The sequence below is a fragment of the Pseudomonas citronellolis genome (assembly GCF_001586155.1).
GTDB classification, from domain to species: Bacteria; Pseudomonadota; Gammaproteobacteria; order Pseudomonadales; family Pseudomonadaceae; genus Pseudomonas; species Pseudomonas citronellolis.
In genome coordinates, this window is sequence record NZ_CP014158.1 from 4,507,222 (window position 1) to 4,564,892 (window position 57,671).

General features: G+C 61.9%; 46 protein-coding genes, 2 tRNA genes, 3 rRNA genes and 3 pseudogenes (2 of these 54 only partly in view). 26 read left to right on the forward strand and 28 right to left on the reverse strand.

All coding sequences use genetic code 11. The annotated features are described in order from the left end of the window. The 3 genes from xopAW to PcP3B5_RS19540 all read left to right on the forward strand — a co-directional run. Positions 1 to 636, forward strand: the 3' portion of a protein-coding gene (xopAW, locus tag PcP3B5_RS19530; RefSeq protein WP_061562183.1) for a XopAW family type III secretion system calcium-binding effector. It extends 120 nt beyond the left edge of the window; only the last 636 of its 756 coding nucleotides appear in the window; its start codon lies off the left edge, out of view; its stop codon occupies positions 634 to 636. Positions 637 to 1,256: 620 nt separating this feature from the next. Continuing rightward, positions 1,257 to 1,901, forward strand: coding sequence for a FadR/GntR family transcriptional regulator (locus tag PcP3B5_RS19535; RefSeq protein WP_009618564.1), 645 nt, complete (start codon positions 1,257 to 1,259; stop codon positions 1,899 to 1,901). Between the two features lie 31 nt (positions 1,902 to 1,932). Further along, positions 1,933 to 3,183, forward strand: coding sequence for a CynX/NimT family MFS transporter (locus PcP3B5_RS19540; protein WP_061562184.1), 1,251 nt, complete (start codon positions 1,933 to 1,935; stop codon positions 3,181 to 3,183). Positions 3,184 to 3,398: 215 nt separating this feature from the next. On the opposite strand, the gene PcP3B5_RS19545 is transcribed toward PcP3B5_RS19540, so the two are convergent. The 8 genes from PcP3B5_RS19545 to PcP3B5_RS19580 form a co-directional block, all read right to left on the reverse strand. Continuing rightward, positions 3,399 to 4,466, reverse strand: a complete 1,068-nt coding sequence (locus PcP3B5_RS19545) for an AI-2E family transporter (protein ID WP_009618560.1) — start codon at positions 4,464 to 4,466, stop codon at positions 3,399 to 3,401. 72 nt (positions 4,467 to 4,538) lie between these two features. Further along, positions 4,539 to 5,351: a DUF4892 domain-containing protein gene (locus tag PcP3B5_RS19550; protein WP_058490260.1), complete on the reverse strand. Its 813-nt coding sequence runs from the start codon at positions 5,349 to 5,351 to the stop codon at positions 4,539 to 4,541. 191 nt (positions 5,352 to 5,542) lie between these two features. Continuing rightward, entirely contained in the window at positions 5,543 to 6,403 is an 861-nt protein-coding gene (locus PcP3B5_RS19555; RefSeq protein WP_009618556.1) for an alpha/beta hydrolase, read from the reverse strand. Then, the gene (locus PcP3B5_RS19560) at positions 6,400 to 7,212 is read right to left on the reverse strand and encodes an alpha/beta fold hydrolase (RefSeq protein WP_024128626.1); all 813 of its coding nucleotides are present in this window, start codon (positions 7,210 to 7,212) and stop codon (positions 6,400 to 6,402) included. The genes PcP3B5_RS19555 and PcP3B5_RS19560 overlap by 4 nt, the downstream gene beginning before the upstream one ends. 109 nt (positions 7,213 to 7,321) lie before the next feature. After that, positions 7,322 to 7,963: a LysE family translocator gene (locus tag PcP3B5_RS19565; protein ID WP_061562185.1), complete on the reverse strand. Its 642-nt coding sequence runs from the start codon at positions 7,961 to 7,963 to the stop codon at positions 7,322 to 7,324. Between the two features lie 38 nt (positions 7,964 to 8,001). Next, positions 8,002 to 8,805 carry an AraC family transcriptional regulator gene (locus tag PcP3B5_RS19570; RefSeq protein WP_009618550.1) on the reverse strand — a complete coding sequence of 268 codons (804 nt, stop codon included), beginning with the start codon at positions 8,803 to 8,805 and terminating at the stop codon, positions 8,002 to 8,004. A 307-nt stretch (positions 8,806 to 9,112) separates the two neighbouring features. After that, positions 9,113 to 9,541, reverse strand: coding sequence for a hotdog fold thioesterase (locus PcP3B5_RS19575; protein ID WP_009618548.1), 429 nt, complete (start codon positions 9,539 to 9,541; stop codon positions 9,113 to 9,115). A gap of 17 nt (positions 9,542 to 9,558) precedes the next feature. Beyond that, positions 9,559 to 11,226, reverse strand: a complete 1,668-nt coding sequence (locus tag PcP3B5_RS19580; RefSeq protein WP_061562186.1) for an AMP-binding protein — start codon at positions 11,224 to 11,226, stop codon at positions 9,559 to 9,561. A gap of 195 nt (positions 11,227 to 11,421) precedes the next feature. Here PcP3B5_RS19580 and PcP3B5_RS19585 point away from each other — a divergent pair, with 195 nt between their 5' ends. After that, positions 11,422 to 11,913, forward strand: a complete 492-nt coding sequence (locus PcP3B5_RS19585) for an MgtC/SapB family protein (RefSeq protein ID WP_061562187.1) — start codon at positions 11,422 to 11,424, stop codon at positions 11,911 to 11,913. Between the two features lie 44 nt (positions 11,914 to 11,957). Here PcP3B5_RS19585 and sixA read toward each other — a convergent pair whose 3' ends face one another. The 3 genes from sixA to PcP3B5_RS19600 are packed head-to-tail and all read right to left on the reverse strand — an operon-like array spanning position 11,958 to position 13,805. Further along, positions 11,958 to 12,422, reverse strand: coding sequence for a phosphohistidine phosphatase SixA (sixA, locus tag PcP3B5_RS19590; protein WP_043272187.1), 465 nt, complete (start codon positions 12,420 to 12,422; stop codon positions 11,958 to 11,960). Next, entirely contained in the window at positions 12,419 to 12,745 is a 327-nt protein-coding gene (locus tag PcP3B5_RS19595; protein ID WP_370311548.1) for a DUF4389 domain-containing protein, read from the reverse strand. The genes sixA and PcP3B5_RS19595 overlap by 4 nt, the downstream gene beginning before the upstream one ends. A gap of 37 nt (positions 12,746 to 12,782) precedes the next feature. Then, a complete protein-coding gene (locus PcP3B5_RS19600; RefSeq protein ID WP_009618538.1) occupies positions 12,783 to 13,805 on the reverse strand; it encodes an NAD(P)H-dependent glycerol-3-phosphate dehydrogenase in 1,023 nt (340 codons plus the stop codon). A gap of 197 nt (positions 13,806 to 14,002) precedes the next feature. Between PcP3B5_RS19600 and PcP3B5_RS19605 the strand changes: the two genes are divergently transcribed. The 3 genes from PcP3B5_RS19605 (at position 14,003) to fabB (ending at position 17,916) form a co-directional block, all read left to right on the forward strand. Continuing rightward, entirely contained in the window at positions 14,003 to 15,931 is a 1,929-nt protein-coding gene (locus tag PcP3B5_RS19605; protein ID WP_061562188.1) for an ATP-binding protein, read from the forward strand. Between the two features lie 240 nt (positions 15,932 to 16,171). Beyond that, positions 16,172 to 16,687, forward strand: coding sequence for a 3-hydroxyacyl-[acyl-carrier-protein] dehydratase FabA (gene fabA / locus PcP3B5_RS19610; protein WP_009618534.1), 516 nt, complete (start codon positions 16,172 to 16,174; stop codon positions 16,685 to 16,687). Between the two features lie 11 nt (positions 16,688 to 16,698). Then, positions 16,699 to 17,916: a beta-ketoacyl-ACP synthase I gene (gene fabB / locus PcP3B5_RS19615; RefSeq protein ID WP_061562189.1), complete on the forward strand. Its 1,218-nt coding sequence runs from the start codon at positions 16,699 to 16,701 to the stop codon at positions 17,914 to 17,916. Between the two features lie 66 nt (positions 17,917 to 17,982). On the opposite strand, the pseudogene PcP3B5_RS19620 reads toward fabB, so the two are convergent. The 8 genes and pseudogenes from PcP3B5_RS19620 to PcP3B5_RS19655 form a co-directional block, all read right to left on the reverse strand. Then, positions 17,983 to 18,924: pseudogene (locus PcP3B5_RS19620) on the reverse strand (IS4 family transposase); the annotation flags it as partial. 23 nt (positions 18,925 to 18,947) lie between these two features. Then, entirely contained in the window at positions 18,948 to 20,120 is a 1,173-nt protein-coding gene (locus PcP3B5_RS19625; protein ID WP_061560270.1) for an IS4 family transposase, read from the reverse strand. 51 nt (positions 20,121 to 20,171) lie between these two features. After that, entirely contained in the window at positions 20,172 to 20,624 is a 453-nt protein-coding gene (locus tag PcP3B5_RS19630; RefSeq protein WP_420820137.1) for a transposase domain-containing protein, read from the reverse strand. 781 nt (positions 20,625 to 21,405) lie between these two features. Further along, a 5S ribosomal RNA gene (gene rrf, locus PcP3B5_RS19635) occupies positions 21,406 to 21,521 on the reverse strand. A 134-nt stretch (positions 21,522 to 21,655) separates the two neighbouring features. Further along, positions 21,656 to 24,545: ribosomal RNA gene (locus PcP3B5_RS19640) — 23S ribosomal RNA — on the reverse strand. Between the two features lie 234 nt (positions 24,546 to 24,779). After that, positions 24,780 to 24,855 (reverse strand) — tRNA-Ala (locus tag PcP3B5_RS19645). A 15-nt stretch (positions 24,856 to 24,870) separates the two neighbouring features. After that, positions 24,871 to 24,947, reverse strand: a tRNA-Ile gene (locus tag PcP3B5_RS19650). Between the two features lie 80 nt (positions 24,948 to 25,027). Then, positions 25,028 to 26,564: ribosomal RNA gene (locus PcP3B5_RS19655) — 16S ribosomal RNA — on the reverse strand. The 16S, 23S and 5S rRNA genes sit together here with 2 tRNA genes alongside, the layout of an rRNA operon. Positions 26,565 to 26,700: 136 nt before the next feature. On the opposite strand from PcP3B5_RS19655, the gene PcP3B5_RS31525 reads away from it, so the two are divergent. Then, the gene (locus tag PcP3B5_RS31525) at positions 26,701 to 26,973 is read left to right on the forward strand and encodes a hypothetical protein (RefSeq protein WP_145923920.1); all 273 of its coding nucleotides are present in this window, start codon (positions 26,701 to 26,703) and stop codon (positions 26,971 to 26,973) included. A 123-nt stretch (positions 26,974 to 27,096) separates the two neighbouring features. On the opposite strand, the gene PcP3B5_RS19660 is transcribed toward PcP3B5_RS31525, so the two are convergent. Further along, a complete protein-coding gene (locus PcP3B5_RS19660; protein ID WP_061562191.1) occupies positions 27,097 to 27,906 on the reverse strand; it encodes a hypothetical protein in 810 nt (269 codons plus the stop codon). A gap of 69 nt (positions 27,907 to 27,975) precedes the next feature. On the opposite strand from PcP3B5_RS19660, the gene PcP3B5_RS19665 reads away from it, so the two are divergent. Beyond that, complete coding sequence (locus PcP3B5_RS19665) at positions 27,976 to 28,278, forward strand: hypothetical protein (protein WP_061563304.1); 303 nt, start codon at positions 27,976 to 27,978, stop codon at positions 28,276 to 28,278. A gap of 24 nt (positions 28,279 to 28,302) precedes the next feature. On the opposite strand, the gene PcP3B5_RS19670 is transcribed toward PcP3B5_RS19665, so the two are convergent. The 5 genes and pseudogenes from PcP3B5_RS19670 to PcP3B5_RS32230 all read right to left on the reverse strand — a co-directional run. Then, entirely contained in the window at positions 28,303 to 31,641 is a 3,339-nt protein-coding gene (locus PcP3B5_RS19670; RefSeq protein ID WP_061562192.1) for a DEAD/DEAH box helicase family protein, read from the reverse strand. After that, entirely contained in the window at positions 31,641 to 34,610 is a 2,970-nt protein-coding gene (locus PcP3B5_RS19675; RefSeq protein ID WP_061562193.1) for a DNA methyltransferase, read from the reverse strand. The genes PcP3B5_RS19670 and PcP3B5_RS19675 overlap by 1 nt, the downstream gene beginning before the upstream one ends. A 337-nt stretch (positions 34,611 to 34,947) precedes the next feature. Further along, a complete protein-coding gene (locus tag PcP3B5_RS19680) occupies positions 34,948 to 35,490 on the reverse strand; it encodes a flavin reductase family protein (protein ID WP_061562194.1) in 543 nt (180 codons plus the stop codon). A 64-nt stretch (positions 35,491 to 35,554) separates the two neighbouring features. Further along, positions 35,555 to 36,958, reverse strand: coding sequence for an aminotransferase family protein (locus PcP3B5_RS19685; protein WP_269465726.1), 1,404 nt, complete (start codon positions 36,956 to 36,958; stop codon positions 35,555 to 35,557). A gap of 44 nt (positions 36,959 to 37,002) precedes the next feature. Beyond that, a pseudogene (locus PcP3B5_RS32230) lies at positions 37,003 to 37,584 on the reverse strand (ABC transporter permease subunit); the annotation flags it as partial. A 65-nt stretch (positions 37,585 to 37,649) separates the two neighbouring features. On the opposite strand from PcP3B5_RS32230, the gene PcP3B5_RS32640 reads away from it, so the two are divergent. Both PcP3B5_RS32640 and PcP3B5_RS19695 read left to right on the forward strand, forming a co-directional pair. Beyond that, entirely contained in the window at positions 37,650 to 37,823 is a 174-nt protein-coding gene (locus PcP3B5_RS32640) for a hypothetical protein (protein WP_415754149.1), read from the forward strand. A gap of 875 nt (positions 37,824 to 38,698) precedes the next feature. Beyond that, entirely contained in the window at positions 38,699 to 40,042 is a 1,344-nt protein-coding gene (locus PcP3B5_RS19695) for a site-specific integrase (protein ID WP_061562195.1), read from the forward strand. Positions 40,043 to 40,109: 67 nt separating this feature from the next. Here the strand turns inward: PcP3B5_RS19695 and PcP3B5_RS31535 are convergent, their stop codons facing one another. Beyond that, positions 40,110 to 41,201, reverse strand: a complete 1,092-nt coding sequence (locus tag PcP3B5_RS31535) for an NUDIX hydrolase (protein ID WP_145923921.1) — start codon at positions 41,199 to 41,201, stop codon at positions 40,110 to 40,112. Between the two features lie 439 nt (positions 41,202 to 41,640). Here PcP3B5_RS31535 and PcP3B5_RS31540 point away from each other — a divergent pair, with 439 nt between their 5' ends. From PcP3B5_RS31540 to PcP3B5_RS19730, 9 genes are all read left to right on the forward strand, one after another. Further along, positions 41,641 to 41,997 (forward strand): helix-turn-helix transcriptional regulator, encoded by a 357-nt coding sequence (locus PcP3B5_RS31540; RefSeq protein ID WP_237143050.1) that lies wholly within the window; start codon positions 41,641 to 41,643, stop codon positions 41,995 to 41,997. Positions 41,998 to 42,061: 64 nt separating this feature from the next. Next, the gene (locus PcP3B5_RS30865; protein ID WP_082816363.1) at positions 42,062 to 43,480 is read left to right on the forward strand and encodes a YfjI family protein; all 1,419 of its coding nucleotides are present in this window, start codon (positions 42,062 to 42,064) and stop codon (positions 43,478 to 43,480) included. Positions 43,481 to 43,664: 184 nt separating this feature from the next. Next, positions 43,665 to 43,937: a hypothetical protein gene (locus PcP3B5_RS30870; RefSeq protein WP_237143051.1), complete on the forward strand. Its 273-nt coding sequence runs from the start codon at positions 43,665 to 43,667 to the stop codon at positions 43,935 to 43,937. 107 nt (positions 43,938 to 44,044) lie between these two features. Next, a complete protein-coding gene (locus PcP3B5_RS19705) occupies positions 44,045 to 45,013 on the forward strand; it encodes a DUF932 domain-containing protein (RefSeq protein ID WP_061562196.1) in 969 nt (322 codons plus the stop codon). Between the two features lie 153 nt (positions 45,014 to 45,166). Beyond that, positions 45,167 to 45,568: a hypothetical protein gene (locus PcP3B5_RS19710; RefSeq protein ID WP_061562197.1), complete on the forward strand. Its 402-nt coding sequence runs from the start codon at positions 45,167 to 45,169 to the stop codon at positions 45,566 to 45,568. Between the two features lie 122 nt (positions 45,569 to 45,690). Further along, on the forward strand, positions 45,691 to 46,695 hold the full coding sequence (locus PcP3B5_RS19715; RefSeq protein ID WP_061562198.1) for a YqaJ viral recombinase family nuclease: 1,005 nt from the start codon (positions 45,691 to 45,693) through the stop codon (positions 46,693 to 46,695). A gap of 78 nt (positions 46,696 to 46,773) precedes the next feature. Then, positions 46,774 to 47,694 carry a recombination directionality factor gene (locus PcP3B5_RS19720; protein ID WP_061562199.1) on the forward strand — a complete coding sequence of 307 codons (921 nt, stop codon included), beginning with the start codon at positions 46,774 to 46,776 and terminating at the stop codon, positions 47,692 to 47,694. 43 nt (positions 47,695 to 47,737) lie between these two features. Continuing rightward, the gene (locus tag PcP3B5_RS19725; RefSeq protein ID WP_061562200.1) at positions 47,738 to 47,920 is read left to right on the forward strand and encodes a hypothetical protein; all 183 of its coding nucleotides are present in this window, start codon (positions 47,738 to 47,740) and stop codon (positions 47,918 to 47,920) included. Between the two features lie 84 nt (positions 47,921 to 48,004). Beyond that, the gene (locus PcP3B5_RS19730) at positions 48,005 to 48,340 is read left to right on the forward strand and encodes a hypothetical protein (RefSeq protein WP_061562201.1); all 336 of its coding nucleotides are present in this window, start codon (positions 48,005 to 48,007) and stop codon (positions 48,338 to 48,340) included. A gap of 29 nt (positions 48,341 to 48,369) precedes the next feature. Here the strand turns inward: PcP3B5_RS19730 and PcP3B5_RS19735 are convergent, their stop codons facing one another. Beyond that, positions 48,370 to 48,717, reverse strand: a complete 348-nt coding sequence (locus tag PcP3B5_RS19735; protein WP_061562202.1) for a helix-turn-helix domain-containing protein — start codon at positions 48,715 to 48,717, stop codon at positions 48,370 to 48,372. Positions 48,718 to 48,855: 138 nt separating this feature from the next. Between PcP3B5_RS19735 and PcP3B5_RS19740 the strand changes: the two genes are divergently transcribed. The 4 genes and pseudogenes from PcP3B5_RS19740 (at position 48,856) to PcP3B5_RS19755 (ending at position 53,758) form a co-directional block, all read left to right on the forward strand. Next, positions 48,856 to 49,302 carry a hypothetical protein gene (locus PcP3B5_RS19740; RefSeq protein ID WP_061562203.1) on the forward strand — a complete coding sequence of 149 codons (447 nt, stop codon included), beginning with the start codon at positions 48,856 to 48,858 and terminating at the stop codon, positions 49,300 to 49,302. 197 nt (positions 49,303 to 49,499) lie between these two features. Further along, complete coding sequence (locus PcP3B5_RS19745) at positions 49,500 to 52,079, forward strand: autotransporter family protein (protein ID WP_061562204.1); 2,580 nt, start codon at positions 49,500 to 49,502, stop codon at positions 52,077 to 52,079. Next, positions 52,079 to 52,711, forward strand: a pseudogene (locus PcP3B5_RS19750) (alpha/beta hydrolase); the annotation flags it as partial. The gene PcP3B5_RS19745 and the pseudogene PcP3B5_RS19750, both read left to right, overlap by 1 nt. Before the next feature lie 66 nt (positions 52,712 to 52,777). Continuing rightward, the gene (locus PcP3B5_RS19755; protein ID WP_014820685.1) at positions 52,778 to 53,758 is read left to right on the forward strand and encodes an IS5-like element ISPst5 family transposase; all 981 of its coding nucleotides are present in this window, start codon (positions 52,778 to 52,780) and stop codon (positions 53,756 to 53,758) included. Positions 53,759 to 54,920: 1,162 nt separating this feature from the next. On the opposite strand, the gene PcP3B5_RS30880 is transcribed toward PcP3B5_RS19755, so the two are convergent. Next, complete coding sequence (locus tag PcP3B5_RS30880) at positions 54,921 to 55,958, reverse strand: IS630-like element ISPa47 family transposase (RefSeq protein ID WP_037005584.1); 1,038 nt, start codon at positions 55,956 to 55,958, stop codon at positions 54,921 to 54,923. 206 nt (positions 55,959 to 56,164) lie between these two features. Here PcP3B5_RS30880 and PcP3B5_RS30885 point away from each other — a divergent pair, with 206 nt between their 5' ends. Together PcP3B5_RS30885 and PcP3B5_RS30890 are read left to right on the forward strand one after the other, a co-directional pair. Further along, positions 56,165 to 56,923, forward strand: a complete 759-nt coding sequence (locus PcP3B5_RS30885) for a helix-turn-helix transcriptional regulator (RefSeq protein WP_338052299.1) — start codon at positions 56,165 to 56,167, stop codon at positions 56,921 to 56,923. Positions 56,924 to 57,002: 79 nt separating this feature from the next. Beyond that, on the forward strand, positions 57,003 to 57,671 hold the 5' portion of the coding sequence (locus tag PcP3B5_RS30890) for a YcjF family protein (RefSeq protein ID WP_082816365.1). 444 nt of this gene lie beyond the right edge of the window; 669 of the gene's 1,113 nt are visible here — the first part of the coding sequence; its start codon is at positions 57,003 to 57,005; its stop codon lies beyond the right edge, outside the window.

Below are 57,671 nucleotides of genomic sequence, written 5' to 3' on the forward strand. Positions count from 1 at the left end.
CAGAAATTCGCCGCCGACCTGTTCAAGTCCCTCGACAGCGACGGTGACGGCAGCGTCAGCTCCAGCGAGCTGGACAGCGCCCTGTCCGCCTCCGGCAGCGACAGCGGCGACATCGACATCGATTCGCTGCTGGCCCAGCTGGACAGCGACGGCAGCGGCGGCATCAGCCAGGACGAGCTGAGCAGCGCCCTGCAACAGGCCCAGGGCGACATGCCGCCGCCCCCGCCGCCGCCCTCCTCCGACCAGGCCGCCAGCGACCTGCTGTCGTCCCTGGACAGCGATGGCGACGGCAGCATCAGCAGCGACGAACTCAGCGCCGCCAGCGCCTCCGGCACCGACAGCAGCAAGCTGTTCAGCGCCCTGGACAGCGACGGCAACGGCAGCATCAGCCAGGACGAACTGAGCAGCGCCCTGCAACAGGCCCAGGGCGACATGCCGCCGCCTCCGCCGCCCGCTTCCGGGGAAACCGACAGCAGCCTGACCAGCAGCAGCAGCGAGACATCCAGCACCAACAGCGGCTCGGCCGGCGCCGAAGCCGTGCAGCAGATGCTCGCCATGCTGGCCAGGCACTACCAGGACAGCAGCGCCGCCAGCTACCAGAACACCAGCGGCAGCCTGGTCAATATCGCTGCCTGAGTCTCCTGCCGGCTGCGCCGGGGCGCTTGCGAAACCCATCGGACCATGGCGATGGGTATCGCTTCGCTCAACACCATCCTACGGGTGCCGGGATGCTCCCGTAGGGCGCATAACGCCTACGGCGTTATCCGCCGTTTTCATCGGGCACCGGAAGGTTCGGCGTAATCCTGCAGGAGCAGCTGTCTTGCCAACTGCGCCGAGATGCTTTTCGTAGGATGGGTTGAGCTTGCGAAACCCATCGGACCATGGCGATGGGTATCGCTTCGCTCAACACCATCCTACGGGTGCCGGGATGCTCCCGTAGGGCGCATAACGCCTACGGCGTTATCCGCCGTTTTCATCGGGCGCCGGGAGGTTCGGCGTAACCCTGTAGGGGCAGCTGTCTTGCCAACCGCGCCGAGATGCTTTTCGTAGGATGGGTTGAGCTTGCGAAACCCATCGGACCATGGTGATGGGTATCGCTTCGCTCAACACCATCCTACGGGGTGTTGTGCTTGCCGGACTCCGTCTGCGATTTCGCGCGCAGGGCGCGCTCCTACAAGGGGACGATCCGCGCCTTGCCAGCCCCCCACCGCTGCAGTAGCCTGTCCGGCCTAATCATCCGATGATTGGATGTCTATATGGCCAATCCCCTCAAGCGCTCCCTGGTCGACATCGCCCTGGAGCAGATCCGCCAGCGCATCGACAGCGGCGCCTGGGCCCTCGGCCAGCGCCTGCCGCCGGAACCGGAGCTGGCGGAAATCCTCGGCATGAGCCGCAACACCGTGCGCGAGGCGGTGCGCGTGCTGACCTTTTCCGGCGTGCTGGAAGTGCGCCAGGGCGACGGCACCTACGTGCGCGCCTGCGCCGACCCGCTGGACACCATGCTGGCCCTGGCCCGCGGCTCCATCGAACAGGCCCTGGAAGCGCGCGGGGTGATCGAGGTCGAGGCCGCGCGCCTGGCCGCCCTGCGCCGCAGCGACGCCGACCTGGCCGCCCTGCGCCAGGCCCTGGCGCTCAGCGCGCAGCACTTCGGCGGCGACCTTCAGGCCTACGTCGAGCACGACCTGGCCTTCCACCAGCGCGTGGTGGACAGCGCCCACAACCCGCTGCTGAGCGAGCTGTACCGCTACTTCTCGCAGGTCATCCGCGCCGGCCTGCAACACACCATCAGCGAACCCGGCCGCCCGCAGCCGGCCTTCGAGCTGCACCAGCAACTGCTGGACGCCCTGGAGCGCCAGGACGCCGAGGCGGCCGCGGCCGCCAACCGCGCGCTGCTGATCTGACTTCCCTTCCCACTGCCTTGCGATCGCCACCATGCCCCAACAACATCACGCCGACGAACTGCTGATCGACGCCGAGATCGACGAAGCCCCCGCCCCTACACCCGCACCGGTGCGGCCCTGGCTGCTGTTGCTCGGCCTGGTGCTGGTGGCGCTGAACCTGCGCCCGGCGCTGTCGAGCCTGGCGCCGCTGCTGAACACCGTGCGCGAGCACACCGGCCTGTCAGCCGCCGCCGCGGGCCTGCTGACCACCCTGCCGGTGCTCTGCCTGGGCCTGTTCGCCCCGCTGGCGCCCCGCCTGGCGCGGCGCCTGGGGGCCGAGCGGGCGGTGCTGGCGATCCTCCTGCTGCTGGCCGCCGGCATCGTCCTGCGCAGCCTGTTCCCGGTGGCCGGGCTGTTCCTCGGCAGCCTGGTGGCCGGCGCCAGCATCGGCATCATCGGCGTGCTGCTGCCGGGCATCGTCAAGCGCGACTTCCCGCACATCGCGGGGATCATGACCGGCGTCTACACCATGGCCCTGTGCCTGGGCGCGGCCCTGGCCGCCGGGGCCAGCGTGCCCCTGGCCGGTCTGTTCGGCGGCAGCTGGCAGCCGGCCCTGGCCGCCTGGGCCCTGCCGGCGGTGCTCGCCGCGCTGGTCTGGCTGCCGCAGACGCGCCAGGCCCAGCACGCCCACCGCCAGGCCTTCCAGGTCCGCGGCCTGTGGCGCGACCCGCTGGCCTGGCAGGTGACCCTGTACATGGGCCTGCAGTCGTCGCTGGCCTACATCGTGTTCGGCTGGCTGCCGTCAATCCTCATCGACCGCGGCCTGAGCCCGACGGCCGCCGGGCTGATGATGTCCGGCTCGGTGATGGTGCAACTGCTCAGCGCGCTGGGCGCGCCCTGGCTCGGCACCCGCGGGCGCGACCAGCGCCTGGTGGTATTCCTGGTGCTGGCGCTGACTCTTGCCGGCCTGCTCGGCCTGCTCTACGCGCCCAACGGCAGCCTGTGGCTGTGGGCGGTGGTGCTCGGCCTGGGCCAGGGCGGCACCTTCAGCATCGGCCTGGCGCTGATCGTGCTGCGCTCGCCCGACGCCCACGTCGCCTCGCACCTGTCCGGCATGGCCCAGGGCGTGGGCTACACCCTGGCGGCCCTGGGGCCCTTCCTGGTCGGCCTGGTGCACGACTTGAGCGACGGCTGGAATGCGGTGGGCGCCATCTTCATCGCCATCAGCCTGGGCGCGCTGGTGGCCGGCCTGGGCGCCGGCCGCGACCGCCTGGTCGGCGTGCGCAGCGAGGCGCTTTCGTAGGGCTTCGCTGCATGGGCCAACGGCGTATAACCGCGAACGGTTATACGCCCTACGGCGCCAGGGAAGCACGGTCGTAAGAGCGGACCTTGTCCGCGATAGCCGGACATGCCGGCGCGCTTCGCGGATGACCCACCCACGCCATCCCCCTGTAGGAGCGCGCCCTGCGCGCGAAATCGCAGGCAGGGCCTGCTCCTACAGGTTTCCGCACAGCTGGCCTAGGGCGCCTTGTCCCCCGGGCCGCCCGGCGGCAGGGTGCCGCGCTTGGGGCTCTCGATCCAGTCGTTGACCAGGTTGTAGACCACCGCCAGCAGCACCGGGCCGAGGAACAGGCCGATGAAGCCGAAGCTGAGCAGCCCGCCGAGCACGCCGAGCAACACCACCACCAGCGGCAGGTTGCCGCCGCGGCTGATCAGGTAGGGCTTGAGGATGTTGTCCACGCCGCTGATGACGAAGAAGCCCCAGATGCCCAGGAACACCCCGTAGCCGTACTCGCCCTGGAAGAACAGCCAGACGGTGGCCGGCCCCCAGACCAGCGGCGGGACCATCAGCAGGCTGCAGACGAAGGTCAGCAGGCCGAGCAGGATCGGGCCGGGCACCCCGGCGATGCTGAAGCCGATGAAGGCCAGCACTGCCTGGGCCGCCGCGGTGCCGATCACGCCGTTGACCACCCGCTGCACGGTGCCGGCGATGAGCTCCATGTAGTGCTCGGCGCGCGGGCCGATCAGGCGCTCCAGCATCTGGTAGGCGAAGGCTTCCAGGCGCTTGCCGTCGCGGTAGAAGAAGAAGATCAGCACCAGGCTCAGGACCAGCTCGAAGATGCCCCCGGCCAGCTTGGCCGAACGCGCCAGCAGCCAGTTGCCGACCTCGCCCATGTAGGGCTTGAGCGCGGAGAAGATGGCCACCCCCTGCTGGTCGATGGAGTACCACCAGCCGATCAGCCGGTCGCCGATCAGCGGGGTGCGCGCCAGCCAGCTCGGCGGCGGCGGCAGGCCGGAGACCTGCAGGTTCTTCACCAGCTCGACGCCGGCGCGCAGCTTGTCCGCCAGGCCGAAGCCCAGGCCCAGCAGCGGCAGCGCCACCACGATGATCCAGAAGGCGGTCAGCACGCCCGCCGCCAGGGCCTCACGGCCGCCCAGCAGGCGCGTCAGCAGGCGCATCAGCGGCCAACTGGCGAAGGCCAGCACGGCGGCCCAGAACAGCGCCGTCCAGAACGGCGCCAGCACCCACAGGGTGGCGACCAGCAGGACCACCAGGAGGATGCGCAACAGCAGGTTATCGAACATCGGGGCCGGACTCCTTCTCGGTACGGCGACGGCAGCCGGGCACAGGGCGCGCCCAGCTTCAGCGTAGGCGAATCAGCGTAGCCAGGTCAGGTGCAGCCCGTCCCCTTCGCCGCTGCCCAGCTCCAGGCGGGCATCGCGCACGCCCTGACCGGCCAGGGCGCTGCGCCAGTCGGCGGCGTGGGCGCCAGCCAGCTCGACGCGCACGCCGGTGTCCTGGCGCAGGGTGCGCACCAGCAGGTCGAGCCAGGCGCCGCCGGGCTCGGCGGGCACGTGGCTGAGGGTCAGCTCGCCGTTGGCCTTGAGCAGGCGCATCAGGGTGGCGGCGCTGGGCAGCAGTTCGCCCAGGGCGCTGCCGGCGTCCAGTTGCTCGGCGTGCAGGTAGGCGCGGCGGTTGCCGCGGGTGATGGCGTAGACCGCCAGCAGGCTGTCCTGCTGCGGCGCGGCTAGGCGCACCAGCAGGTAGGCCTGCTGGTCGTCCGGGCCGTAGAGGCTGGATTTGCCGAACACCGCGTTGGCCAGCAGGCTGCTGGAGCCGCAGTCGCGGCCCTCGCACCAGAACAGCGGGGTGGCGTCGGCCTTGAGCAGGTCCTTGCGCGCGGCGGCGAAGGCGCTGGCGCTGGAGTCCTCGTCGGGCAGGCGGTAGGTCAGCGCGGTGAGCTGGCCGAGGGCGCGCGCCTCGCCCTCCATGCGCAGGCGCCCGCTGATGCGGCTGATCGGCCCCAGCGGGTAGACGCGCTCGGTGGCGGGGGCGCTGGTGAAATCGACGATCTCCGCCCTCGGGAAACGGGGCAGCACGTCAAGGTCGTGGCTGTCGGGAACGTCGGCGGCGAAGGCACTGGCCGCGAGCAGCGTGCCCACCAGGGGCAGCAGGGAAAGGCGAGGCATGTCAGGCGTCGCACCTCCGTTGCGCACGCCGCGGGGCATGCGCGCCCGGGCCGCTGGAATCCTTGGGGCCGCCCGGCATGGCGGTGGCGAAGAGCTGAATCATGCAGAATCTCCCGACTGCGATCCATGCAGCGTCGTGGCAAGCCCCGCTTTAGTCAAGCGGGGTGCGGCAACGGGGTGTTTCCCCGCGCCTACTCTCCCAGGAACGGCTGGAAGATCGCCGCCACCGCCTGCGCCCCCGCTTCGTCGTCCAGGTGCAGGTGATGGCCGCCGGGCAGCTCGTGGACGTCGAAGGGGCGCCCGTCGATCAGCTTGCGGATGCCCGGCTCGGCAGCGAGCATGCCGCCCTGGGCCAATACCAGGCTGACCGGGCACTGCACGGCCTGGACGAAGCTCGCGGCGTGGGCGCGGGTGAAGCGCAGCGGCGAGGGCAGGGTCAGGCGCGCATCGCTGCGCCAGGTGAAACCGCCGGGCACCGGCATCAGGCCGCGCCGGGCCAGCAGTTCGGCGGCTTCGCGGCTGACCGCGCCGACGCCCTTCATGCGTGCCTCCACCGCGCGGTCGATGGCTTCGTATACCGGCTTGCGCTTGTTCGGCAGCGCCAGTTGCGCCTTCAGCGCCTCGCCCAGCTTGGCCGGCGCGCTGTCGGCCTCGCCGGTGTAGGGCACCAGGCCGTCGATCAGCGCCAGGCGCTCGATGCGCTCGGGCATGGCGCCGGCCAGCAGCACCGAGACGATGGCGCCCATGGAATGCCCGAGCAGCGAGAAGCGCTCCCAGCCCAGTTGCTCGGCCACCGCCAGCACGTCGTAGGCGTAGTCCCACAGCAGGTAGCTGGCCCCGGGGGCGCGGTGCGCCGAGTGGCCGTGGCCGGCGAAGTCCAGGGCGACGATGCGCAGCCCATCCAGCTTCGGCGCCAGGCGCGCGAAGCTCATGGCGTTGTCCAGCCAGCCGTGCAGGGCCAGCACCGGCTTGCCGTCCTCCGGGCCGAACAGGTGCGCGGCCAGTTCGATGTGCGGAAGGTTCAGGCGGATCTCTTCGACCTGGGCGCTCATGGGCGGGAATTCTCCTGTTCGGCGCGGCGCTGCCAGCGCTCGACGACCTGCTTGATCAGTTCGGCGGTGTCGCGCGGGCGCTCCAGCGGGAACATGTGCCCACCGGGCAGCGACAGGGCTTCGCCCTGCGGCGCCAGGCGCACCGCGCGGGCATGGTGCGGCAGCACCACCCGGCTGTGGCGGCCGCGCACCAGCGCCAGCGGCACCGCCAGGCGCCGCGGGCTGCCCGGCGCGGCATGGGGCACGTTGCGGTAGATGCTGATTTCGGTGGCCGGGTCGAACTTCAGGCGCAGGCCCTGGCCACTCGCGGCCAGGCCGTGGCGCACGTAGTCCGCCAGGCAGTCCGGGTCGAAACGGCGGAACAGCGACTTGCCGCCGAAGTAGCGCAGCGCCTCGTCGAAGTCGGCGAACGCCTCGCGCCGCCCCAGGGTGCGCCCGGCTGGGGTGATGCGGTCGATGAAGCCGAAACGCTTGGCGGCGCGGATCACCCACTGGTCGGCGAAGGTCAGGGTCGGCGAATCGAGCATCAGCACGCCGCGGTACAGCTCCGGGCGGCGCAGCGCGGCATGGTAGTGCAGCAGGCCGCCGAGGGAATGGCCGACGCCCCACACCGGCGCGCCCTGGGCCTCCAGGTGGAACAGCAGTTCGTCCACCAGGTTCGCCCAGTTGGCGTTCACCGGGAAGCGCGGGTCGTGGCCGTGCATGTCCAGGTGGCGCACCTCGAATTCCGGCGCCAGGGCCTGGAACAGCTTGCCGTAGGTGGCCGAGGGGAAGCCGTTGGCGTGGGCGAAGAAGATCGCGTGGGACATGCCGGTGACCGCAGTGCTGATGACTGCGGAATTCTCCCCCAGGCCATGGCTGGCCACAATGGCCGGGCCCACCGCCGGCCAGGGCACTCCGGCCAAAAGCCAGGGCGCCTCAGAACTGCCGCGCCAGGCTGAGCGCGATGCCGCCGGCCACCAGCAGGAACACCAGGCCGCAGGCGCCGTCGATGACCGGCACCGCGCGCAGCAGGCGCTGCTGCAGCGCCGGGCGGGTGAGGGTCACGCTGAGCAGGCTGAACCAGGCGAAGCCGGTGCAGAACAGCATGGCCGCCACCGCCAGCTTGCCGGGCACGGACATATCCAGCGGGATCAGGCTGCTGAGCAGGGCGAGGAAGAACACCAGCGCCTTGGGGTTGAATAGGTTGGTGGCCAGGCCGCGCAGCCAGGGCCCCAGCGGCGAGGCCGGCAGCTCGCCGTCCAGGCGCCCTGCCCCGCCCGCGCCACGCCGCGACCAGGCGCGCAACGCGCCTATGCCGAGCCAGCCCAGGTAGAGCGCGCCGGCTCCCTGCAGCAGGCCGAACAGCACCGGCGAGTGGCGCAGCAGCAGCGACACGCCGGTCAGCACCAGGGTGCCGTGGACCAGGATGCCGCAGGCCAGGCCCAGGGCGCTGAGCACACCGGCGCGGCGCCCCTGGTGCAAGGCGGTGCGCACCACCAGGGCGACATCCGGGCCCGGGCTGACCAGGGCAACGGCGAATACGGCGGTGAGCGTCAGCAAGACGCGGGCCTCCTGCATGGCGGGATTCTCCAGGGGAAAGGGGGATCGGAGTGGGATCAGCGTTGGCGCAGGCGCGCCGGCGGCAGTCCGTAGGTGCGGCGGAACAGGCGGCTGAAGTGCGCCTGGTCGTAGAACCCCAGGCTCAGCGCCACCTCGCTCAGCGGCTGGCCGGCGAGCACCCGCGGCAGGGCCCGCTCCAGGCGCAGCTGGGTCAGCCACTGGTGCGGCGGCAACCCGCAGTGGTTGCGGAAGCGCCGCAGCACCTGCCAGGGGCTGAGGTCGCAGAAGGCCGCCAGTTCGTCCAGCGTCGGCGGGCTCTCCAGACGCGATTCCAGCCAGTCGCGCAGGCGTCGCCAGGTCGCGGCGTCGAAGCCCTGGCGCGGCTCGCGGATGCGCAGGCTGGAGGCATGCCCGAGCAGCGTGGCCAGGCCCTGCCAGAGCCGGCCTTCCTGTTCCAGGCGCTCGCCTGCGGCCAGCACCTGGTGCAAGCCGTGCAGTTGCTGCCGCAGCTGTTCGTCGCGCAGTTGGCTGGCCAGCAGCCGCGGCGTGCCCTGGCGACCATCGCTGAGGCTGCGCGCGGCCTGCTCCAACCACTGCGGCTCGATGGACAGCACGCGGATGCGGTAGCCGCCGTCGCCCTCGCTGGCGCCGTCGTGGATGCTTTCCGGGCTCATCAGCAGGATGTCGCCGCCACCGGCCAGGCAGCGTTCGCCGGCGTGCACGTAGCGCTGGCGACCGTCGAGCATCAGCCCGATGTGGTAGTCCAGGTGAAAGTGCCGGGGAAAGGCGAAACGGTGGTACTCGGCGTCGATGTAGCGCACGCCGGGCAGCCCGCTGCGGTGGTGTTCGATGCGTTCCATGGGCCTACTCTAGCGCCCGGGCGCCGGCAGGTCTTGGATAAAATTGCGCGGCTGGAGCGCCCCATGGACGTGAATCGCGGACGGACCCTCTCGCGGGTACGGCTTCTCGTAGGATGGGTTGAGCGAAGCGATACCCATCACCACGGCAGCATGGGTTTCGCAGGCTCAACCCATCCTACGAAGAACACTTCGGCGCAGCCTGCAAGACAGTTGCTCCTATACCGCCCCAAACGCGCCATTCCCCTGTAGGAGCGCGCCCTGCGCGCGAAATCGCGGGCAGGGCCCGCCTACAGGTCTTGCGTATCGCCTAGCGCTCCAGCGGCACTATGGCCATGGTCAGCCGCGAGATGCAGCTGGGCTTGCCGTCGTCGCCATGCAGGCGGATTTCCCAGACGTGGGTGGAGCGGCCGAGGTGCACCGCCTTCGCCACCGCCGTCACCCGGCCGCTGCGCAGGCCGCGCAGGTGGTTGGCGTTCACCTCCAGGCCCACGCAGTAGTACTTGCTGGTGTCGATGCACAGGTAGCTGGCAGTGGAGCCGACGGTCTCCGCCAGCACCACCGAGGCGCCGCCGTGCAGCAGGCCGTAGGGCTGGTGGGTGCGCGCATCCACCACCATGCTGGCGGTCAGCGAGTCGTCGTCCACCGCCTCGAAGCGGATGTCCAGGACCTCGCCTATGGTCTTCTTCAGGTTGGCGTTGAGCGCCTCCAGGTCAGGAGTAGTGCGCCACTGGCTCATGCATTCACTCCCGGCAGTCAGTCATGCCACTGCACCGCTTCGCGGCGCTCGGCCCATTCGTTGAAACGCGCGCCGTAGGTGGATTCCACCACGTTGCGCTTGATCTTCAGGGTAGGCGTGAGGAAGCCGTTGTCCACGCTCCACACGTCCCTCACCAGCACCAGCCCGGCCAGGCGCTCGTGCTTGTCCAGCTCGCCGTTGACCTCCTCCACCAGTTGCCGCAGGCTCTCTTCCAGCTGCGAGCGCGAGCCGTTGGCGGCCTCCTGGCGGCCGACCTCGGACAGCACGCACAACCCCAGCGGCGCCACCAGGCCGTCGCCGACCACGCAAATCTGCTCGATCCGCGAATGCACCGCCAGGCGGTTCTCGATGGGCGCCGGGGCGACGTACTTGCCCTTGCCGGTCTTGAAGATTTCCTTGAGCCGGCCGGTCAGGCGCAGGTTGCTGTCGGCGTCCTGCTCGCCCTTGTCGCCGGTGCGCAGGTAGCCGTCCTCGGTGAGGGTCTCGGCGGTGCGCTCGGGGTCCTTGTAGTAGCCGAGCATGGTCGCGCCGCTGCGCACCTGCACCTCGCCCTCGTCGCTGATGCGCACTTCCACCCCGGGGCTGGACTGGCCGATCCAGCCTTCGCGCTGCTTGCCCGGGCGGCACACGTGGGAGTAGCCGCAGTTCTCGGTCATGCCATAGACCTCCAGCACACTCAGGCCCAGGCGCCTGTACCAGTCGAGCAATGCCGGCGGCACCGGCGCCGCGCCGCACAGGGCGTAGCGCACCGCGTCCAGGCCGAGGCCGGCGAGTACCTTGCGCCCGACCAGGCGGCCGACGATGGGCAGGCGCAGCAGGCGGTCGAGCTTCTGCGCCGGCATCTGCGCGTAGACGCCCATCTGGAACTTGGTCCAGATCCGCGGCACGCCGAAGAACACCGTGGGCCGCGCGCGGCGCATGTCGGCGATGAAGGTGTCCAGGCTGTCGGCGAAGAAGATCGTCTGCCCGGCGTAGATCGAGGCCATCTCCACGAACATCCGCTCGGCCACGTGGCACAGCGGCAGGTAGGACAGCAGGCGGTCCTCCTCGCCGACGCCGAACAGTTGCATGGCGTGGCTGGCGGCGAAGTCGAAGTTGGCGTAGGAATGCATCACGCCCTTGGGCGTGCCCGTGGTGCCGGAGGTATAGATGATGGTGGCGAGGCTGGCGGGGTCCGGCAGCGGCACCCCCTGCAGCGGCTCGCAGGCCTGCAGGTCGTCCCAGCTATGGTCGAAGCGCCCTGCCGGATGCAGCGGCAGGGACACGCTGAGCACTTCGGCCGGCAGCCCGGGCGCCATCGCCGGCCAGTCGTCGAGCTTGCCGACGAAGGCAACCGCGGCTTCGGAGTGGCTCAGCACCTGGCGCGCCGATTCGGCGGTGAGGTTCGGGTACAGCGGCACCGAGACGTGCCCGGCCATCCAGATGGCGACGTCGGCGATGATCCAGTGCGCGCAGTTCTTCGAGATGATCGCCACGCGGCTGCCCGGCGGCAGTTGCAGGCTGCGCAGCCAGGCGGCTGCACGCCGCGCCTGGTCACCGGCCTCGCCCCAGGTGAGGCTCTGCACCTGGCCGCCCGGCAACGGCTGGACCAGGTAGCGCTTGTCCGGATGGCGCGCCTCGCGTTGCAGGAATTGCTCGAGCGGAGAACGAATTTCAGTGACCACATGCCCCTCCTTTTTTGTTGTTCTAGAGGTGTAGCGATAGATCAACCAAGCACTTGCTTGGTCGAATATTCCATGCGTCCTACAGACTGGCAAGAAGGGATATGTGAACTTTTGTAGGGAGATGCTTCAGCAGCGCATGGCGCGTCCGACGGCGAACTGCTAAAAGCAGCGGCAGGCCCCTGTGGAAAGCTGCCCATGCCGTTCATCACCGACAGCGCGCTGGCCGAGTTGCCGCTGCTGTTCAACCTGCTCTGCGCCACCCTGTTCGGCGGCCTGATCGGCCTCAACCGCCAGTTGCACCACCGCCCCGCCGGGCTGCGCACCCACGCCCTCACCGCCCTGGCCGCGGCGCTGGCGATCACGGTGATCCAGCAGTTGCAGCCGGCCACCGCGGATGCCGCCAGCCGCGTGGCCCAGGGCGTGCTCACCGGCATCGGTTTCATCGGCGCGGGGGTCATCGTCCACCACGAGCGCCGCTACCGCGTCGAGGGGCTGACCACCGCCGCCACCATCTGGGTCTCGTCGATGCTCGGCCTGGCCTGCGGCACCGGGCACGTGCTGACCGCCGCCGTCGGCCTGGCGCTGACCTTGCTGATCCTGGTGCTGGGCGACCGCCTGGAGCAGCGCCTGGCTGGGCGCGGGCCGAACGACGACGTCAGCCTGACGGACGACGACAAACCGAATTGACCCGCAGAAACGCCAAGGCCCCACGAGGGGCCCTGGCGGAACCGTCAACCGCGTCCGGGATGGTAGAGGGAAACCAGCGTCATCAGCCCCGCCAGCGGCCCCTCGCCTTCCAGTTCGGCCAGGGAGGCGGTGGCCATCGGCAGCGCCTCGTCGCGGCTGCCGTGCACCAGCAGCCCGCCCAGGGAACCGATCAGCGGCTGGTGGCTGACCAGCAGCAGGTTGCGCTCGCTGCGGTTGTCGAGGAAGCGCAGCACGTCGCGAGGATCGTCGTCCGGCGTCAGCCAGGGCGCGGTGCCCACCGCGCCGTCGAAGCCCAGCGCCTCGCGCACCAGTTCGGCGGTCTGCTGGGCGCGCACGTAGGGGCTGGCCAGGATGCCGTCCAGCGGGTGGCCGGCCAGGTGCCCGGCGCTCTGCAGCACTTCCTTGCGGCCGTGGGCGGTCAGTTCCCGCTCGGCGTCGCGGCGGGCCTGGGGTTCGGCCTGGCCGTGGCGCAGCAGCCAGATCCTCACAACTTCGGCTCCTCGTCGCGCGCCGGGTGCGGCGCCGGCGGCACGGCGTGGGCGGCTTCGCCCTCGGGGGCGCGGGCGGCCGGCCAGTCGGCGAAGGGCCAGGGCTTCTCGTCGCTGTTGAAGGTGCCGAAGCGGCCGATCTGCGCCAGGTACTGGCTGAGGCTGTCGCCGAAGGCCAGCAGGCTGGCGCTGGGCGCGCCGTAGATGATGCGGTAGACCAGCTGCACCACCACCACGGCGCCGAGCAGCATCTGCGCGACGTACCACACCAGGGCGAACAGCAGCATCCAGAGGATGCGCAGGGCCAGGGATTCCTTGTTCATACGGTCGGCCAAACGATCAGCGGACATGGGTATCTCCTCAGAAGCCACTGGTGGGAATGAAGTCGGTGTCGGTCTTCGGCTCGCCGCTCATCAGCGCCTGGATCACCTGGGCCAGGGTGCGCCCGCCGAAGAGGATGGCGTAGAGCCCGGCGACCAGCGGCATGTAGACGCCCAGCTCGTCGGCCTTGGCCTTGAGCACCTTGAGGGTGTTCACCCCTTCGGCGGTCTCGCCCATGCGGGCGACGGCGTCGTCGAGGCTCAGGCCCTCGCCCAGGGCGAAGCCGACCTGATAGTTGCGGCTTTTCGGTGACGAACAGGTGACGATCAGGTCGCCCACCCCGGCCAGGCCGAGGAAGGTCATGGGGTTGGCGCCGAGCTTGACGGCGAAGCGCGTCATCTCCGCCAGGGCGCGGGTGATCAGCATGCCCTTGGTGTTCTCGCCCATGCCCAGGGCCGCGGCCATGCCGGCGATGATGGCGTAGACGTTCTTCAGCGCGCCGCCCAGCTCGACGCCGAAGCGGTCGCCGCTGGCATAGACGCGGAAGGTGCGGCCGTGCAGCGCTTCCTGCACGCGGCTGCAGAGCGCCTCGTCCTCGCTGGCGACCACGGTGGCGGTCAGTTCGTGCTCGGCTATCTCGCGGGCCAGGTTCGGCCCGGAAATGACCGCGATGCGCGCGGCCGGGGCGATCTCCTCGAGAATCTGGCTCATCAGCTTGAAGCTCTGCGCCTCGATGCCCTTGGTCAGGCTGACCAGCGACTTGCCCGCCAGCTGCCCGGCGAAGGGCTCCAGCACCTTGCGCAGCGCGCTGGAGGGCACGGCGACGAAGATGAGTTCGCAGTCGTTCAGGGTCGCTGCGAGGTCGGTGACCGGCTCGACGTTCTCGTGGATGCGCACGCCCTTGAGGTAGCGCGGGTTCTCGCGCAGGGCGCGGATGCTCGCGGCCTGCTCCTCGTCGCGCATCCATTGGCGCACGCGTTGGCCGTTCTCCGCCAGCAGGTTGGCGAAGGCGGTGCCGAAACTGCCGCCGCCCAGCACAGCGATCGGTTGCTGCTCAGTCATGTCACTTCCATCACGGGCCGCACGCGGGCGGCGATTGGGGCATTATAAGGCGCCACCGCCAGGCGGCCAGTGCACATCGCACGCTGGCAAAGCGCCCCGCCTCGTTTAACATCCGTCCCCGTAGAAAACCGAGAACAGGGCCGTTCCGTGCACGCCACGCACCATCGCCAGAATCGACCAGCCGCCGGAGAGGCACGATGACTCCGCGCAAGGGCTGGAACATCCAGAACCGCATGCTCGCCATCAGCCTCGGCCCCGCGCTGCTGCTGACCCTGCTGCTGACCGGCTACTTCACCTATTCGCGCCTGCAGGACCTGCGCCAGGAGCTCAACCACACCGGCCAGCTCATCGCCAACCAGCTCGCTCCGGCAGCGGAGTATGGCGTGCTTTCGGGCAACCTGCCGGTCCTCCAGAGCCTGCTGCGCACCACCCTGGGCACGCCGCACGTGCGCTTCATCGAGGTGCGCAACCGCAATGACGAGATCCTCGTCTACGCCGAGCAGCCGCCCAGCGACAACGGCCAGGTCGCGCCCAAGATCGAGGTGTTCCACGCCGCCATCCAGCGCGAGCACGTCGCCCCCGAGGTACCGGGCGACGCCGTCACGCTGCGCCACACACCGGGCCGCCAGGACCAGCCGGCCAGCGACGCCGACTACCTGGGCCGCGTGGTGGTGGGCATGGCCAACGACGCCTTCAGCGAACGCCAGCAGGAAATCCTCTTCAAGGCCAGCCTGCTGGCCTTCTTCGCCCTGCTGCTGACGCTGCTGCTGGCCCGCCGCCTGGCGCAGCGCCTGGCGGCGCCGATCAGCACCATGGCCAACGCGGTGCAGGCGATCCAGACCGGCGACTACCAGACCAGCCTGCCGGTGCTGGACAACGGCGAAGTCGGCGACCTCGCACGGCACATCAACAACCTCGCGCGCGGCCTGCAGCAGGCCAGCAAGGAACAGGAACGCACCATCGCCCAGCTGGTGGCGGCCCGCGAGGAGGCCGAGCAGGCCAACCGCAGCAAGTCGGACTTCCTGGCGATGATGAGCCATGAGCTGCGCACGCCGATGAACGGCGTGCTGGGCATGCTGCAACTGCTCGAGACCACCGAGCTCAACCACGAGCAGGCCGAATACACGGCGCTGGCCACCGAGTCTACCGAGCACCTGCTCAAGGTCATCAACGACATCCTCGACTTCTCGCGCATCGAGCGCGGCGCCCTGGAGCTGGAGCGCATCCCCTTCAACGTGCTGGAGCTGATCCAGGGCTCGCTGCTGGCCTTCCAGCACAGCGCCCAGCAGCGCGGCCTGACGCTGCGCATGGACGTCCAGCCAGGGCTGGAGCACCTGGAGGTACGGGGCGACCCGACGCGCCTGCGGCAGATCCTGGTCAACCTGCTGGGCAACGCGCTGAAATTCACCGAGGAAGGCGCCATCCGTCTGGAAGTCCGCTGGCAGGCCCTGGACGACGAAGTGCTGTGGCTGACCTGCGCGGTCAACGACAGCGGCATCGGCATCTCCCCGGAACGCCTGGAGCACATGTTCGAGGCCTTCAAGCAGGCCGACTCGTCCACCTCGCGGCGCTACGGCGGCACCGGCCTGGGCCTGGCCATCGCCCGCACCCTGGCCGAACGCATGGGCGGCACCCTGCAGGCATCCAGCGAGGAAGGCCTGGGCTCGACCTTCACCCTGGAGATTCCCCTGCCCTTCCAGGCGCGCAGCCTGGGCGCGGCCGAACGCGCCCTGCGCGCCTCGGAGCAGGCCACCGGCCAGTCGGTGCTGCTGGTGGAGGACAACCCGGTGAATCAAACGGTCATAGAAGCCATGTTGCGCAGCCTCGGCTATCGCGTCACTCTGGTCGGCGATGGCGCGCAGGCGGTGCGCACGGCAGAACGTAACGAATTCGATGCCATCCTCATGGATTGCCGCCTGCCGCTGCTCAACGGCTACGAGGCCACGCGACAGATTCGCGCACTCCCCGGACGCCAGCAGGTGCCGATCATCGCCCTGACCGCCAATGCCCTGCAGGGCGATCGCGAGCTGTGCCTGGAGTCGGGCATGGACGATTACCTGGCCAAGCCGTTCAAACGCGCTGATCTACAGAAAATTCTGCAGCGCTGGTTGACCTCCGGCCGTTGATCCGCGGGGCCTGTTCGCCCAAACTCGTGGGCCTGCGAGGCTGATCGGCAAAATGCACGCCCAGCTGGAGCAACGAGGCACCGAAAGAAAGTGAACAACCGTTCGCCCGGTGCTGTGACTTTAACCATCAGGCAATAGTCTATGACTAGGCTGCCGCAGGACGCCGCTACAAGAATGAGGCGCGCGGAGCCGCAGGACGACCGATTTCGCCCTGCCGTTCAGGATTTTTGAGGAGCTCGCATGACCAAACAACACGCCTTCACCCGAGAAGACCTGCTGCGCTGCAGCCGCGGCGAGCTCTTCGGCCCGGGTAATGCGCAACTGCCCGCCCCGAACATGCTGATGATCGACCGCATCACCCACATCAGCGACGTTGGCGGCAAGTATGGCAAGGGCGAACTGGTCGCCGAGCTGGACATCAACCCCGACCTCTGGTTCTTCGCCTGCCACTTCGAAGGCGACCCGGTGATGCCGGGCTGCCTGGGCCTGGACGCCATGTGGCAGCTGGTCGGCTTCTACCTCGGCTGGCAGGGCAACCCCGGCCGCGGCCGCGCCCTGGGTTCGGGCGAGGTGAAATTCTTCGGCCAGGTCCTGCCGACCGCCAAGAAAGTCACCTACAACATCCACATCAAGCGCACCATCAACCGTTCGCTGGTCCTGGCCATCGCCGATGGCAGCGTCAGCGTCGATGGCCGCGAAATCTACAGCGCCGAAGGCCTTCGCGTCGGCCTGTTCACCTCCACTGACAGCTTCTAAGGGTAATCCGCATGCGTCGCGTCGTGATCACCGGCCTGGGCATCGTATCCTGCCTGGGCAATGACAAAGACACCGTCTCCGCCAACCTGCGCGCCGGCCGTGCCGGTATCCGCCACAACCAGTCGTACGTCGACATGGGGCTGCGCAGCCACGTCTCCGGCTCGGTGAACCTCAACCTCGAAGAGCTGATCGACCGCAAGGTGTTCCGCTTCATGGGCGACGCCGCGGCCTATGCCTACCTGGCGATGGAACAGGCGATCAAGGACTCCGGCCTGACCGAAGAGCAGATCTCCAACCCGCGCACCGGCCTGATCGCCGGCTCCGGCGGCGCTTCCACCCTGAACCAGATGGAAGCCATCGACACCCTGCGCGAAAAGGGCGTCAAGCGCATCGGCCCATACCGCGTCACCCGCACCATGGGCAGCACCGTTTCCGCCTGCCTGGCCACCCCCTTCCAGATCAAGGGCGTGAACTACTCCATCTCCTCGGCCTGCGCCACCAGCGCGCATTGCATCGGCAATGCCATGGAACAGATCATGATGGGCAAGCAGGACGTGGTCTTCGCCGGCGGCGGTGAAGAAGAGCACTGGAGCCAGAGCTGCCTGTTCGACGCCATGGGCGCCCTCTCCACCCAGTACAACGACACCCCGGAAAAGGCCTCCCGCGCCTACGACGCCAAGCGTGACGGCTTCGTCATCGCCGGCGGCGGCGGCATGGTGGTGGTCGAGGAACTGGAGCATGCGCTCAAGCGCGGCGCCAAGATCTACGCCGAGATCATCGGCTACGGCGCCACCTCCGACGGCTACGACATGGTCGCCCCGAGCGGCGAAGGCGCCATCCGCTGCATGCAGCAGGCGCTGTCCACCGTCGATACCCCGATCGACTACCTGAACACCCACGGCACCTCCACCCCGGTGGGCGACGTGGCGGAAATCCGCGGCATCCGCGAAGTCTTCGGCGGCAAGGCCCCGGCCATCAGCTCCACCAAGAGCCTGTCCGGCCACTCCCTGGGCGCCGCCGGCGTGCACGAGGCGATCTACTGCCTGCTGATGATGCAGGGCAACTTCATCGCCGGCTCCGCCAACATCGACGAACTGGACCCGGAAGTCGCCGACATGCCGATCCTGCGCGAGACCCGCGAGAACGCCAAGCTCGACACCGTGATGAGCAACAGCTTCGGCTTCGGCGGCACCAACGCCACCCTGGTGCTGCGCCGCTTCAACGGCTGATCGTTAGCTCGGTACGGAAAAGGCGCCCTTCGGGGTAATGCCAGTCAGTTAAGCTGACTGGCATTTTCATTTTCGTGTCGAATATTTTGCTGGTCGCTGCTTCACCGTTCTCGGGAACCAGCGATCAGGTCGCCGATGAGGTAGGACATACTGCGCCGCTGAGGCCTGCAAATCTGCCAGAAATCCTGGCAAGTTACCGGGATGGTTCAGCGACGTGCCATGCAGCAAGCCCAGGATTGCCCAACTGCAGGCGGTAAAACTCATTTCGCATGGGTATACCCCCGGGCACTGCCTCGACATCTGTACCATCTGATAACGTAACAGGTTGTAGCCCAGCAGCACGCCCCACAGTTCTTGCGCAATCATCTCCGGAGTCTTGCTTCTCAGGGTGTATTCGCCGCCCAAAAGTCCTTGCTTGATCTCCCGATAGCCCAGTTCGATTTCCCAGCGCTGACTGTAAAGATCGACGATCTCATCGCCAGGGAAACGCAGCGGATCGGTCATTGAGGTCAAGACGCTCACCACCTTTCCTTTGATCGTTTTGCTCAGCAACCTCGCTCGAATTTCCAACGGCAAGTCTGGCCATTGTTTGCGAGCCTGAGGCGATGTACGCAGAACGACCTGGGCATCATTGCGCCCAAGCTTGTGCTCTACCTCATACTGAGTGCCCTTTTTCAAAGGGATCAGCCAGTGTCGATGCTCGCCGTGCGATTGCCAGTGATGCAGCAAGCCCAACGAGTAGAAACCTTTGTCGAACAGGGTCAACGAATGATTCGGCGTGGTGGCGATCAGCTGTTCTGCCAGCTTCATTTCGCTACTGTGATAGCCCTCGAAAGTGCTGCTTATCAGTAGATGGCTGGTCAGCTCCATCTGACAGACCATCCGAACTTGAGGAAAGCTGCCGTCACCATGCTGGTTGGTCGCGCTGCCGTAGCACGCACGATTTTCTGCGGTATCAGGCGTATTCCAGACAACGCCGTCCACGCCAAGCAGCGTCAATCCCAACCACTGCCACTGCTGTCCGGCACGCCTCATGCTATTAACAGCTGCCCCTGACGCAGGTTGATCTCGCGTATTCGCTCCTGCCGTCGTCGGTAACGTTCGGCCTCCAGGCCTGGGCGCTGAAACAGCGTTGCCTGTACCTCCACCATCAGCATCCACAGGCTTTGCCGCGTTCCCGTCCTGCGTTGGTAAAGGTTCAGCAGCAAGTAGCTGATCAGCGCACAGAGAATCTGGATGCGCACGGCATTCTCGCTACGGCCCAGGAAACGCCTGACCTTCAGGTGTTGCTTGATCCATTTGAAAAACAGCTCGATCCGCCAGCGATCCCGATAGCGCTCGGCGATTTCTGCCGCCGGGCTGCTCAGGTCGTTGGTCGCCAGGCTCAGAGGCGGCTCATCGCCTGGGCGGTTCACCAGGATCCGCCGCAGGGGCTGGGTGTAGTGATTACGCCGTCGGCCACCTGGGTTGCGGTTGGAGAAGCTCACCTCTTCGTCTCGCAGGATCGTTTCCCGGTCTTGCTGGGGAACCTCGCGCTGGGCCAGGACCTTGAGCCGCACATTGGACTTGAATCGTGTGACGAAGCGGGCCTTCTGGGCATCCAGGCTCGCCCACCAGTTGAAGTCGTAATAGCCCTTGTCGAATACGTAGGTGGCCTGTGGCTCGATACCCAGCGTCCGGCCTTCGTCGATGTCGTTGACGTTGGCTGCGCTGAAGCTGCAATGCACCGGTGCTGCCGCCTGCTCGGCATACAGCACATGGACTTTCAGCCCCTGGGAGCGGGTTCGATTGGACAGCGTCCATTCGTCGAAGCCAGGGCCCTTGAGGGTGATCGTGGTGGAGTCCAGCAGGTACAGCAGTTCCTTCCCGTCACGGCGTAACTGCCGGCAGACGCCCGCCATCAGGTAGTGCGCAACCTGGGCGAAGACCTCGGTATTACGGCGTTCGTTGGCATCGGCCAGGGTGGAACGCCGGATCGGGCCCGTCCCCAGGTGATAGTGCTGATGGGGATGGCTGTTGAAGCTGGTTTCAAGCGCCCGCAGGCTGCTCACGCCGGCCAGTTGGGCATACACCATGGCGACCAGGTGATCCCAGCTGCCAAAGCGCTTGCTGTGCTTGTCGGCGCCGTGTTCGGCGACCAGTCGATCGAAGACGCCGCGAGGCAGCGCTTTTAGTACATCGTGAAAACGGCTTATCCTGAACATCTTGCGGGGGCTGTGAGGTTGAGTTGGCGCTCAACGGTTTAACCCGTGCCTTCAGCCCCCGCAAGCCCTCCAGACGCCCCCTCGAAAATATTCCGGACAGTAGTGCAACCACTGCGGATGTTTGGTTTCTTCGTGCCATCGCTGCTGGGTCAGCGTAAAGACTTCGCGTACAGCTTCGCTACCCAGCCGCTGCCGCCCTTGCACAACAGCGCTGGGCGCCACCAGCGGCCGCTTGCCCGGTAGCATGATGTCCATGTGGTTCACGACATCCCAAGCCGACATCCGGCGGAACAACGCCATGCCGATGATGCACCACACCAGGCTTTCAAGCGGAAGACGACGCTTGCGAATGGTCGAGACACCTGCAGTCTCGAAAGCCTGTTTCACGATGTCTGGATCGAGCAAAGCTCCCAGCCCCTCCAGCGCATGAGGCCGCGATGCCATTTCGTGAGTGAGGGACAGGGCTTGTGACAGGCGCATAAAAAATCCGATGCTCGTTTCCAAGCATCGGATTTTGCGGCCTGCAGACTAAAGGTCAATGTGTCAGCCTTAACTGACTGGCATTACCCTTCGGGGCGCTTTTTTGTTGCCTGCGTTTCTTGGCCGCCGGATGCCCGCTCACGCAGGTCACATAGCCATCCGCCGATGGTCCTGGCGCGGGAGCTGACGACCCGCCGGCCGGATCGCGGATGAATCCGCTCCTACGGGGTGCAGCCCCGTAGGATGGCGTTGAGCGAAGCGATACCCATCAGCGCCGTGGCTTGGGCCCTGCCCGCGATTCGCGCGCAGGGCGCGCTCCTACAGGGGGAATGGCGCAGGTGGGGCGGCGTAGGAGCGGATCTCATCCGCGAATCGCGCCGGGACCGCCGGCAATCGCGGACAAGGTCCGCTCCTACGGGTGCAGGACGTACCCTCGTAGGATGGCGTTGAGCGAAGCGATACCCATCGCCGCAGCCAGCCCAGGGCAAATCGTAGGGCGAATAACCGTTCGCGGTTATCCGCCGATACACCGAGCGCCCAGACCACCCACGGAGCCGCCGGGGGCGTTATGCGCCCTACGCCAGGCGCTCTTGTAGGATGGCGTTGAGCGAAGCGATACCCATCGCCATGGCCTCGCGGACATGGCGCGGGGGGGCGGCGTAGGAGCGGATCTTATCCGCGAAGTGCGCCGGGACCTCCGGTGATCGCGGACAAGGTCCGCTCCTACAGGGAGATGTTCCGGCTTTTCCGAGCGCCAAAGCAAAACCCCCGACCAGCCAGGCTGATCAGGGGTTTTGGGATAGGTGCTTGACGATGACCTACTCTCACATGGGGAAACCCCACACTACCATTGGCGATGCGTCGTTTCACTGCTGAGTTCGGGATGGGATCAGGTGGTTCCAACGCTCTATGGTCGTCAAGCAATTCTTTCGGATGCTCGTGGCTTACGCACACGCTCACCCTGATTCGGGTATGTGACAGGTCTTCTTTGCGGTTCTCACGAACTTTCGGTTCGTCGACTTCACCGTCTAACACACAAATTGTTTGGGTGTTATATGGTCAAGCCTCACGGGCAATTAGTATCGGTTAGCTCAACGCCTCACAGCGCTTACACACCCGACCTATCAACGTCGTAGTCTTCGACGGCCCTTCAGGGGAATCAAGTTCCCAGTGAGATCTCATCTTGAGGCTAGTTTCCCGCTTAGATGCTTTCAGCGGTTATCTATTCCGAACATAGCTACCCGGCAGTGCCACTGGCGTGACAACCGGAACACCAGAGGTTCGTCCACTCCGGTCCTCTCGTACTAGGAGCAGCCCCTCTCAAATCTCAAACGTCCACGGCAGATAGGGACCGAACTGTCTCACGACGTTCTAAACCCAGCTCGCGTACCACTTTAAATGGCGAACAGCCATACCCTTGGGACCGGCTTCAGCCCCAGGATGTGATGAGCCGACATCGAGGTGCCAAACACCGCCGTCGATATGAACTCTTGGGCGGTATCAGCCTGTTATCCCCGGAGTACCTTTTATCCGTTGAGCGATGGCCCTTCCATACAGAACCACCGGATCACTAAGACCTACTTTCGTACCTGCTCGACGTGTCTGTCTCGCAGTCAAGCGCGCTTTTGCCTTTATACTCTGCGACCGATTTCCGACCGGTCTGAGCGCACCTTCGTACTCCTCCGTTACTCTTTAGGAGGAGACCGCCCCAGTCAAACTGCCCACCATACACTGTCCTCGATCCGGATCACGGACCAGAGTTAGAACCTCAAGCATGCCAGGGTGGTATTTCAAGGTTGGCTCCACGCGAACTGGCGTCCACGCTTCAAAGCCTCCCACCTATCCTACACAAGCAGGCTCAAAGTCCAGTGCAAAGCTACAGTAAAGGTTCACGGGGTCTTTCCGTCTAGCCGCGGATACACTGCATCTTCACAGCGATTTCAATTTCACTGAGTCTCGGGTGGAGACAGCGCCGCCATCGTTACGCCATTCGTGCAGGTCGGAACTTACCCGACAAGGAATTTCGCTACCTTAGGACCGTTATAGTTACGGCCGCCGTTTACCGGGGCTTCGATCAAGAGCTTCGCTTTCGCTAACCCCATCAATTAACCTTCCGGCACCGGGCAGGCGTCACACCCTATACGTCCACTTTCGTGTTTGCAGAGTGCTGTGTTTTTAATAAACAGTCGCAGCGGCCTGGTATCTTCGACCGGCGTGGGCTTACGCAGTAAATACTTCACCCTCACCGGCGCACCTTCTCCCGAAGTTACGGTGCCATTTTGCCTAGTTCCTTCACCCGAGTTCTCTCAAGCGCCTTGGTATTCTCTACCCGACCACCTGTGTCGGTTTCGGGTACGGTTCCTAGTTACCTGAAGCTTAGAAGCTTTTCCTGGAAGCATGGCATCAACCACTTCGCTCTCTAAAAGAAAGCTCGTCATCAGCTCTCGGCCTTGAACACCCGGATTTGCCTAAGTGCCCAGCCTACAACCTTAAACTTGGACAACCAACGCCAAGCTGGCCTAGCCTTCTCCGTCCCTCCATCGCAGTAACTAGAAGTACAGGAATATTAACCTGTTTCCCATCGACTACGCATTTCTGCCTCGCCTTAGGGGCCGACTAACCCTGCGTCGATTAACGTTGCGCAGGAACCCTTGGTCTTTCGGCGTGGGAGTTTTTCACTCCCATTGTCGTTACTCATGTCAGCATTCGCACTTCTGATACCTCCAGCAAGCTTCTCAACTCACCTTCACAGGCTTACAGAACGCTCCTCTACCGCGCATCTTGCGATGCACCCGTAGCTTCGGTGTGTGGTTTGAGCCCCGTTACATCTTCCGCGCAGGCCGACTCGACTAGTGAGCTATTACGCTTTCTTTAAAGGGTGGCTGCTTCTAAGCCAACCTCCTAGCTGTCTAAGCCTTCCCACATCGTTTACCACTTAACCACAACTTTGGGACCTTAGCTGACGGTCTGGGTTGTTTCCCTTTTCACGACGGACGTTAGCACCCGCCGTGTGTCTCCCACGCTGACACTTCCAGGTATTCGGAGTTTGCATCGGTTTGGTAAGTCGGGATGACCCCCTAGCCGAAACAGTGCTCTACCCCCTGGAGTGATACGTGAGGCGCTACCTAAATAGCTTTCGAGGAGAACCAGCTATCTCCGAGCTTGATTAGCCTTTCACTCCGATCCACAAGTCATCCCCTACCTTTTCAACGGGAGTGGGTTCGGTCCTCCAGTCAGTGTTACCTAACCTTCAACCTGCTCATGGATAGATCGCCCGGTTTCGGGTCTATACCCAGCGACTAAACGCCCTATTAAGACTCGCTTTCGCTACGCCTCCCCTATTCGGTTAAGCTCGCCACTGAATATAAGTCGCTGACCCATTATACAAAAGGTACGCAGTCACCCAACAAGTGGGCTCCCACTGCTTGTACGCATACGGTTTCAGGTTCTATTTCACTCCCCTCTCCGGGGTTCTTTTCGCCTTTCCCTCACGGTACTGGTTCACTATCGGTCAGTCAGTAGTATTTAGCCTTGGAGGATGGTCCCCCCATGTTCAGACAACGTTTCACGTGCGCCGTCCTACTCGATTTCACTTCCAAGAACCTTTCACATACGGGGCTATCACCCACTATGGCCGCACTTTCCAGAGCGTTCTGTTAGATTCTAAGAAGCTTAAGGGCTAGTCCCCGTTCGCTCGCCACTACTAAGGGAATCTCGGTTGATTTCTGTTCCTCAGGGTACTTAGATGTTTCAGTTCCCCTGGTTCGCCTCACACACCTATGGATTCAGTGTGTGATAACCAGCTTGTGCTGGCTGGGTTTCCCCATTCAGAGATCTCCGGATCAAAGTCTGTTTGCCGACTCCCCGAAGCTTATCGCAGGCTACCACGTCTTTCATCGCCTCTGACTGCCAAGGCATCCACCGTATGCGCTTCTTCACTTGACCATATAACCCCAAGCAATCTGGTCATACGTCTCGAACGTGAAGACGACATTCGCCGAAAATTCGCGCTTGAACTCGCAAATTTTACCTTGACTTGAACAATCCCCAGTGAAAGAGATCATTCAGTCTACTTCTATCACATACCCAAATTTTTAAAGAACGGTTCCGGTACAAAGACCAGACAGCAAGGTTCGTTTCTTCGAACATTCCTGTCTGAGCTTTACGACGATTTGGAGATGGTGGAGCCAAGGAGGATCGAACTCCTGACCTCCTGCGTGCAAAGCAGGCGCTCTCCCAGCTGAGCTATGGCCCCCTAATTTCCAACGATTGGTGGGTCTGGGCAGATTCGAACTGCCGACCTCACCCTTATCAGGGGTGCGCTCTAACCGACTGAGCTACAGACCCATATAGGGTTGCCTAACCGTCGCTTACCAGTGAATCAAGCAATTCGTGTGGGAGCTTATGAGAAAGCCGGGATCTTCGATTAAGGAGGTGATCCAGCCGCAGGTTCCCCTACGGCTACCTTGTTACGACTTCACCCCAGTCATGAATCACTCCGTGGTAACCGTCCCCCTTGCGGTTAGACTAGCTACTTCTGGAGCAACCCACTCCCATGGTGTGACGGGCGGTGTGTACAAGGCCCGGGAACGTATTCACCGTGACATTCTGATTCACGATTACTAGCGATTCCGACTTCACGCAGTCGAGTTGCAGACTGCGATCCGGACTACGATCGGTTTTCTGGGATTAGCTCCACCTCGCGGCTTGGCAACCCTCTGTACCGACCATTGTAGCACGTGTGTAGCCCTGGCCGTAAGGGCCATGATGACTTGACGTCATCCCCACCTTCCTCCGGTTTGTCACCGGCAGTCTCCTTAGAGTGCCCACCATAACGTGCTGGTAACTAAGGACAAGGGTTGCGCTCGTTACGGGACTTAACCCAACATCTCACGACACGAGCTGACGACAGCCATGCAGCACCTGTGTTCCGATTCCCGAAGGCACTCCCGCATCTCTGCAGGATTCCGGACATGTCAAGGCCAGGTAAGGTTCTTCGCGTTGCTTCGAATTAAACCACATGCTCCACCGCTTGTGCGGGCCCCCGTCAATTCATTTGAGTTTTAACCTTGCGGCCGTACTCCCCAGGCGGTCGACTTATCGCGTTAGCTGCGCCACTAAGATCTCAAGGATCCCAACGGCTAGTCGACATCGTTTACGGCGTGGACTACCAGGGTATCTAATCCTGTTTGCTCCCCACGCTTTCGCACCTCAGTGTCAGTATCAGTCCAGGTGGTCGCCTTCGCCACTGGTGTTCCTTCCTATATCTACGCATTTCACCGCTACACAGGAAATTCCACCACCCTCTACCGTACTCTAGTCAGGCAGTTATGGATGCAGTTCCCAGGTTGAGCCCGGGGATTTCACATCCATCTTACCAAACCACCTACGCGCGCTTTACGCCCAGTAATTCCGATTAACGCTTGCACCCTTCGTATTACCGCGGCTGCTGGCACGAAGTTAGCCGGTGCTTATTCTGTTGGTAACGTCAAAACAGCAAGGTATTAACTTACTGCCCTTCCTCCCAACTTAAAGTGCTTTACAATCCGAAGACCTTCTTCACACACGCGGCATGGCTGGATCAGGCTTTCGCCCATTGTCCAATATTCCCCACTGCTGCCTCCCGTAGGAGTCTGGACCGTGTCTCAGTTCCAGTGTGACTGATCATCCTCTCAGACCAGTTACGGATCGTCGCCTAGGTGAGCCATTACCCCACCTACTAGCTAATCCGACCTAGGCTCATCTGATAGCGTGAGGTCCGAAGATCCCCCACTTTCTCCCGTAGGACGTATGCGGTATTAGCGCTCCTTTCGGAACGTTGTCCCCCACTACCAGGCAGATTCCTAGGCATTACTCACCCGTCCGCCGCTGAATCCGGGAGCAAGCTCCCTTCATCCGCTCGACTTGCATGTGTTAGGCCTGCCGCCAGCGTTCAATCTGAGCCATGATCAAACTCTTCAGTTCAATACTGATCGGGTTTTGAGAAAACCCTAAACTTGGCTCAGCAATCGCAAAAAACTCTCGAATTCACGAGTGTTACTTGTGATGCTGATAATCTTGCGATCACCAGTCTTAACTCACAAGCACCCACACGAATTGCTTGATTCAGCTTGTTAAAGAGCAGTTGGTTAAGGCTTTCATCTCAACCGAGGCCGCGCATTCTACGCCAACCTCTTATTTCGTCAAGCGTTATTTTCAGAATTTTTCGTTCCTACTCAACCGCTTGCGCTGTCGATCGGCCGGAGCTTCTCGTCAGCGGGATGCGCATTCTACAGCGATCAGAATCACTGTCAAGCACCTCGGCGATCTTCCTTTTGGCTCGCTGCCGGAGCAGCTGCCGACCCCAAAGGCGGCAAGTGAATCACCGGCCTGACCACCACTCTCAACTTCTACCCTACTTAAGTGCTTGATTTTCAAGCTCTTTCAGCGCTTCGTCGCTGGGAGTGGTGCGCATTATAGGGAGTTAAAAACCCCCGTCAACGACTTTTTGAAACTTTTATTTCAGCGGCGCTCTTTCCTGCAGCAGCGAGACCAGCGAGTCGAAGTCATTCATCTGATAGAGCGGCAGATACAGCTTCCTGACCGCGCCCCTCACCTGCCCTGCCGAGCCCATGTCGCCGCTGACCACCTTCCTCTTATAGGCAACCTGCTCGTCCTGGTGCCGGTACACGTCTTGCGCCGACATCCAGAACACGCCCTTCACGCAAGGCAGGTCGTACCAGTAGACGTAGGCGCACTTGTACGCTCCCGGGCCGTTGACCACGAGCTCGCGCTGGGCGTTCAACTTGCCGGCGACGTCCAGCGTCATCGAGTGGGAATAACACTCGTAGGCCGGGTTGACCTTCTTCGAGATCAGCAGGAACGGCCGGAAGATGACCTTGAATTCCATCAGCAGCAGAACTTCGCCGCTTTGCACGTGCCGCACCTGGAAATCCGGCATGTGCAGTTCCTGCCGGTCGGCCCTTTCGATCACGAGCCCCGGAACGAGGGTATCCAGGACCTGCTGGAAGTAGGCCTCGAACACCGCCTCCAGTTCATTGCCCAGGTCGATGTCCGGGTTCTTGTCTATCTGCTTGAGCGTGGAGAGGTGAAACTTCTCGCATTCCCGGCAAACCGCGTCGTCGGGTCGTTTCAGCGCTGGAACGCCCTGCGCCTCATCGAGATACATCGTCTGGTAGTAGTGGCGTGACTCCTGCTGCCAGGCGAGCAGCCTGGAGTGCCCCGCCGGAACGCGGGCGACCAGCTCCGGCGGCAACGACGCCAGCAGGTTCTGGTACAGGATGCAGGCCTTCCATGGATTCGACATGCGCACAGCTACTCCCTACAATCGACGCCCTTCAGTCATGCTACACGAAGAGATCGCACGTTCTTCATGATCAAGCTGCTCAACACCTACGAAGACCGCGACGAGGCGGAAGCCGCCGCCGAGAAGCTGACCGGCCCCAAGCGCCTGGCCAGCGAGCGCGACGACACCACCACCATCTACAACCTCTTCGGCGCCCCGACCTGGGGCAACTTCCTCCGCCTGGGCATGTACAACCTGGAGGAACTCAAGGCCCTGCTGGCCAACCGGGAAAGCTGGGATGGCGCGCAGCAGGCACGCCACGCGGAAATCGCCCGGACCCTGGCCATCGTGGCCAAGAACTACGAGATCGAAGTTCCTGCCCACTGGCTGTAGCCCTCGGCTACAGCCAGCAGCGCCCTACCCTATCCTCGCGAACATCTTCTCCAGATAGCTGCCGGCACCATCCTCCATGAACAGGATGTGGCGATCCTCCAGCTCTGTTTTCGGGCAATGCTCCGCGACGTTCAGCAACTCCGTGTAGGGCGTCGGCGACAGCACGAAGGCGTTGAGCACGAGCGCCTGCTCGCCCGGCTTGGCCAACGTGGCCTGGATCGACTTGATCTCCTTGTACAGGCCCAGCTTCGGGTGCCCCAGGTCCAGGTTGCGCAGGCCCTTGGGGTCCACGAAGGTCAGCCACTGCTGCCCCGTCGCCTCGTCCACCAGCCAGAGCAGGAAATCGGGATAGAAGTTGCCCGCAGTGGCGAAGCCCAGGCCCTTGTCCTGGGTGGCGGCGTTGCGCAGCAGATATAGGCTGCGCGAGCCGATGGCCTGCCTGCCGGCGGGCGAGCCGTGGAAAGCCTCTAGGTCCCTGACGAAATCCCACTCGCTGGGCGCGTCGAACGCCAGCGGGCGCAGCTTGAAGGGCACGGCGTCCTTGTCCTCCAGCGACAGCAGCGGGTAGTACAGGTGACGATCGAAGCTGATGGCCACCATGTGCGGCGCGCTCCATTGGCCGGCCTGGTCGATCCGCCCTTCCGCCACCAGCGCCTTCAGCTCCTCCAGCTTGTGGAAATACTCCAGTCCCTGCTCGCTGCCCTCGATCTCGAAGCGGTAGCCCTTGAGCATCGAGCCGTGCCCCTCGTCCAGCGGGACCACGTCGTAGAACTGGCCTTCGTAGCCGCTCTTCAGCGCCTTGTAGAAGCGCTCGGTGTAGTCGACCAGCAGGCGGACCAGTATGTCTTCCTGCTTGCGGACGTCGGCATAGCCGGTGATCGCCAGCTCGCTGGCCGGGATCAGCAGCGTGTACCAGTCGGCCGGCCCCTGGCAGAACTCCATCAGCTTCTGCCGGTCCAGGCGCAGGTTGCTCCAGCCCCGCTGCAGCTTGCAGTCCTGCAGCTCGACATAGATGCGGTCCCAGTCGAACAGGCCGAACAGCGCCGGGTTGAGCTTGGCGCGGTTGCGCGCCTGCGCCACGGAGCCCGCCGCCTTCGTGGTGCTCAGCGCCTCGATGCGCGGATACAGGTCCAGCGTCACATGGGGCAGCTTGACCTTGCCGGCGAACGCCGCGGGCACTTCGTACAGCCAGGGGAAATGGGTGCGCTTGAAGCCCTTCTGCTGGTTGTCCTTGTAGCCGTCCTTGAGCGCCAGGGTCCTCAGCTTGCCTTGCGGCAGGTTCGCCCGGGTGGGGAGCTCCAGCTCGATCAGCTCGTCGCTGGGGGTGATCCCCTCTTCCTTCAGGTAATCCTTGAAGGCGGCGATGTAGTTGGCGCGCACGCCGAAGATGTTCAGGGTTTCCAGCTTGTCCAGGTGCAGGCCCTTGGGGCGTTCCTGCGGACTGGTGCGCTTCAGCGAGAAACCCTCGCCCTTCAGCCGCACGCCGCGACCGAACAGCTGGATGATCTGCGAACCCTCGCCCTGCCCCATGTTGAGCAGGCCCATGGTGGAAACCCGCCAGCTGCTCCAGCCCTCGGTGAACTTGCGCGAGCCGATCAGCACGTTCAGCCGGCTGTCCTTGTGGTTCAGGGTGCCGAAGAGCGCGCCGCTGAAGTCGTCCGCCTCGCTGTCGAAGGCCGCGCAGGCCTCGGCCTGGCGGAAGAAGGCGGAGTCGTCGCCGATGTTGATCAGCGCGAAGGGCTCGCCATCGCCCACCCGCAGGGCCAGCTCGCCCTTGCTGCTGCGAATGTTGACCAGCTTCAGGCGCTGACGGGCCGGGGCGTTGAACACCCGCTGGAGGATATCGGCGTACAGCTCGTCGATCCTGTCGCCATAGCCCAGCAGCGGCGCGAAGCGCCCCTGGAAGATGTTGTTGCCCTTGGCGTCCAGCAGCTGTGCCTTGTCGTTCGCCAGGTCCGCCAGCCAGGCCTTGATCTGCGCCTCGCGGTTGAGGAACTCGGCGAGGAAGGTCACCACCTCGAGAATGTCGGAGTCTTCGTCCGCCACCTTGTTGCCGACGAACACCCAGAGCGGCTTCTCGATGTTGAAGTCCTGCAGTTGCTCGCGATGACGGCTCCACAGCCAGGTCTGCTGGTAGAAGGCCAGCAGGCAGGCGGCGAAATACTTGTAGGCGTTGTCGCCCTCGGCGTAGGCCTCGCCGTTCATGTTGAGGATCAGCGAGTCCTTGCCGTAGCCATCCTCGTAGAAGAACTTGTACGAGTAATCGAAGAGGATGCACTTGGCGTAGACCTCGCGGGTCGCGGTGATGCGCGCCTGGCGCAGCTCCTCCGCGGTCAGCTGCAACTGCGCCAGCTGGTCCTCGTCCAGCTTCTTCAGGCTGGCGGTCTGGAACAGCATCTTCGCGCGCTTCTTCTTCAGCTCTTCCTCCGCCGCGTCGACGGTCAGCCCCTTGGCCACCGCCTGGCCGAAGGTGGCCGAATACTCGAAGGCGAAACCACCGCGCACCAGGGCGTCGCGCCGGCTCATCCAGGCCCCCGCGGCAGTCCCGGTGCCGCGGTGGCCTTCGTCCACCAGCACCAGGTTGTTGCCTTCGAAGGCTTCCACCGCCACGGTCTTGTCGCCCATCTCGTCGCCGAGCTTGTTGATGTCGATGATCTCGATGGTGCCGCGCGGCGGCGTCTGGCTCTTGTTGAAGTACTGGGCGAAGCCGAAGCCGGACAGGTGCAGCTCTTCCAGGTGCTGGCGCGACAGGCCCTCGTTGGGCGTCAGCAGGATGACCTTGCTCGGGTAGCGGTCGCCATTGCCGGCCTGGAAGTAGTGCAGGTACTGCAGGATGTTGACGTGCAGCAGCAGCGTCTTGCCGCTGCCGGTGGCGTTCCAGAAGGCGATCTTGTTCAGGTCGTCGGCGTCGAAGTCGCGGAACGGGTCGGCGCCGGCCTCCCCGCGGTAGGCCGCCAGGGTTTCGTTCAGGCCATCGAGCAGCGCTTCGCGGCGGTTGAAGTACCAGTCCAGGTAGATCTCGCTGAACAGCAGCGACAGGTACTGGAAGTACTTCATCTGCAGTTCGTGGCCTTCGCGCTTGTTGCGCTGGGCGGTGATGCGCTGCCAGTGCGCGACTATGTTCAGGTCGTAGCGGCGCAGCTCCGCCTCGCCGATGCGCTGCGGCTCGAAGAGGTTGCCGGCGAGCTCGTGGAAGAACAGCGTCTGGCCGTCGTCGTCGATGCCTTCGTGGCGGTCGTCGCCCAGGCGCAGTTTAAGCGCCCCCAGGCTGCCGCCCTTGAAGAAGCCCAGCATCCAGCGGTTGAGCACCAGTTCCTGGTGGAAGCTGCGCTTGCCGGCCGCGCCCCGTGGTGCTCGCGCCATCAGAGCGCCTCCACGGCGAACATGCGTTCGAGGAATTCCGGCTCGATCTGGCGCAGCTTGAGCTCGCGGGTGGCGCCGCCCTGCGCCGCGGTCTGGGTGAGCACCGAGGGGATGTTGTGGTCGCCGTTGAGGTAGATGACGTCGAAGCGGCTGTTCGCCGGGTCGATCGCCAGCTCCTCGCAGAGCCGGCTGATGCCCTCGTAGTCGAGGACCTCGCAGTCACGCCAGAGCACCAGGCAGCTTTCCCCGCCCGGCAGCGTGCCGGTGACCTTGACGAAGCCGCGCTCCAGTTGCGCATCCACCTGGCCGACGCGCAGGCCGAGGAGGTAGTTGAAGGTCTCGACCAGGTCCACCGGGCGCCGCTCGAAGGCGCCGGCGGAGTCCACCGCGATGTCCATGGCGTAGTCGAACGGCTTGCGGAAATCGCCGATCGACAGCAACGAGGCGCGGCTCTCCACGTTCAGCATGTAGCGCAGCAGGTAGTCGTCCCGCGCGTGGTCCGGGAGGAAGCCGAACAGGTCGCCCACCGCCGGCGGCCGGGCCAGCTGGATGTTGTTCAGGGCGTCCTCGTAGCTCTCCAGCTTGAGCACCTTGAAGCAGCCGGACAGGCCGGTCTGCGGCGCCGTGGGCTCGCCATCCTTCCATTGCGCGGAGTAGATGGCCTTGATCGCCCGCGGCTTGGTCACGGTTTCGAAGTACTCGCCCTGCTCCACCAGGATGAAGCCGAGCTTGGGCTCCAGGCCGGCGGCCTGGGCCTCGCGCCGCAGCTCGATCACCGCATGGGCGGTGGTGCCGCTGCCGCCGAAGTAGTCGAGCACCAGGGCCTGCTCGTCGGCCTGGACCGCCAGGGAGATGCACTTCTTCACCAGGTGGATCGACTTCGGGAAGTCGAAGCGTTTCTCGCCGAGCATGTCGATGAGCAGGCTGTTGCCGTACTTGCCGGCGTCGAACTCGCCGCCGCTCCAGACGGTCTTGGGCACGGTCTGTTCATGGGTGACGAACAGGTCCCAGTCGTCGCCGACCTTGAGCGCCGCGACGCGCTCCAGGTTCTGGCGGATGGAGTCGAGGCCGAAGTTCCAGCGCCGCTCGACGCCGTCCTGGTCGATCGGCCACACCTCGATGCGCCCGTCGGGCAGCAGGACGTTCCTGCCGGCCGGGTGGAAATCGTCGTCCGGCACCGTGCCGACGTCGACCACACGGCCGTCCAGCACGTAGATCGGGTAGAACGACGGCCGCCGGTCGATGCGCCGGGAGTTCTCGCCCCAGCGCCGCATCTTGCGCGGGGTGCCGTTCTCTTCCAGGGTCCTGGCGATGCTCGACAACCCGTCGCGGGTGAGGAACAGGGCGTACTCGTGGGTACGGTTGAAGTTGCGGGTGATCGAGCCCTTGGGGTTGTGCACCACGGTGACCCGCGACAGCGTGTGCTCCGGCGCCACCTGCTCCATCACCTTGGACAGGTTGACCATCTCGGAATCGTCGATCGCCACCGTCTTCACGCCGTCGAAGCACAGCAGGCTCATGCCCTTGATCAGGCGGTCCTGCATCAGGCTCATCCAGGACGAGTGCTTGTACTCGTTCTTGTAGAGGATGGGCGTGGAGTTGGTGTTGTAGGGCGGGTCTATATAGATGTACTTGACCTGCTCGCGGTAGCGCTCCTGCAGGAAGCTCAGGGCCTGGAAGTTGTCGCTGTGGACGAAGGTGCCGTTGACGCTGCCGTCCAGGTCGGCAATGGAGGCCAGCAACCGCGCCTTGAAGGCGGCGTCGTAGAGGCTGGTGTCGAGCATCCGGAAGGGCGCATTGCGCAGGTCCTGCTCGGTGCCATTCGCCGCGCCCGTCCAGAGCCCCAGCTGGCGCCACTGCTCCCATTGCCGGGGGTTGCCGACGATGGCTGGGTACAACGCTTCCGGCACCCGGTCCAGGGTGATGCAGTAATGGCTGGAGACCACGAACTTCTTCTTCAGCCAGAGCTTCTTCTGGAACTCCTCCAGTTGCGCCAGGAAGTCGATCAGCTCCCGGGCGATGGCCCGCAGGCACTGCGTCATGCGCAGGCTCTTGTCGATATCGGCGATGGCCGTGGCGTTCTGCAGGTCGTCCAGGTACAGGACTTCGTTCTTGATGTAGAAGTCCAGCTCGCCGCGCAGGAAACGCCCGAGGTCCTTGTGGATGAAGTAGTCGGCGGTGTTCTTGCTGGCGTAGTCGCTGAGGTTCTTCTCCAGCAGCGTGCGCTGCGGGTTCTTCTCGGTCGGCTCGCGCCTGGCCAGCTCAGCCCAGCGCGCCTTGACCGCCGCGTCGCCCAGCACGGTCTCGACGGCCTTGCCGATCAGCGTCTCCTGCTTGGTGCCCTTGGCCACCGGCCGGTATTCGAAGCGCAGCGTCAGCAGCGGCTGGCCGTCGGCGCCGTCGCCCTCCTCGATGGGCAGCAGCGCTTCGTCGTATTCGTGGCCGTGCTCGTCGGTGCGGCTCAGCGTCATCGGTTCGATCAGCGCGAAGCGGCGTTCCTTGTCGTTGTCCTTGCGGTTGTCCTTGGCGGTGTCGGCGGCCACCAGGCGGAAGTGCACGGCGCGGCCGTCTTCCAGGCGGAAGCTGTAGTTGGCGAAGTTCTCGCCGCTCTTGGTGTAGTACTGGTCCTTGTTGGCCCAGTGCAGCATGACTTCCTCGCCGGCGTAGGGGATGGCGTAGGTGTCCCCCTTGTAGCGGCGCTGGCTGACGAAATCGCCGTTGTTGTAGTAACGGCTGAAGAAGGTCAGCAGGTGGCTGAAGACGGCGTTCTCGTGCTCGGCGCCGTCGCCCCCCGCCAGGTGCTCCTGGATCTTGCGCGGCAGGCGCCGCTCCAGGTAGTCGTTGATCTCGCCGGCGCGGGCATTGAGGATGCGGTAGACGCCGAAGTCCAGCTCCGGGCGGTCGATCTGGAAGATCTCGCGCAGCTTGGCGACCAGGGCCTGGTGCTTGGGATTACGGATGTCGCTCATGACTTGGCCTTTTTCAATACCGCTGTATCTGTCCGGGTTCGCCGCCGGGGAAACGCACGCCGCGCCCGCAGCCAGGTTCGGCACGGCGGGCTCGGACTATGCTCGGGATGCACGCACCGCCGGCCCGCGCCGCAGTGGCGAGGCGCTTCGACGGCATAACGACCGGGGGGCGGGCGGAATCAGGATTCAGCTCCCTCTGCGATCCGGCAGGCAGTGAATCTCAACTGACTTGCGATTGGCAACCTGGGCCGCGCCCTGCCAATCCAAACCGTTGATCTTACAAGAGAAGCGAACCGTTCGCGACCGGCGGGGGCCGGGCTGCGCCAAGGGGGCTCGACTAGACGCCGGGCGGCAGCTTCGAGCGCATCGCCTTGCGCCGGTCGAACTTCTCGCCATCCACCACGAAGGTGCCGTCGCCGACCGCGTGCAGGGTACGGCGCTCCTCGCGTTTGGAATCGACATAGGCGGCTATGCCGTCGAGCACCACTATGTTGTGCCGCTCGACCACGTCGACCACCCGGCACTCGATGTTCGCCAGGCACTCGCCGATCAGCGGCGCGCCGATATGCCGGGCCGGCACGGCGGTCAACCCGAAGCGGGCGAACTTGTCGGTGTCGGCGCCGGAGCAGGTGCCTATGCCGACCACGGTGTCGAGCAGGTCCACGGTGGGAATGGCGATGACGCACTCGCGGGTCTTTTCCAGCGCGGCGTAGGAATGGTTCCAGGGCCCGGTGGTGAAAGCGAAGCGCGGGGTGAAGTCGACCACCATGGTCCAGGACAGCGTCATGATGTTGGGCTGGCCAGCGTCGCAGGTGGTGACCAGCACCACCGGGCCGGGCTCCAGCAGGGTGAAGGCCTTCTCCAGCGTCAGCGCTTTCATGGCGGCTGCTCCTCGTCGCAGGGTTCCACGCCCGTGCCCAGGACCGTGGGTGAGTGGATACCACCTATTCCTTTCCCTGCCCGCACACGGGAAGGAACAGAGTAGGCGTTTTTCCATGGCTTGCCACGAGGTCACTTGTATGTTCGTAGCCAACCGCCTCAGACAACCCATCCCCGTCACGCCTTCCTCGGAACGTACCGCCTGTTTCCCGAGAAGAAGAAGACTCCTCGCCCGCGTTCGCCCGATGCCGGTCATCGTCGGCCTCGCCTGGCCGGAACCACGCAGGCGCCAGTTCCTCGCTGACGCCCGCTGTTCGGTTCGACTCCTCAGAAGCTTCCCCCACCTCCGCCAGCGCCTGCTCGAGGATCGAAAGGATCTGGTCGGTCTGTTCGCGCCCGATGGTCAGGGCCGGGCTCAGGCACAGGGTGTTGTTGAAGTCGGCGAAGGAGCGGTTGGTACGGCTGATGATCAGGCCCTTGGCCATGCACAGCGCGGCAACCCGCATGGCCACGCCCTCGGCCACCGGTTCGCGGGTCTCGCGGTCGCTGACCAGCTCGATGCCGAGGAAGAGTCCCTTGCCACGAACCTCGCCGATCAGCGGGTGTTTTCGCTGCAGGCGCAGCAGGCCTTCCCGCTCGATGATCCGCAGGTTCTCCAGCGCTGCGGCGGGGCCGGCGGTACAGCCGCCGAAGGTGCTGATGTCACGGAAGTAGACCTCGCGGTCGTCCGGCTCGCCCTTGAACTGTTCGAACACCTCTTCTGTGGTCACCGTGCAGGAGATGGCGGCATACCCGGACGCCACGCCCTTGGCCATGGTGACGATGTCCGGCTGGATGCCGTAGTGCTGGTAGGCGAACCACTTGCCGGTGCGGCCCAGGCCGCAAACCACCTCATCGATGTGAATGAGGATGTCGTACTTGCGGCAGATCGCTTCCACGGCCTTCAGGTAGCCCGCGGGCGGAGTGATGACGCCACCACCGGCGGTGATCGGCTCCAGCACCACCGCGCCGATGGTGTCCGGCCCCTCGCGCAGGATGATCTCCTCCATGGCGCGGGCCGCGCGGGCGCCGTAGTCGTCGACCGGGCCGAATTGGCTGCGGTACTCGCAGCAATGCGGGAACTCGACGAAGCCCGGGGTGAAGGGGCCGTACTGCATGCGCCGTTCCTGCTGGCCGGTGGAGCTCAGGCAGGTGATGGTGGTGCCGTGGTAGTCGCGCTCGCGGTAGAGGATCTTGTGCTTGCGGCCGGCGTACTTGCGGCGGGCGATCTGCCGCACCATCTTGTAGGCCTTCTCGTTGGCTTCCGAGCCTGAGTTGGAGAAATACACCCGGCTCATGCCCGGCATCTTCTCGATCAGCGCCTCGGCGAAGCGCGCCGCCACCGGGCTGCCCAGGGTGCCGGCGAAGTAGTTCAGCTCGACCAGTTGGTCGCGCACGGCGTCGGCGATGCTGGCCCGGCCATAGCCCACGTTGACGCACCAGACGCCGCCGGAAGTGGCGTCCAGGTAGCACCGGCCTTGCCCTTCCAGGGCACCAGGCGGCGCTCCAGCCAGCGCATGCCGAGGTCGAACAACAGGGCCAGGGCGCCGATCACCAGGATGCCCAGCACCACCACCTCGGTGGCCATGAACTTCGATGCGGTCAGCACCATGAAGCCCAGGCCGGCGGTGGCCGCGACCATCTCGGCGGCGACCAGGGTGGTCCAGCCGAAGCCGATGGCGATGCGCATGCCGGTGAGGGTGTCCGGCAGGGCCGCCGGGACTATCACGTGGAACAGCACCTGGCGGCGGCTCCCGCCCATGGAGTAGGCGGCGTGGATCTGTTCGATGGCCACCGAGCGCACGCCGGCGCGGGCGCTGAGCGCCAGCGGGGCGAACATGGCCAGGTAGATGAACAGGATCTTCGAGCCTTCGCCGATGCCCATCCAGATCACCACCAGGGGCAGATAGGCCAGCGGCGGCAGCGGCCGGTAGAACTCCACCAGTGGGTCGAAAATGCCCCGCGCCACCCGGTTGACGCCCATGAGAATGCCCACCGGCACCGCCGTCAGCACCGCGAGGAAGAAGGCGCCGAAGCCCTGCTGCGCAGCATCCGCCCTACATCCGCTACTTCGACTCATCGAAGTTCCCCTCCGACCTGGCCAACGGCGACATCTGCGCCGTGGTCGGCTGGGGCGGCTCGGTATACAGCGCCAAACAGATCGCCGAGCGGGCCCACAACGGCATGAAGATCACCTACAGCATCCCCCGCGAAGGCGCCCCGGTGTGGATGGAAAACCTGGTGCTGCTCAAGGATGCGCCACACCCACGGCAAGGCTACGCCTTCATCGACTAAATCCTGCACCCGGAAATTACTGCGAAGAACTCCAACTACGTCGGCTCCCCCAACGGCAACAAGGACGCCACCAAACTGATAGACACCCAACTGCGCGAAAACCCGGCGCAGCATCCCACGAAGGAGGTCATGGATACATTGTATCCGCTGGAAACACTGCCCTTGAGGCTTGAGCGGGTGCGTACGCGGGTCTGGACGAGGGTGAAGACTGGGACGTGATGGGTTTGGGCTGTTGGGGACCGACTTCTGCTGGGTGGGGGCTGGTGGGGGTTGGCTGGTTTTGTTGGGCTGTGGTTGCCATTTCATACTAGCGACGTGGGTCACGCTGTCAGCGGGTACAGGACTGACAGCGTGATGGGACAACTAGGTGGGCAGCCACGGCGGCCCTATTCCCCAACCTGGAAGTTCACCTCCTTCGCAGCATCGGCCAAGGCCTTGGTCTCAGCGGTTTGCATGACCACGTCGCCGACTTCTGCAGCGACACTGCCTGAATTCGCTTCTGGGTTACGTCCGAGCTTATCGAAGAGCACTGCCTGCCAGGGCGGTCAAGCTGGGTGATCTGGACGGACGCGGTTCCAGACGTGGATATCAGTGCGTTCGCTCAATGGTTTTGTGCGCAATTTGCGTCAACCAGAAACCAAAACAGAACACCTCAAACACTCTACCCCTTGCACCCCATACAGGTAATAACCTTTCCAAAGAAATCTAAGCCAGTCCAATACATAAATCTCAAGCCATTGAATTTACTGCAATTAATAGATTTTCTCGTCCAAAATCGTCCGAAGTCGTGCGACGAAATCCGATCTCAATTGGCAACCAATTGGCAACCAGGTAATCTCAATTGGCAACCAATTGGCAACGAGGAAACGGACCAAATGGCCAAGATCACAGACCGCCAGATGACGGCCAAACCAGGTACGAGCGACAGGTGGCTGAGCGAGGTTGCCATCTGGGGACACGGCAGCTTGGTCGCCCGTATCACTCCAAGCGGTGAACGCCTCTTCTATTTCCGCTACACCAACAACAGCAGTGAGCGCATCACCTTCCCCATTGGCACATACAGTCGCGATGGCAGCGAAGGCACTATGACACTCGCTGAAGCAGGTCTGCGGGCTAAAGAGCTTGCCGGGCTTCATAAGTCAGGCGTCAGAGATGTCAAGGAGCATCTAGAGACCGAGGAAGCCTCTCGCGTGGCGGCACGCGATGCTGAGCTTGCACGGGTCGCCGCAGAGAAAGCCGCATTGGAGGCGGCCCAGGCCCGTCAAGCTGCCAGAAAAACCGTCCAGCAGCTGTTCGATCACTGGGCCAAGGTCGACTTGATCAACCGCAAGGACGGCGGCGCAGAAGTCCGCCGCATGTTCGAGAAAGATGTTCTGCCTTTCCTCGGTCAAATGGCAGTCGAAGATGTGAAAAAAGGCCACATCACCGAGGTAACGGACGCCCTGCTCGCTCGCGGCGTCAACCGGATGGCGAAGATGGTCTTCAGCCTGATGCGCCAGATGTTCCGATTCGCCGTAGACCGGGATCTAATCGATCACGATCCGACTGCAAGCATTCGCAAAGCCAAAATTGGCGGTAAGGACGTCGAGCGAGATCGCGTATTGAGTGACGAAGAAATACGCGCGTTAGCAAGGCTCACTCCGCAAGCCGGCCTACTCCCCTCTTCAGAGGCTGCAATTTGGATTGCTTTGTCTACCTGTTGCCGCATCGGCGAGCTGCTGAATGCCCGATGGGAGAATGTCGACCTCACCAAAGGCAACTGGCACATACCTGCAGAGCAAAGCAAAAACGGTAGGGCCCACAACGTAACCCTCTCACCGTTCGCCATTCAACAATTCAAGGCCCTCATGGTATTCAGTTCTGCCAGCGAATGGTGCTATCCCAACACCCAGAATAGCGGTCCTGTTTGCTCAAAGACTGTGACCAAGCAGCTTGGCGATAGGCAGCGCCTGCCAAACCAAGGGATCCTGAGCAACAGAAGCGCTAATGCTCAGGCGCTACTCCTCTCGGGAGGAAAGTGGACTCCACACGACCTAAGGCGAACTGGCGCCACGATCATGACCGCCCTTGGTGTTCTCCCGGAAGTAGCGGAACGCTGCCTTAACCACACGGAGGAAAACAAGGTAAAGCGCACCTACCAACGACACAGCTACGCCAAAGAGATGTCAGAAGCATGGTATATTCTTGGACAACACTTAGAATTACTAATTTCAAAGTAGCGAAAAACCAGATACCTCGCAGCTTTGTGGCCATGACAAATACTAAAATTAAGCTCTCAGAGAAGCGCTAAGACTTCCCTATTATCCCCCTCACAACCTTGTCACTTACAAGCAAATCAATCATATAACCTTGAACATCCTCACTATCACACTTGATCCCCAGGCCATTCAGCCTAAAAAGAACTTTATCTAGCACCTTATCAACAATAGCCACAGCCTCAACACGAGAGCGAAATGGAGCACTCTCTCGCAAAACAGCTATAAATTCATTCCTAATAGTACTTTTACGCTCACCCTCAACCTTTGCCTTTCCATATCCACCTGCACGCGCCCTTTCACGATAAGCTCTTGACTCATCTGGATACAGACTCCGACGTATACTTAGATATTTACAGGCACGCTTCCGAGCATTCCTATAGCCGACCATATCGCCCACCCTCAAGTGAAAGTATGCGTCTGCCACGGACACTAAGATAAGCTCCACCAAACAATCCTCATGCTTTTTACTGCACGCTTTCTTATCAGCCATGGAAATTAAATTATTTACATAATCAGAACAAAAGCCTCCACTCTCATCTATCACTTCCAATTTCTCAACCAAAAGCCGCCTCACAAATCTTGAATTTATCCCAAGCCCATGATTCGCCTCACCATCAGGCAAGAAAATATATTCAACAAGAAGGCAAAGCCTCTTAAAACTCTCAAATTCCGGCGTCCCCATCAAGCTCTTAAACTCGTCATCATTAAAAGCCAAAAATTCGCCCATGACTTTTTGTGCAACGAACAAAGAAGCAATTTCAAGCTCATACTCACTATCGCTCTTTAAATCCCTCATCAGATATACGGCCTCTTCAAAGGAATACCAATCGACCACCCCATCCGGTGCAATTTCTTCCTCAGGATCAACCTGTTCAACTAAAAAGTAAGCACATGTCCCACTCCCTCCAAAATATACACCATCCCCAGCAGATGTGACCCTAACTCTTATTCTGGCCTCATCGAAAACCGCTGCAACAATCGCGCTATCAGGTGTTTCATTACCAGACAATTCAGTCCGTATAAAATACCCCCCGACAGGTCCAGGCCTTCTGCGCAGCAATACACGAGAATTAGAGCCGACTATAATTGCCAAATACTGTTTAGCTTCTGGAATCTTCAAGTTCAACAATCCCTATAAATTTACAATCAAGACTACAGCCTAGAATAAGACTTCCAAATATGCCCAAACATGCATGCCAATTAAATCCGCTCACTACCCCCTTACCCTACGCAGGGATTACATCAAATCTCACTCAGAGCAGAGCAGAAACATCAGCCTAATGCCTAGAAGCCCGCTACAGCTGCTATTCAATAGCAGCTGTAGCGGCTTTTTAGCCATGCTCACTCATCCGCGAGCCAGTACCACAGCCCACAGCCCACAGCCCACAGCCCACAGCCCACAGCCCACAGCCCACAGCCCACAGCCCACAGCCCAGCATCATCACAAAGCGCAAAAAATCAAGCGTCACAACCGTCATGTAAAAAAATACCGCTAAGCAAAGCCGTTTCAATACGAAATCACCAGACCTAGCATCTGCCCCATCTAGTAGGAGGCAGAAATGAAAGAAAAACACAAAAGAAACGAAATGCTTTTTGAAAAAACTGAGGCAGAGCGTTCAGCACTTCCCCTGTCTAATAACACAGAAAAAATACAACCAAAGACAGCGCCAGCATTACCCCAAAATACAGGATGCAATTACAAAATATCAAAATTCGAAATTAAAATAATTCGAATAGATAAATTATCAGAAATGCTATCAATATCACGCTCGTGTATCTACGACTGGCTAAATCCACGGTCACCAAGACACGACCCATCCTTCCCAAAGCAAATTCACCTATCAGGTCGAGGTAATGGTGGCGCTGTTGGGTGGCGACTTGATGAAATAATTATCTGGCTCGAAAGTCGCCACTAAAAATCTTGCCTAGCCTGAAATTTAAAAACCCAAACCACAACCAATAAACCATGGAACGTACAAGATGACTTTAGAAGATCCTATCAGCCCATCCATTAAGGCCCTTAGCGAGTTCCCAACGCTTAAAGAATTTATTCTCGAGGTCGTTGAAACCACTCAAGCTCCAATTGAGCTCGTTCTTGCCTCAGCTCTTACCACCATATCTATGCTATGCCAACCGCTCATAGATGTTAAGCGCCCAGGAGAAATGACTGGTCCGGTCTCGTTACTGACAATAATCATTGCCAACTCCGGAGAAAGAAAAACAACCGTCGAGAAAATTTTTCTCTCCCACATTCGCGAATACATTAAGAATTCAATGCAAAATCACAAGAGAGAACTTCTTACCTGGGAGTTGAAACACGAAGCTTGGTCGACGAGAAAAAGAAGAATAATACAAGAAATGAGCAGCAACCCAACGGATTCCTCCGAGTACTTTAAACTAGAAAATGAATTACTTATGCATCAAAGTTCCAAGCCAGAGAGACCAAGGGCTTTCAATCCGATTTATGAAGACACGACCACAGCCGCACTCCTCCAAGGCATGCAATTTGACACACCCTGGGCATCGTTAATATCAAGCGAAGGAATTTCAATTTTAAAAGGCGCATTTAATGATTACGGCAAAATCAACTCACTCTGGAGTGGCAGTGATATTGAAGTAGCCAGAACAACATCTGAAAGCTGCTCACTTCACGACGCAAGATTAACAGTGGGAATCATGATCCAACATCAAATATTACTTGACTATCTAGAGAGCAAAGGCGACCGAGCCAGATCTGTCGGACTCTTGTCCCGAGCCTTAGTCTTTCATCCTATCTCGACACAAGGGACCAGATTCATGACCGATAAAAAAATCCATACGGAAATAATGGAAAAATATAAAATCCGAGTAAATAGCCTTCTCAAAAGTACTATGGAGCGTCTACACGACGTGGCCATACCGAAAAAGATCATAGAACTCTCATCGGCCGCTGCAGCGCATTGGATATCCACTTTCAACAGGATTGAATCTGAGCTTAAAAATGGTGGAGAGTATGAGCGCTCAAAAGATCATGCATCCAAACTCAGTGAAAACATTGCTCGTGTAGCAGCTCTACTACATTACTTCGAGCGCGGGGACGGCACCATCTCACTAGAAGAGATAAAGTCCGCAGAAATAATAGTTCTCGAATGCTCAAAGACATTCAAGAACGAATTTGAATTTATGCCAAAAACAATTAATGACGCCGAAATTCTTTACAACTGGATTCAACTTAAGGGCTATAGAACCCCATTCTTTAGCTGGATTGAAAAAAATACAATACTTCAACGTGGGCCAACCAGACTTCGCTCAGCGTCCAAACTAAACCAGGTACTAGATTGCCTGGCGGCAATGGGAAAAATTAGAATAAACAGCAAATATAGGCCTGTAAGGATTGAGTTAACCCCTCCTCCAGGGTAACTCCGCACAATCCCAGACAACACAGCATTCACTCGACACCGGCCTCGCCCCGGTGTTTTTTTTAATTCTAAATAATCTCAGCCCTACATCACTGCCATGACATACCCACCATGGAGGCTCTCCAGCCATGCCATTGCAGTGTCCTCGCTGTAACTCCCCCAAGATCGCATCCCTGCATCCTGCCATGAAGATCGGTGCCCTGGTCGGCACGGTCGGTGGCGCAGCGCGTGGTGCATCCGCCGCTCTTGCTGGCGGGCAAGCCGGCGCAGTTGTCGGTGCCATTGCCGGTCCGCTGGGCATCACCCTCGGTTCACTGTCCGGCGCCATTCTCGGTGGCCTGGCCGGCGGAGTCGGCGGTTGTGCGCTCGGCGCCCAGCTCGGCGACCAGTTGGATCGTCACGTGCTCGCCAACAACCTCTGCCTGATCTGCGGGCATCGCTTCAACCTGCCGACCTGATCGCCTTCTCGCTTCCTCTCGCTTTTCCCCTTCCCTTTTCAACCCCTTCGCCGGTGCTGCGCTTCGCGCAGCGCTTTATGCCGGCTATTGCTCACAGGAAACTCATCATGGCTCATCTCATCGAACGTATGGCGTATGTCGGCGAAGCCCCCTGGCATGGCCTGGGCAGCCGCCTCTCCCCGAAACAACCGCTGGAAGTCTGGCAGCGTGAGGCCGGCATGGACTGGCAGATCCAGGAAAGCCCGGTCCACTTCAAAGCGGACGCGGTCGGTCATCTGGGCAGCATCCACTCCTTCCCCGAGCAGAAGGTGCTCTACCGCTCCGACACCAAGGCTCCGCTCTCGGTGGTCTCCCAGCGCTATCAGGTGGTGCAGCCGCGGGAGGTACTGGAGTTCTACCGCGACCTCACCCAGATCTCCGGCTACGAGCTGGAAACCGCTGGCGTGCTCAAGGGCGGTCGCAAGTTCTGGGCGCTGGCGCGCACCGGACAGAACACCTCGCTGAAGGGCAACGACCTGGTCAACGGTTACCTGCTGCTGGCCACTTCCTGCGACGGCACCCTGGCCACCACCGCCACACCGACCACGGTACGGGTAGTGTGCAACAACACCCTGACCATCGCCGTCGACGGTGCGACCCGAGCGATCAAGGTGCCGCACAGCACGCGCTTCGACGCTCAGGCCGTGAAGAAGCAACTGGGCATCGCCGTCTCGCAATGGGACGAGTTCATGTACCGCATGCGCCACCTGGCGGAGCGCAAGGTGCAGTGGCACGAGGCGATGGGCTATTTCATGCAGGTGCTCTGCGATGCCCAGCCCAACAATCCGTTGCCGGATGCCCTACCGAACGAGCGCGCGCTGCGTCGGGTGCAAAGCCTGTACGAAGGCCGCGGCCGCGGCTCGCAGTTGGAAGCCGCCAACGGTACTGCCTGGGGACTGCTCAATGCCGTCACCGAGTATGTCGACCACGAGCGCCGTGCGCGCAGCAACGAGTACCGCATGGACTCGGCCTGGTTCGGACAGGGGGCAGTGATCAAACAACGTGCCCTCGATACAGCCCTGCAGTTGGTGGCCTGACGGCCGTTCCCTCTTCTCGTTATCCATTCGCCCAAGCGGTTCTGTGACGACAGCGGTCGCTCGCAGATGCCGCGGCTTTGGGCGTCCTCTTCCACCCGCCGGGGTTCCGCTCCTGGGGAGTGGGGCTCCGGTGTTTCATTGGAGGCCTCTCTCATGGGCTGGCTGTTCTCATCCCGTACCCGGGCAGAGCTGATCCGGGACCTGACTCAACCTGAAGACCAGGCTCGCGCCCACGTTCGAGTCATTGCCCACACCCTGCGGGGCAATGTGCTGTGGTCGGTCAGCGAAGTGACAGCGAAAACCGAAGGCGTTCACCCAGGCCTCGCTCCCGGCGAGTCCATGCGCTACATCCGCTGTGATCTGCTGCAACGCCGTGGCGGTGAGTGGGGGTACAAGGCCATGGATGAGTCCATGGCGCCGTACTACTACAGTTGCCCGCTGCGCTATCTCGACCTGGCCAAGGAACTCTCTCCCGCCTGGCGCGAGAAGGTTCGAGCCCATCACGCACGGCGACGGCAGTCGGCGCCCGCCATGGCCGGTGGTGCAGCCCGGTAAGTGGGAGGGATCGCAGCGCCGCCTGGATGCGGTCCTCCCATCGATGGCCTGACGGCCGCCCATTCCCCCGATGCCCGACCGGCTCTGCCGGCCGGGCATTTTTATGTCCGGAGAAAATCCTCATGACTCATGCCCATTCCACGCCCAACAGGGCACGGCAGCGCCCTGCCCTGCGCCTGGTCGGCACCAAGGACCTGTCTCGCGATGCCTGGCTGGCGGTACGTAAGCACGGTATCGGCAGCTCGGACGCTGCAGCCGCGGTCGGCCTCAACCCCTACAAGTCGCAGCTGGAGCTGTGGCTGGAAAAGACCGGCCGCGATGCCGGGCTGCCCAAGAGCGATCCGAACGACGAGGACAGCCCGACTTACTGGGGCAACATCCTCGAGCCCATCGTCGCCAACCACTATGCCCGCCGTACCGGCAACCGGGTACGGCGGATCAATGCCGTGCTGCAGCATCCGGATCCGAAGTTGGACTGGATGCTGGCCAACATCGACCGCGAGGTGATCGGCGCCAGCGACGTACAGATCCTCGAATGCAAGACCGCCGGTATCAATGGCGCCCGTCTCTGGAAGGAAGGCGTGCCGGTGTACGTGCAACTGCAGGTGATGCACCAATTGGCGGTGACCGGCAAGCAGGCGGCCGATGTAGCCGTGCTGCTCGGCGGCCAGCACCTGGAGATCCACCGCATTGAGCGCGACGAGGAGCTCATTGGCCGATTGATCGAGCTGGAGCGCGACTTCTGGAGCTACGTGCAACGCGATACGCCCCCACCGGCAGATGGCTCCGAGTCGGCGGAGCAGGCCCTGCGCTGCCTATATCCAGAGGACCAGGGGCACACCCTGGACTTCACCCAGGATCCGCTGCTGTCGGCTGCCTTCGATGAACTGCAGGCCGTCCGCGCCAGCCTGGAATTACAGAACAAGCGCGAGGCCGAGCTGAAGCAGCAACTGCAGCAGGCCATGGGCGAGGCTAGCCGGGCCTTGTTCGCCAACGGCGCGGCGTCCTGGCGCAAGGCCAAGGACAGCGTGGTGCTCGATGTGCCCCTGCTGCTCAAGGAAAAGCCCTACCTGCTGGCGCGCTACCCCACCACCAAGGTCGGCAGCCGGCGCTTCCTGATCACCTGATTTAGCTTCCCCCCTTGACCATCCCGGCGTCTCCCCTGCGCCGGGTGGTCTTTTTTATTCATCCACTGGAGAACCACCATGCTCAAAGGCTTGGCCATTACCCCGCCGGTGCTCGGGCGGATTTCCATCGGCAAGGTCGTCGAGAAGAACGGCAAGCGTCTGCCGGAGAAGGACGATCAATTCACCCTCACCTCGCAGGTCCAACTGCGGGATGGCTGGTTGCCCCATCCCCTGGACGAGGAGTTGCGCAAGGCCCAGGGCGGTAAGATCCGCAGCATTCCGATCCGCCTGCTGTTCAACGCGCCGGAGCTGAACTTCCGCGCGGAGTACTGCCTGTTCGATCGGCAGTCTGGACGACCGCTGTGTGTCGGCAATGGCGAGACCTGCAAGCGCCGCGGTCAAGACGGCATCGCCTCGCTGCCCTGCCCTTCGCCGGATGGTTGTCCGTTGGCCAAGGGCGGTGCCTGCAAGCCCTACGGCCGCCTCAACGTCGCCATCGGCGACGAGGATCCGCTGGGCAGCTTCGTGTTCCGCACCACCGGCTTCAACAGCATCCGCACCCTGGCGGCCCGACTGCAGTACCTGCAAGCGATTTCCGGTAACCGCCTGGCGTGCCTGCCGTTGGAACTGCGCCTGCGCGGCAAGTCCACCCGGCAAAGCCATGGCTCGCCAATCTTCTACGTCGACATCACGGTGCGTAGCGGGTTGTCGATGGAAGAAGCGCTGCTGCAAGCCCGGGAGCTCGATGAGGCGCGCCAGGCCTCTGACTTCGACCAGGTGGCACTGGACGCCACGGCGCGGCTGGGCTTTGCCAACGGAGCCTTCGAAGACAGTGATGAGGAGACCGGTGCCATTGCCGAGGAGTTCTTCCCGGAGCCGACTCCCGAATCCCCCCCTTCGGCCGCTCCTGTAGTGGAACCACCTGCCACGCCGAAACCCACCCTGTCGACGCTGCTGAAAGCCCGCGCTGAAGCTCGTGCTCAACATGCCGCGGAGTGATATCCGCGGCGTCCCCCCGTCAACCTACGAGGAGGATCGCGCCATGAGCCTGGTGCGTTTCATTGGTCTGCTGTTCGTGTTTATCGGCGTGCTGGCCAGCTGTGCAGTGGCCGTTGCACTGCTGGTGCTCATGCTGCGCTTCTGGCCGTTGGCAGTAGCCATCGTACTAGCGCTGATCCTGTTCCACCGACTCCTCCAACGGGTCGGGCTCCGCATTTCCCTCTAGTCCCCTGGCGGCATAAGCAGGAGCCATCAGGGCTCCTACTCGCCGATTCTCATCTCAACTTTCCGCCTAACAGGAGCACTCACCATGATCACACGGTGCCTGATCTGTAACTCTTCCGTGGTGCTGTCCAAGGATGCCGCCAAAGCCCTGGCTCGATTAATGGGCACGCTGGACGGTTTCTTACGCGGCATTCAGCAGTCGCCTGCCCGGCAGCAGCCGATAACCTCGGACCTGCATTGCGAGAGTCCGCTAGAGCGCGCGTTCAACCTGATGCTCGATGGCATCTGTGGCGCGGCGGCGAACTGGAACAGCACCGGCGATTTCATTCGCGATGTGCGCCGCTTCCAGTTCATGGAATACGACTGCCTCTGCCTCCGCTGCGGAGCGAAGTACAACGAAGAACCCATACCACGTCACTAGCTCAACTCTGCTGGCTGAAGTGGCACCCCTCACCCGCGACTGAGTCGCTCGCTCAAGCGCTCCACCATCTCCACGACCAACTGACGGTCGCTCTCCTCCAGGGCATTCAGCAATCCGCTGATCCGCGTGGCCTGGTCATCCGGGCGTAAGCTGGCCTCGCTCAGCAGCTCCATCGCGTTGCAATTGAAGATCGTCGCGAACTCGAACAGCCGGGCAATGTTGGGCATGACGACTCCGCGCTCGATGCGTGACACCGCCTCATTCCCCACGCCCAGGATCTCCGCCACTTCGTCCTGCGTCATCCCGCAGCGCATGCGCTGCTTGGCAATCGCCCGCCCTACCGCTTCAGCAAGTGCTTTCTGATCCGTACCAGCCATGATGCCTCCCCCATTCAACCTGAATGGTTGAGCACCACCTCATTGACATGAAGAACACCACAGGTCGAAAATCACCTCAAAAGGTTGATTTTCGACTTTATTGGTGATCTTTCTTCACTCGATACAGGGATTGTCCCCATGCACAAGCAACTGCTTCTGGCTTCTCTCCTCGGCTGGCTGGCCACCAGCACCGCTTTTGCCGGCACCTACGAATGGACTTCCAGCTACACCCAAGGCGTCGAAGAACACCTGGTCGACGACGGTGACGGCAGCCAGTTGAACATCACCTGCCCAGACGATGACGAAAGCCCCGTCTCCGCCTACGCCACCATCGCTGGCAAGCAGTACTCCTCCGAACGCGATGGCTTCGACGTCATCGTCGACGGCACCACCTTCAGCAACCCCTTCTACACCGACTGCGAAGCCTGCAGTTCCAGCTTCCCGGGCTTCTGGGCCGCGCTGCGCAAGGCCCGCACCCTGCAGCTCAGCGCCAGTGGCCGGACGGTGAAGCTCCCGACTCAGAACCTTCCCCAGGTTCTCCAACCCCTGACCAGCAAGAAAAACCTCTGTCGCTCTGCTTGGTAGGCAGAACGACGCAAGTTGTCGCGTCGCAGTTAAACAATAAGAAAGATCCTCATCAAACCGAACCAATCACTCCACCAACTGCGCAGCCAAGTTTGGCTGCGCAGTCACCACCCAACTTTTTATTTTCGAAAAGAGGTCTCCACAAAACAAAAAATAAAAAAACAAATCGCCAAATACTGTTTAGGGATAAAGCACTCATGACTCCAAAATATCGCAAGACACTGCTCGCCCTGGCGATTTCCGCCAGTGCCCTGCCCCTCGCCGCACACGCTTTGACGCTGACCAACAGCGGCCTGGATAGCGAAGGCAACACCTACACCGACAGCACCGACAGCACCGACAGCACCGAAGTCACCGGCGCCTTCACTGGCAGCAACCAGCCCATTCGCTTCTACAGCGACACCTTCAATCACGACCTGGTGCTCAACGCCCAGGTGCAGGCCACGGGCGATGACCTCAATGGCGTCGACCTGTCCTACGCCGGCGACGAGGACACTCCCTCGCCCATTGGCGCGCCGACCGAGGTATTCGGCAACCTGCAGAACAAAGGCAGCATCACGGTGAACGGCGCCGGCGTCACCGGTCTGCTGATCGACCCGGCCATCATCCACGGCAACCTGGTCAACGAAGGTACCCTGCAGGTGGCCGGTGGCGTGCTCGAGGGCGACGGTATCCGTGGCCTCAAGTTCGCCGGCCAGTCGGTGTTGCAGGGCGACCTGGTCAACGCTGCGAGCGGCAAGATCCTAGCCGATGGCGAAGAGGCCACGGGCATCCAGCTCAAGGGCGGCACCATCGCTGGCAAGTTGATCAACGATGGTCTGATCCAGGTCAGCGGCGCCGGCTCGACGGCAATCCTCGCCACCTATGACGATGACATGGGCGGTCCGGATCGGGTGGACCTCGGCGGGATCGAGAACCATGGCAGCATTCTGGCCAGCGGTGATGATGCAACGGCGCTGCGTCTCGACGGCGTGAGCTTTGCCAGCGCGCCGGTGCAGGTGCTCAACACCGGCACCATCCAGGCTGACGATGCCGCCATCGAGGTGGGGGCCTTCGACATCGACGGTGCGAATGCCGGCAACACGCTGGTCATCCAGAACAACGGCAACCTGATATCCAAGGACGAAGCCATCGATGCCTCCCAATCCAGTGGCGGCGTGCACCTGGTGTGGAATGCCGGCAGCATTACCGGCAACCTGATCGACCTGTCCAACATCGAAGTGAACGGCGACGTGACCTTCACCGGTACCAACGCCAGCACCGATGGCGCGAACATCCGCCTGAAGGATGCCGGTTGGCTCGATGTCGGCAGCGATGCGGGCAACACGCCGGCGCACTTGGAATTCGCTCAGCCGCACACCACGATTCAGGGCAATCTGGATGTGGCGGGCAACTCCTCGCTGGGGCTCAACCTGAGTTCGGCCACGGATCCGAGCAAGGCCGTGGTCGCGGTCTCCGGTACCGCGGAGTTCGCCAAGGGCTCGCAGATCCAACTGGCGGCCCAAGGCAATGACTTCAAGGCCCAGGGCACGACCTATACCTTGGTCCAAGCCGGCACCCTACAGGATGACGGCGTCAGCGTGACCAGCCGTTCGGCCCTGCTGAACGTCGACACCGTCAGCAGTGGCGACAACCAGATCCTGGCCAAGGTCAGCACCAAGGGCCAGGACGAAGTCGGTGAGGTGATCGGCCAGGTTGGCGGTTCGGCCAACGCCCAGCGTGCGGGTGCAGCCTTCAGCCAGGTGGTGACCGGGCTGGCGCAGAGCAATCCCAGTGATCCGGTGTTCCAGGCCTATGTGAATGCCTCGCAGGATCCGGCAGCGCTGAAGAAGCTGACGGAGCAGCTCGCCCCCGAGGTGAACGGTGGTGCGACCCAGGCGGCCACCAGTGGGCAGACGCTGATGAGCAACGTCACCGGCAATCGCACCAGCAGCCTGCGCGGTGCATCCTCTGGCGATGTGCTGCAGAACACCGGCATCTGGGCCCAGGCGTTGTACAGCGATGCCAACCAGGACCTGCGTGGTGGCGTGGCTGGTTTCAACGCCTACAGCCGCGGCATCGCCATTGGCGCCGATGGCAAGCTCACCGACCAGTTGACCCTGGGCGTGGCCTACAGCTTCCTGCACACCAGCGTGAACAGCGACAGCGGCAACACCACCGATGTCGACGGCAATGCTCTCACCCTGTACAGCGGCTTCGAACAAGGCAACTACTTCGTCGATGCCAACCTGAGCTATGGGATCAACGACAACGAGAGCAAGCGCCGCATCGCCGGCAGCACGGCCAAGGGCGATTACGACAGCCAGGTGCTGGGCGCCAACGTGGTGGGTGGCTACACCTACCGCCTGAACCAGCAGTTCCTGGTCGAACCGCGACTGGCTGCACGTTACGCGCGCGTCGATATCGATGGCTACCACGAGAAGGGTTCGTCGGCGGCGCTCAAGGTGGATAGCCAGCGCTACGAGGTGGCGGAACTGGGTGCGGGTGTGCGGGTAGCGGGCGATTTCCAAGTCGGCAATGGCAACCTGCAGCCGCAGGCCAAGTTGATGGCCTACCATGACTTCGCCGCGGACGAAGCCCAGAGCACCTCGACCTTCACGCTGGGTGGCACACCCTTCGTGAGTCAGGGAGCCAAGGCGGTGCGCAACAGCTACGAAGCTGGTGTCGGTGCGGACTATCACCTGGGTGCGGTTACTGTCGGGGTCAGTTACGACTACACCGGCAAGACCGACTTCAACGCAGATACCTTCACTGCCAAGATTCGTTACGACTTCTGATGAGCCACCACTACCTTTCCGGCCTACCTCTGTGGGCCGGTTTTCTTCGAGTTATCCCAACGCTGCTGCTCGGCGCCCTCCTCACCGGCTGCCAGTCGCCTCGCGAGGCACTGCAGCAGTTGGCGGATGAGCATGGGCGACAACTGGAGATTCTTCCGGGACAGCCGTTCCCACTCGCCATGCTGGCACCGCAGGGCACAGCGACAACCACCCGCCTGCGTGTTTACCTGGAGGGCGATGGCCATGCCTGGGCGACGGCGACACAGCCCAGCCTGGATCCGAGCCCACACAGCCTATTGGTGGCACGGCTAGCAATAGATGATCCGAAGCCGAATGCCTACCTGGCACGGCCCTGCCAGTTCGTCATGGCACCGGCCTGCGAACCTACCCTCTGGACCAATCGGCGCTTCTCTCAAGAAGTCATTATCAGCCTAAGCCACGCACTCGACCAGCTGAAGCAGCGCTATGGCAATCGAGAATTCGAGCTGGTGGGATATTCCGGTGGAGCAGCGCTGGCGCTGTTGTTGGCCGCTCAGCGGGATGACGTAGCTCAGGTCCAAACTCTTGCTGGCAACCTCAGCCCACGGCTATGGGCAGAAATGAAAGGGCTGTCCCCCCTCAGCGGTTCCCTAGGGATGGTCTGAAAAAGACTTCCCGAATCTGGTGAAATACGCCGATCCCGTTGCCCGAGTTTCCCGATGAAGCAAATGACCTTCGCCGACGCCGAGTACGCCGGCAAGCGCAAGCAGACCCGCAAAGAGTTGTTCCTGATCGAGATGGATCAGGTGGTGCCGTGGAAGGGTTTGATTGCCCTGATCGAGCCGCACTACCCCAAGGGTGAAGGTGGTCGTCCGGCGTATCAGCTGATGGCGATGCTGCGCGTACATTTGATGCAGAACTGGTTCGGCTACAGCGATCCGGCGATGGAGGAGGCGCTGTACGAGACCACAATCTTGCGCCAGTTTGCCGGGCTGAACCTAGAGCGTATTCCCGACGAAACCACCATCCTCAATTTCCGTCGCCTGCTGGAGAAGCACGAGTTGGCGGCCGGGATTCTGGCGGTGATCAATGGTTACCTGGGCGATCGGGGCCTGTCGCTGCGCCAGGGCACCATCGTCGATGCCACGCTGATCCATGCGCCGAGTTCGACCAAGAACAAGGACGGTAAGCGTGACCCGGAAATGCACCAGACCAAGAAGGGCAACCAGTATTACTTCGGCATGAAGGCTCACATCGGCGCGGATGCCGAGTCAGGTCTGGTGCACAGCGTGGTGGGGACGGCAGCCAACGTTGCTGACGTTACCCAGGTCGACAAACTGCTGCATGGAAAGGAAAACATGGTCGGCGCCGACGCGGGTTACACCGGCGTAGAGAAACGCCCGGAACATGAAGGCCGGGAGGTGATCTGGCAGATTGCGGCCCGCCGCAGCACGTACAAGAAGCTGAGTAAGCGCAGTGCACTGTACAAAGCCAAGCGCAAGATCGAGAAATCCAAGGCCCAGGTGCGCGCCAAAGTCGAGCACCCGTTCCGGGTGATCAAGCGCCAATTCGGCTACGTGAAGACACGCTTCCGTGGCCTGGCGAAGAACACCGCGCAGTTGGTGACACTGTTCGCGCTGTCGAACCTGTGGATGGCGCGCCGACATTTGCTGACGAATGCAGGAGAGGTGCGTCTGTAATGCGGGAAATGGCCGGCGCGAGGTGCTCGCGCCGGCTATAAATCCGGAAAGAGGGGGATGATTTGATCGTTTTTTAGCCGAATCACCGTTTTGAAATCGGCAAGGGCAGGAGTCAGCCAGAAATACCTGACTACTTCAGACCATCCCTAGATCCGCTCGACTATCGTCATCAACTCGTGTCGTTGCCTCAGCGGCATTTAGTTGGACAGCGAGATACCGTTATTTCAAGTCGCTTGTTAGACCTTTATCAGCGCGCCCTCGGCTCTCCCTCTCATATCGAGTGCATCCATATACCAGGAGCAAGCCACGATGCCGGCTGGGAAGCCGCCTGGAGGCGTTGGGTACAGCCCGCTCACACCAGCACTACAGCCTTCGCCTTGTGTTCAGCCAAGACCCAGATCAAGTAAAGCGACATGATTTGTCGCCACCTGCTGGCAGTCTGGCGCCATCCAATAGTCACAGGATGACTGCTATGCCAATCCCCCCCGCTCCCTTCACCCTCATCTGCGCATACTGCTCTTGGAAAAAGACTATTTTGCCCCGGAGCGATGTACTGGTAATCGGCCACGACTGGTTCACCAGTTGCCCCAAGTGCCACACCCCCTCGCTTGAGCGTCGCTATGCGACTCACAAGGAAATTTTCAAAACCCGCCTGGAACAATTCCTAAAGCTCACTGGGTATTAACCCAATGCTCACTCATGCAAGACAGCTTAGCACTCTATTAACAAAACATATCGGAAATACGCAGAAGGACCTCCCAATGAAAAACCTATTTGCCATTATTGGTTTTGCTGTAGTGGTTAAGAAAGGTTACGACCTGTACTGCGAATATAGGGAGCTGAAACACGAGAAGGAAGCAGACCGATCTCCTGCTCCATAAGCACATGAAAATTACAACGACCAAGCCCACTTACGTATCAGACTGCCCAATGATCTTGGTCACACCTTGCGCAGAGGGGTGGCAAAACGCCACCCTTCCCGGTAGCATTAACGCCAGCTTGGCGCCATGTTTCTGGCGCCTGGTTAGCCGTTCAACACAAGGTAGTTTCTATGTCCCAAGCGAAGGATACGCTGCTCAGGCTATTCGCCTTGCTGCGCCTGATCCCTACCGCCCCCCAACGAATCGCAACTCCTATTAACCCGGCAATCAAATACACCAAATCATGCTGCGTAGGCGATACGTGGATGCCGGAAATAAGAACGGATTCTTTGAGGGCGTAATTGCAATCGTCTCATGACCGAGCGAACACGCCTTTCCAGTTCGTCCTGATTACGCGCCGGCAAGCCCGTGCGAACCTGATGTTTCAAATCACAATTCAAATACTCGTCAGGGTTCAACTCCGGGGCGTAGGCCGGCAAGAAGAACAGTTCGATTTGCTCTTTGCGGTCGCCAACCCAGGCGCTCACCTTTTTGCTGTGGTGTACGCGCAGGTTGTCGAGAATCAGGAACACCTTGCGGCCCTGAGCATCGCGAATCAGGCGACTCAGGAAGCGAATCAGCACTGGGGCTGTCAGCGTTTCCCGATACAGCATAAAGCGCAGTTTGCCCCGATTGGTCACGGTGGAAATCATGTTGGTGGAAAAACGACTGCCGCTGACCAGGCGCACCGGCGTTTCGCCAATAGGGGCGTAGCTGCGGCCAGCATGGCTGTCACTGCGCATACCGGTTTCGTCGCCCCACTGAATCTCACCATTCTCAACCCTGGCCCGCTGTGCGATGCGTGGATATTCATTATCCAGCCAGTGCTGAACCACTTCAGGTTTCTGCTGATAAGCCCGATGCAGTGGGCGCTGCGGGGTGTAGCCCCAACGCTTGAGGTATTCACCAACCGTTCGAACCGGCATGAGAAAACCACAGCGCTGGCGGATCAGTTCTCGCACCGCATCACGCGTCCAGAGCGCAAAGCCGAGCTTGAGTTGGTCGGGCATCTTATCGGTCATCAAGGTGCGAATCAGCACTTCCTGGCTGGAGCTCAAACTGCGGCGATCACCCTGGCGCACACCACGCTGGCCGCCGGCAATGGCAGCCTTTTCGCCTTTATGTTCTGCGACCTGCGCCCAGTGAGCAATAGTGCGGGGGTGAACACCAACCGCTTCGCCAATAGCCTTATAGGTGTAACCCTGCTCACGCATGCGTAGGGCCGTGGAGCGCTTTTCACGTTGTTCTTGGGGGCTGAGTTTACGGGCATCTATTTTCATGGAGACAGATTATCTAATATGCCCTATTTATTTGCCAGGTTAATACCTTACTGGAAAAACTACGTGACCGCGGTTTCTCAGTGACTTTGAGGTCGATTCAGCGCGACTTAAACCGCTTATCTATTCCCTTTTCTTTACAGTGCGATGACAGCGAAATTCCATTCCGTTGGAGCTTCACCCGAGATGCGCCACTGGATTTAGAGGATATGGATGCCCCCACCGCACTAGCGTTGTACCTGTCAGAAAGCCATCTGAATCCCCTGCTGCCGCAAACGGTCTTGGACCAGCTCGGTCCGCAGTTTCGCCGTGCCCGCAACTTCCTCAACGGCCTTGGTGGTAATGGGTTAGCAGATTGGTCGCGACGGGTTCGTGCAATCCCCAATGGAAAAACTCTCCTACCCGCAGCATTAGATCTCCAAGTATGGGGACAAGTGTCTGCTGGCCTGCTGGAGCGTCGACAGTTACAGGTCACTTATCAGAGCCGCAGTAAAGGTGCGATCAAGCATCTTCGCCTACATCCGGCAGGACTAGTGTCACGACACACCATCAGCTACCTATTGGCATCGGTGGAAGGCTACAAAGACCTCCGCCAGTTCGCTCTACATCGCATCAAAAAAGTCGAATTGCTTGATGAGCCAGCTAATCAGCATACCAGCTTCGATGTTGATCTATACATCCGCCAGGATCTCAATGCCTCTTCCCCCATCCAACAAGTAGAACTGGTCGCTGACATTTCCCCACAGATTGCCTGGCTGTTGAGCGAAACGCCACTCGGTCCGCAGCAAAGTATGAGTCCGCTGCCTAACACCGATTGGCAAAACCTGCGCGTCCCTGTGCCGAACGATCAGGAAACACTGTGGTGGGTTTTTGGGCTAGGAGAAAATGCGCGGGTATATAAACCAGAAAAATGGTCAGAAGAGATCAAGCAGAAAGCTGCAAGGTTGGTAGAACTCTATAAAAGCTGAGCGCTGAAATTTAACTTTAGCAGCTGTAACCAGCACATCTCCTACATCCTCAACTAAAGTCTAACATGGAGAGTAGTTTATGAATACGGCACCCCCCGACATCCAGCATCACATTGATGACGCCATTAGAAGTGCTGTAAAAGGGTCAGGAAAAGTGAACATTATTATTTCAGGAAAAACTGGTGTTGGCAAAAGCACATTAATAAATAGTGTATTCCGCGGCAACCTAGCCTTGACAGGTTCAGGAAAGCCAGTTACTCAGCGCACCGAAGAAATATCAAAAGAAGGCCACCCGATCACGATCCTTGACACTAAAGGTCTCGAACTTCACGACTACGAAGAAATCATTGGCGAACTAACCGAGGTCATCAATGAGCGATCAGCAGAACACGATGAAAACAAGCATATTCATGTAGCCTGGCTATGTATTCACGAGGATGGTCGGCGCATCGAAGATGCGGAGCAAAAGCTCTGTGAGATGTTCAAGGAAAAGGATATCCCAGTAATAGTAGTTATCACCAAGTCTCGGTCAGATAACGGGTTTCGCGAACAGGTCACGAAAGCTCTACCTTCTGCTGCGATGGTGGTCTCGGTCAGGGCAATTGCAGAACAGATCGACGATGACGGTGAGACTATTACCCTTAAGGAAAAGGGTCTAAATGAGCTGATCAGCGAAACCTCGAAGTTACTACCTGAAGCGAAGCAACGAGCCTACGCCAATGCGCTCAACTCTAAACATGCTGCTGCG

Bases quoted from the DNA above. Each gene is read 5' to 3' on its own strand.
- PcP3B5_RS19720 (WP_061562199.1), top strand. From the start codon at position 46,774: ATGCTCAAAGGCTTGGCCATTACCCCGCCGGTGCTCGGGCGGATTTCC.
- fabB (WP_061562189.1), top strand. From the start codon at position 16,699: ATGCGTCGCGTCGTGATCACCGGCCTGGGCATCGTATCCTGCCTGGGC.
- PcP3B5_RS30885 (WP_338052299.1), top strand. From the start codon at position 56,165: ATGGATGCCCCCACCGCACTAGCGTTGTACCTGTCAGAAAGCCATCTG.
- PcP3B5_RS19730 (WP_061562201.1), top strand. From the start codon at position 48,005: ATGATCACACGGTGCCTGATCTGTAACTCTTCCGTGGTGCTGTCCAAG.
- PcP3B5_RS19740 (WP_061562203.1), top strand. From the start codon at position 48,856: ATGCACAAGCAACTGCTTCTGGCTTCTCTCCTCGGCTGGCTGGCCACC.
- PcP3B5_RS19625 (WP_061560270.1), bottom strand. From the start codon at position 20,120: ATGTTCAGGATAAGCCGTTTTCACGATGTACTAAAAGCGCTGCCTCGC.
- PcP3B5_RS19550 (WP_058490260.1), bottom strand. From the start codon at position 5,351: ATGCCTCGCCTTTCCCTGCTGCCCCTGGTGGGCACGCTGCTCGCGGCC.
- PcP3B5_RS19715 (WP_061562198.1), top strand. From the start codon at position 45,691: ATGACTCATGCCCATTCCACGCCCAACAGGGCACGGCAGCGCCCTGCC.
- PcP3B5_RS30865 (WP_082816363.1), top strand. From the start codon at position 42,062: ATGACTTTAGAAGATCCTATCAGCCCATCCATTAAGGCCCTTAGCGAG.
- PcP3B5_RS19540 (WP_061562184.1), top strand. From the start codon at position 1,933: ATGCCCCAACAACATCACGCCGACGAACTGCTGATCGACGCCGAGATC.
- PcP3B5_RS19695 (WP_061562195.1), top strand. From the start codon at position 38,699: ATGGCCAAGATCACAGACCGCCAGATGACGGCCAAACCAGGTACGAGC.
- PcP3B5_RS30870 (WP_237143051.1), top strand. From the start codon at position 43,665: ATGAAGATCGGTGCCCTGGTCGGCACGGTCGGTGGCGCAGCGCGTGGT.
- PcP3B5_RS19555 (WP_009618556.1), bottom strand. From the start codon at position 6,403: ATGAGCGCCCAGGTCGAAGAGATCCGCCTGAACCTTCCGCACATCGAA.
- PcP3B5_RS31540 (WP_237143050.1), top strand. From the start codon at position 41,641: ATGAAAGAAAAACACAAAAGAAACGAAATGCTTTTTGAAAAAACTGAG.
- PcP3B5_RS19660 (WP_061562191.1), bottom strand. From the start codon at position 27,906: ATGTCGAATCCATGGAAGGCCTGCATCCTGTACCAGAACCTGCTGGCG.
- PcP3B5_RS19575 (WP_009618548.1), bottom strand. From the start codon at position 9,541: ATGAGCCAGTGGCGCACTACTCCTGACCTGGAGGCGCTCAACGCCAAC.
- PcP3B5_RS19570 (WP_009618550.1), bottom strand. From the start codon at position 8,805: ATGGAACGCATCGAACACCACCGCAGCGGGCTGCCCGGCGTGCGCTAC.
- PcP3B5_RS19535 (WP_009618564.1), top strand. From the start codon at position 1,257: ATGGCCAATCCCCTCAAGCGCTCCCTGGTCGACATCGCCCTGGAGCAG.
- PcP3B5_RS19595 (WP_370311548.1), bottom strand. From the start codon at position 12,745: ATGAACAAGGAATCCCTGGCCCTGCGCATCCTCTGGATGCTGCTGTTC.
- PcP3B5_RS19605 (WP_061562188.1), top strand. From the start codon at position 14,003: ATGACTCCGCGCAAGGGCTGGAACATCCAGAACCGCATGCTCGCCATC.
- PcP3B5_RS19745 (WP_061562204.1), top strand. From the start codon at position 49,500: ATGACTCCAAAATATCGCAAGACACTGCTCGCCCTGGCGATTTCCGCC.
- PcP3B5_RS19560 (WP_024128626.1), bottom strand. From the start codon at position 7,212: ATGTCCCACGCGATCTTCTTCGCCCACGCCAACGGCTTCCCCTCGGCC.
- PcP3B5_RS19565 (WP_061562185.1), bottom strand. From the start codon at position 7,963: ATGCAGGAGGCCCGCGTCTTGCTGACGCTCACCGCCGTATTCGCCGTT.
- PcP3B5_RS19545 (WP_009618560.1), bottom strand. From the start codon at position 4,466: ATGTTCGATAACCTGCTGTTGCGCATCCTCCTGGTGGTCCTGCTGGTC.
- PcP3B5_RS19710 (WP_061562197.1), top strand. From the start codon at position 45,167: ATGGGCTGGCTGTTCTCATCCCGTACCCGGGCAGAGCTGATCCGGGAC.
- fabA (WP_009618534.1), top strand. From the start codon at position 16,172: ATGACCAAACAACACGCCTTCACCCGAGAAGACCTGCTGCGCTGCAGC.
- PcP3B5_RS30880 (WP_037005584.1), bottom strand. From the start codon at position 55,958: ATGAAAATAGATGCCCGTAAACTCAGCCCCCAAGAACAACGTGAAAAG.
- PcP3B5_RS19585 (WP_061562187.1), top strand. From the start codon at position 11,422: ATGCCGTTCATCACCGACAGCGCGCTGGCCGAGTTGCCGCTGCTGTTC.
- PcP3B5_RS19600 (WP_009618538.1), bottom strand. From the start codon at position 13,805: ATGACTGAGCAGCAACCGATCGCTGTGCTGGGCGGCGGCAGTTTCGGC.
- PcP3B5_RS19735 (WP_061562202.1), bottom strand. From the start codon at position 48,717: ATGGCTGGTACGGATCAGAAAGCACTTGCTGAAGCGGTAGGGCGGGCG.
- PcP3B5_RS19705 (WP_061562196.1), top strand. From the start codon at position 44,045: ATGGCTCATCTCATCGAACGTATGGCGTATGTCGGCGAAGCCCCCTGG.
- PcP3B5_RS19670 (WP_061562192.1), bottom strand. From the start codon at position 31,641: ATGGCGCGAGCACCACGGGGCGCGGCCGGCAAGCGCAGCTTCCACCAG.
- PcP3B5_RS19725 (WP_061562200.1), top strand. From the start codon at position 47,738: ATGAGCCTGGTGCGTTTCATTGGTCTGCTGTTCGTGTTTATCGGCGTG.
- PcP3B5_RS19680 (WP_061562194.1), bottom strand. From the start codon at position 35,490: ATGAAAGCGCTGACGCTGGAGAAGGCCTTCACCCTGCTGGAGCCCGGC.
- PcP3B5_RS19675 (WP_061562193.1), bottom strand. From the start codon at position 34,610: ATGAGCGACATCCGTAATCCCAAGCACCAGGCCCTGGTCGCCAAGCTG.
- PcP3B5_RS19755 (WP_014820685.1), top strand. From the start codon at position 52,778: ATGAAGCAAATGACCTTCGCCGACGCCGAGTACGCCGGCAAGCGCAAG.